The organism is Streptomyces sp. NPDC107559, assembly GCF_055657365.1.
On record NZ_JBVKBD010000002.1, the window covers coordinates 682411 to 740081 of the forward strand.

General features: G+C 72.0%; 50 protein-coding genes and 1 pseudogene (2 of these 51 only partly in view). 27 read left to right on the forward strand and 24 right to left on the reverse strand.

Annotated elements, in window-relative coordinates:
• Positions 1-102, reverse strand: the 5' end (the start) of a protein-coding gene (locus tag ACZ7OY_RS09515; RefSeq protein WP_471910855.1) for an FAD binding domain-containing protein. Its footprint begins 789 nt before the window's first position; 102 of the gene's 891 nt are visible here — the first part of the coding sequence; its start codon is at positions 100-102; the stop codon falls past the left edge of the window.
• A gap of 398 nt (positions 103-500) precedes the next feature.
• Here ACZ7OY_RS09515 and ACZ7OY_RS09520 point away from each other — a divergent pair, with 398 nt between their 5' ends.
• Positions 501-2171, forward strand: a complete 1671-nt coding sequence (locus ACZ7OY_RS09520) for a PucR family transcriptional regulator (RefSeq protein WP_471910856.1) — start codon at positions 501-503, stop codon at positions 2169-2171.
• A 151-nt stretch (positions 2172-2322) separates the two neighbouring features.
• Positions 2323-3102 (forward strand): hypothetical protein, encoded by a 780-nt coding sequence (locus ACZ7OY_RS09525; RefSeq protein WP_471910857.1) that lies wholly within the window; start codon positions 2323-2325, stop codon positions 3100-3102.
• A gap of 64 nt (positions 3103-3166) precedes the next feature.
• Here the strand turns inward: ACZ7OY_RS09525 and ACZ7OY_RS09530 are convergent, their stop codons facing one another.
• Positions 3167-4126, reverse strand: a complete 960-nt coding sequence (locus ACZ7OY_RS09530; protein WP_471910858.1) for a GntR family transcriptional regulator — start codon at positions 4124-4126, stop codon at positions 3167-3169.
• Positions 4127-4291: 165 nt separating this feature from the next.
• On the opposite strand from ACZ7OY_RS09530, the gene ACZ7OY_RS09535 reads away from it, so the two are divergent.
• Positions 4292-5125: a (2Fe-2S)-binding protein gene (locus ACZ7OY_RS09535; protein ID WP_471910859.1), complete on the forward strand. Its 834-nt coding sequence runs from the start codon at positions 4292-4294 to the stop codon at positions 5123-5125.
• Positions 5126-5471: 346 nt separating this feature from the next.
• Positions 5472-6515, forward strand: coding sequence for a DUF2637 domain-containing protein (locus ACZ7OY_RS09540; protein WP_471910860.1), 1044 nt, complete (start codon positions 5472-5474; stop codon positions 6513-6515).
• Between the two features lie 88 nt (positions 6516-6603).
• On the opposite strand, the gene ACZ7OY_RS09545 is transcribed toward ACZ7OY_RS09540, so the two are convergent.
• Entirely contained in the window at positions 6604-7056 is a 453-nt protein-coding gene (locus tag ACZ7OY_RS09545; RefSeq protein WP_471910861.1) for an ATP-binding protein, read from the reverse strand.
• 425 nt (positions 7057-7481) lie between these two features.
• On the opposite strand from ACZ7OY_RS09545, the gene ACZ7OY_RS09550 reads away from it, so the two are divergent.
• Positions 7482-9029 (forward strand): IS200/IS605 family accessory protein TnpB-related protein, encoded by a 1548-nt coding sequence (locus ACZ7OY_RS09550; RefSeq protein ID WP_471910862.1) that lies wholly within the window; start codon positions 7482-7484, stop codon positions 9027-9029.
• Between the two features lie 51 nt (positions 9030-9080).
• Positions 9081-12098, forward strand: coding sequence for an alpha-mannosidase (locus ACZ7OY_RS09555; protein ID WP_471910863.1), 3018 nt, complete (start codon positions 9081-9083; stop codon positions 12096-12098).
• Positions 12099-12172: 74 nt separating this feature from the next.
• On the opposite strand, the gene ACZ7OY_RS09560 is transcribed toward ACZ7OY_RS09555, so the two are convergent.
• Positions 12173-13915, reverse strand: coding sequence for a pyruvate dehydrogenase (locus ACZ7OY_RS09560; RefSeq protein ID WP_471910864.1), 1743 nt, complete (start codon positions 13913-13915; stop codon positions 12173-12175).
• A 66-nt stretch (positions 13916-13981) separates the two neighbouring features.
• Entirely contained in the window at positions 13982-15571 is a 1590-nt protein-coding gene (locus tag ACZ7OY_RS09565) for a protein phosphatase 2C domain-containing protein (protein ID WP_471910865.1), read from the reverse strand.
• 247 nt (positions 15572-15818) lie between these two features.
• Between ACZ7OY_RS09565 and ACZ7OY_RS09570 the strand changes: the two genes are divergently transcribed.
• Positions 15819-16301, forward strand: a complete 483-nt coding sequence (locus ACZ7OY_RS09570; protein WP_471910866.1) for a DUF456 domain-containing protein — start codon at positions 15819-15821, stop codon at positions 16299-16301.
• A gap of 40 nt (positions 16302-16341) precedes the next feature.
• On the opposite strand, the gene ACZ7OY_RS09575 is transcribed toward ACZ7OY_RS09570, so the two are convergent.
• The 10 genes and pseudogenes from ACZ7OY_RS09575 to argC form a co-directional block, all read right to left on the reverse strand.
• Positions 16342-16854, reverse strand: coding sequence for a methylated-DNA--[protein]-cysteine S-methyltransferase (locus ACZ7OY_RS09575; RefSeq protein ID WP_384723871.1), 513 nt, complete (start codon positions 16852-16854; stop codon positions 16342-16344).
• Positions 16851-18256: pseudogene (locus ACZ7OY_RS09580) on the reverse strand (bifunctional transcriptional activator/DNA repair enzyme AdaA). The gene ACZ7OY_RS09575 and the pseudogene ACZ7OY_RS09580 overlap by 4 nt, the downstream one beginning before the upstream one ends.
• Before the next feature lie 135 nt (positions 18257-18391).
• Positions 18392-19498 (reverse strand): ribosome small subunit-dependent GTPase A, encoded by a 1107-nt coding sequence (rsgA, locus tag ACZ7OY_RS09585; RefSeq protein WP_471910867.1) that lies wholly within the window; start codon positions 19496-19498, stop codon positions 18392-18394.
• Positions 19499-19706: 208 nt separating this feature from the next.
• Positions 19707-21116, reverse strand: a complete 1410-nt coding sequence (locus ACZ7OY_RS09590) for a SidA/IucD/PvdA family monooxygenase (protein ID WP_471910868.1) — start codon at positions 21114-21116, stop codon at positions 19707-19709.
• A 279-nt stretch (positions 21117-21395) separates the two neighbouring features.
• Entirely contained in the window at positions 21396-21983 is a 588-nt protein-coding gene (locus tag ACZ7OY_RS09595; protein WP_471910869.1) for a helix-turn-helix transcriptional regulator, read from the reverse strand.
• Between the two features lie 182 nt (positions 21984-22165).
• Positions 22166-23230: a ParB/RepB/Spo0J family partition protein gene (locus tag ACZ7OY_RS09600; RefSeq protein WP_471910870.1), complete on the reverse strand. Its 1065-nt coding sequence runs from the start codon at positions 23228-23230 to the stop codon at positions 22166-22168.
• Between the two features lie 334 nt (positions 23231-23564).
• Positions 23565-24899 (reverse strand): sulfate adenylyltransferase subunit 1, encoded by a 1335-nt coding sequence (locus ACZ7OY_RS09605; protein WP_471910871.1) that lies wholly within the window; start codon positions 24897-24899, stop codon positions 23565-23567.
• Positions 24900-24901: 2 nt separating this feature from the next.
• The gene (cysD, locus tag ACZ7OY_RS09610) at positions 24902-25789 is read right to left on the reverse strand and encodes a sulfate adenylyltransferase subunit CysD (protein ID WP_351614481.1); all 888 of its coding nucleotides are present in this window, start codon (positions 25787-25789) and stop codon (positions 24902-24904) included.
• Positions 25790-25860: 71 nt separating this feature from the next.
• Positions 25861-26424: an adenylyl-sulfate kinase gene (gene cysC, locus ACZ7OY_RS09615; protein WP_471910872.1), complete on the reverse strand. Its 564-nt coding sequence runs from the start codon at positions 26422-26424 to the stop codon at positions 25861-25863.
• Positions 26425-26455: 31 nt separating this feature from the next.
• Positions 26456-27487 (reverse strand): N-acetyl-gamma-glutamyl-phosphate reductase, encoded by a 1032-nt coding sequence (gene argC, locus ACZ7OY_RS09620; protein ID WP_471910873.1) that lies wholly within the window; start codon positions 27485-27487, stop codon positions 26456-26458.
• A 288-nt stretch (positions 27488-27775) separates the two neighbouring features.
• Between argC and ACZ7OY_RS09625 the strand changes: the two genes are divergently transcribed.
• From ACZ7OY_RS09625 to ACZ7OY_RS09655, 7 genes are all read left to right on the forward strand, one after another.
• Positions 27776-29113: an MFS transporter gene (locus ACZ7OY_RS09625; protein WP_471910874.1), complete on the forward strand. Its 1338-nt coding sequence runs from the start codon at positions 27776-27778 to the stop codon at positions 29111-29113.
• Positions 29114-29264: 151 nt separating this feature from the next.
• Positions 29265-30455, forward strand: a complete 1191-nt coding sequence (locus ACZ7OY_RS09630; protein WP_471910875.1) for an ATP-grasp domain-containing protein — start codon at positions 29265-29267, stop codon at positions 30453-30455.
• Positions 30456-30502: 47 nt separating this feature from the next.
• Positions 30503-31183, forward strand: a complete 681-nt coding sequence (locus ACZ7OY_RS09635; RefSeq protein ID WP_471910876.1) for a 2OG-Fe dioxygenase family protein — start codon at positions 30503-30505, stop codon at positions 31181-31183.
• Positions 31184-31728: 545 nt separating this feature from the next.
• Complete coding sequence (locus ACZ7OY_RS09640; RefSeq protein ID WP_234426526.1) at positions 31729-31902, forward strand: lysine biosynthesis protein LysW; 174 nt, start codon at positions 31729-31731, stop codon at positions 31900-31902.
• Positions 31903-32012: 110 nt separating this feature from the next.
• Positions 32013-32900, forward strand: a complete 888-nt coding sequence (locus ACZ7OY_RS09645; protein WP_471910877.1) for a [LysW]-aminoadipate kinase — start codon at positions 32013-32015, stop codon at positions 32898-32900.
• A gap of 6 nt (positions 32901-32906) precedes the next feature.
• A complete protein-coding gene (locus ACZ7OY_RS09650) occupies positions 32907-34178 on the forward strand; it encodes an ATP-grasp domain-containing protein (RefSeq protein ID WP_471910878.1) in 1272 nt (423 codons plus the stop codon).
• A complete protein-coding gene (locus tag ACZ7OY_RS09655) occupies positions 34175-35494 on the forward strand; it encodes an MFS transporter (RefSeq protein ID WP_471910879.1) in 1320 nt (439 codons plus the stop codon). The genes ACZ7OY_RS09650 and ACZ7OY_RS09655 overlap by 4 nt, the downstream gene beginning before the upstream one ends.
• A 246-nt stretch (positions 35495-35740) precedes the next feature.
• On the opposite strand, the gene ACZ7OY_RS09660 is transcribed toward ACZ7OY_RS09655, so the two are convergent.
• Together ACZ7OY_RS09660 and rocD are read right to left on the reverse strand one after the other, a co-directional pair.
• Positions 35741-36499 (reverse strand): SDR family NAD(P)-dependent oxidoreductase, encoded by a 759-nt coding sequence (locus ACZ7OY_RS09660; protein ID WP_471910880.1) that lies wholly within the window; start codon positions 36497-36499, stop codon positions 35741-35743.
• 53 nt (positions 36500-36552) lie between these two features.
• A complete protein-coding gene (rocD, locus tag ACZ7OY_RS09665) occupies positions 36553-37755 on the reverse strand; it encodes an ornithine--oxo-acid transaminase (RefSeq protein ID WP_471910881.1) in 1203 nt (400 codons plus the stop codon).
• 388 nt (positions 37756-38143) lie between these two features.
• Here rocD and ACZ7OY_RS09670 point away from each other — a divergent pair, with 388 nt between their 5' ends.
• From ACZ7OY_RS09670 to ACZ7OY_RS09685, 4 genes are all read left to right on the forward strand, one after another.
• Positions 38144-39010 (forward strand): diiron oxygenase, encoded by an 867-nt coding sequence (locus ACZ7OY_RS09670; RefSeq protein ID WP_471910882.1) that lies wholly within the window; start codon positions 38144-38146, stop codon positions 39008-39010.
• 11 nt (positions 39011-39021) lie between these two features.
• Positions 39022-39846, forward strand: a complete 825-nt coding sequence (locus ACZ7OY_RS09675) for an aminoacyl--tRNA ligase-related protein (protein ID WP_471910883.1) — start codon at positions 39022-39024, stop codon at positions 39844-39846.
• Positions 39847-39858: 12 nt separating this feature from the next.
• A complete protein-coding gene (locus ACZ7OY_RS09680; protein WP_351615591.1) occupies positions 39859-40089 on the forward strand; it encodes an acyl carrier protein in 231 nt (76 codons plus the stop codon).
• A gap of 77 nt (positions 40090-40166) precedes the next feature.
• A complete protein-coding gene (locus ACZ7OY_RS09685) occupies positions 40167-40877 on the forward strand; it encodes a 4'-phosphopantetheinyl transferase family protein (protein WP_471910884.1) in 711 nt (236 codons plus the stop codon).
• Positions 40878-41000: 123 nt separating this feature from the next.
• Here ACZ7OY_RS09685 and ACZ7OY_RS09690 read toward each other — a convergent pair whose 3' ends face one another.
• Positions 41001-41786, reverse strand: a complete 786-nt coding sequence (locus ACZ7OY_RS09690; protein WP_471910885.1) for an SAM-dependent methyltransferase — start codon at positions 41784-41786, stop codon at positions 41001-41003.
• 338 nt (positions 41787-42124) lie between these two features.
• Between ACZ7OY_RS09690 and ACZ7OY_RS09695 the strand changes: the two genes are divergently transcribed.
• The 9 genes from ACZ7OY_RS09695 (at position 42125) to ACZ7OY_RS09735 (ending at position 51222) form a co-directional block, all read left to right on the forward strand.
• The gene (locus ACZ7OY_RS09695) at positions 42125-43024 is read left to right on the forward strand and encodes an alpha/beta hydrolase (protein WP_471910886.1); all 900 of its coding nucleotides are present in this window, start codon (positions 42125-42127) and stop codon (positions 43022-43024) included.
• Complete coding sequence (locus tag ACZ7OY_RS09700; protein WP_471910887.1) at positions 43014-44042, forward strand: NAD(P)/FAD-dependent oxidoreductase; 1029 nt, start codon at positions 43014-43016, stop codon at positions 44040-44042. Before ACZ7OY_RS09695 ends, ACZ7OY_RS09700 begins: the two co-directional genes overlap by 11 nt.
• A 14-nt stretch (positions 44043-44056) precedes the next feature.
• Positions 44057-44356 (forward strand): 2Fe-2S iron-sulfur cluster-binding protein, encoded by a 300-nt coding sequence (locus ACZ7OY_RS09705; protein WP_471910888.1) that lies wholly within the window; start codon positions 44057-44059, stop codon positions 44354-44356.
• 94 nt (positions 44357-44450) lie between these two features.
• A complete protein-coding gene (locus ACZ7OY_RS09710) occupies positions 44451-45680 on the forward strand; it encodes a fatty acid desaturase (protein WP_471910889.1) in 1230 nt (409 codons plus the stop codon).
• A 38-nt stretch (positions 45681-45718) separates the two neighbouring features.
• Positions 45719-46192, forward strand: a complete 474-nt coding sequence (locus ACZ7OY_RS09715; RefSeq protein WP_471910890.1) for a cobalamin-dependent protein — start codon at positions 45719-45721, stop codon at positions 46190-46192.
• Positions 46189-47658, forward strand: a complete 1470-nt coding sequence (locus tag ACZ7OY_RS09720; RefSeq protein WP_471910891.1) for a methylaspartate mutase — start codon at positions 46189-46191, stop codon at positions 47656-47658. Before ACZ7OY_RS09715 ends, ACZ7OY_RS09720 begins: the two co-directional genes overlap by 4 nt.
• Complete coding sequence (locus tag ACZ7OY_RS09725) at positions 47658-48620, forward strand: quinone oxidoreductase family protein (protein ID WP_471910892.1); 963 nt, start codon at positions 47658-47660, stop codon at positions 48618-48620. The genes ACZ7OY_RS09720 and ACZ7OY_RS09725 overlap by 1 nt, the downstream gene beginning before the upstream one ends.
• Positions 48617-49717 (forward strand): EamA family transporter, encoded by a 1101-nt coding sequence (locus ACZ7OY_RS09730; RefSeq protein ID WP_471910893.1) that lies wholly within the window; start codon positions 48617-48619, stop codon positions 49715-49717. Before ACZ7OY_RS09725 ends, ACZ7OY_RS09730 begins: the two co-directional genes overlap by 4 nt.
• Positions 49714-51222 (forward strand): pyridoxal phosphate-dependent decarboxylase family protein, encoded by a 1509-nt coding sequence (locus ACZ7OY_RS09735; RefSeq protein WP_471910894.1) that lies wholly within the window; start codon positions 49714-49716, stop codon positions 51220-51222. Before ACZ7OY_RS09730 ends, ACZ7OY_RS09735 begins: the two co-directional genes overlap by 4 nt.
• A 101-nt stretch (positions 51223-51323) precedes the next feature.
• Here the strand turns inward: ACZ7OY_RS09735 and ACZ7OY_RS09740 are convergent, their stop codons facing one another.
• The 6 genes in view from ACZ7OY_RS09740 to ACZ7OY_RS09765 are tightly spaced (at most 43 nt apart) and all read right to left on the reverse strand, a layout consistent with a single transcriptional unit that may run on beyond the window.
• A complete protein-coding gene (locus ACZ7OY_RS09740; protein WP_471910895.1) occupies positions 51324-52649 on the reverse strand; it encodes an aminotransferase-like domain-containing protein in 1326 nt (441 codons plus the stop codon).
• A 26-nt stretch (positions 52650-52675) separates the two neighbouring features.
• Positions 52676-53962 (reverse strand): ATP-grasp domain-containing protein, encoded by a 1287-nt coding sequence (locus ACZ7OY_RS09745; protein ID WP_471910896.1) that lies wholly within the window; start codon positions 53960-53962, stop codon positions 52676-52678.
• A gap of 30 nt (positions 53963-53992) precedes the next feature.
• The gene (locus tag ACZ7OY_RS09750; RefSeq protein ID WP_471910897.1) at positions 53993-54949 is read right to left on the reverse strand and encodes a transketolase family protein; all 957 of its coding nucleotides are present in this window, start codon (positions 54947-54949) and stop codon (positions 53993-53995) included.
• A complete protein-coding gene (locus tag ACZ7OY_RS09755; protein ID WP_471910898.1) occupies positions 54946-55788 on the reverse strand; it encodes a transketolase in 843 nt (280 codons plus the stop codon). The genes ACZ7OY_RS09750 and ACZ7OY_RS09755 overlap by 4 nt, the downstream gene beginning before the upstream one ends.
• Positions 55785-57080 carry a DegT/DnrJ/EryC1/StrS family aminotransferase gene (locus tag ACZ7OY_RS09760; RefSeq protein WP_471910899.1) on the reverse strand — a complete coding sequence of 432 codons (1296 nt, stop codon included), beginning with the start codon at positions 57078-57080 and terminating at the stop codon, positions 55785-55787. The genes ACZ7OY_RS09755 and ACZ7OY_RS09760 overlap by 4 nt, the downstream gene beginning before the upstream one ends.
• Before the next feature lie 43 nt (positions 57081-57123).
• Positions 57124-57671, reverse strand: the 3' portion of a protein-coding gene (locus tag ACZ7OY_RS09765; protein ID WP_471910900.1) for a BtrH N-terminal domain-containing protein. 505 nt of this gene lie beyond the right edge of the window; the window shows 548 of its 1053 coding nt (coding positions 506-1053); its start codon lies beyond the right edge, outside the window; it ends in the stop codon at positions 57124-57126.

Sequence of the window (57671 nt, forward strand, 5' to 3'; positions counted from 1 at the left end):
CTCGACCATCACGTCGGTACCGCCCGCGATCGGCACGGCGCCGGGGTGCTCGGCCTTGGCGGCGAGCGCCTCCTCCCAGCTGGCGGGGCGAAGGAAGTCCATGACCGGCTCTCTTCTTCGTCTCGTGGGTATTCGTCTCGTGAGTCTTCGGCTCGCGAGTACTCGGCTCACGAGTCGTCCGGATCCGAGCCGGTCGGAGTGCGGCGGGCCAGGCTCGTTCCTGTGCTGTTTACGCGAAGTGGGCTCAGTACACCGCCCGGTACTCCAGTGGGGTCAGTCACGGAAACCATGAAGGAGTTGGCTGGCCAGCACGGGCATCTTGTAGATTCGTATGAACGGAGGTCATCGGTAACCTCCGGGTTTTCCTGTGGAAACGTGAGAGGTGCCCCGCCATCCCCGGGACGACCGGCTCCCACGCCGAGAACCCTCTCGCCGGGTTCTCACCACGAACGCCTTCAGATTCATCGTAGATTTCGAGACAAGGAACGGCGGCGACGAGAATGCGGCTGCGCGCACTGCTGGACACCGACGCGCTGGGGCTGCGGCTGCTCGGCGGCGAGGACGAGCTGGACCGCACCGTGCAGGGTGTGATGACCACCGACCTCAGGGACCCCAGCCGCTATCTGGCCGGCGGTGAGCTGGTGCTGACGGGACTGGCCTGGCGCCGGGACGCCGAGGACTCCGAGCCGTTCGTACGGACCCTGGCGGGGGCCGGGGTGGCGGGCGTCGCGGCCGGTACCGCGGAGTTCGGGTACGTGCCCGAGGACCTGGTCGTGGCCTGCGCCCGGCACCGGATGCCGCTGTTCGCGGTGCACGAGTCGGTGGCGTTCGCGACGATCACCGAGCACGTGGTGCGGCAGGTGTCCGGCGAGCGCGCCGGGGACCTGGCGGCCGTGGTCGACCGGCATCGCAGGCTGATGACCTCGGGCCCGACGGGCGGCGGCCCGGACGTGGTCCTGGACCTGCTCCGCTCGGACCTGGACCTGCGGGCCTGGGTCCTCTCCCCCGCCGGCCGGCTGATCGCGGGGCCGAAGGCGGCGGGCCCGGAGCTGTCGCCCGAGGTGTGCGCCCGGCTCGCGGCGGAACATCTGAGCGCCGCCCGCGTGGGCCGCCACACGCCGCACCGGGTGCTGATCGGCCCCGCCACCTACTCGCTGTTCCCGGTCCGCGGCGGCGGCCGCTCGGCGCAGGGCTCCCGGGACGTGCGCGAGAGCGTGCTGTCCGACTGGCTGCTGGCGGTGGAGGCGGACGCCGGGGACTGGCCCGAGGAGCGGCTGGATCTGCTCCAGGGTGTCACCCAGCTGATCGCGGTCGAGCGGGACCGGCGGGAAGCGGCGCGCACGGTCCGGCGGCGGCTGGCCCAGGAGATCCTCGAACTGGTGCAGACGGGCGCCGCGCCCGCCGAGATGGCGGCGCGGCTGCGGGTCGCCGCCCCGGTGCTGCTGCCGGGCCTGGGGGCGGCCCCGCACTGGCAGGTGGTCGTGGCCCGGGTCGAGTGGGAGGACGGCACCGTCGACGGCGGCCAGGCCGCCCGGTCGCTGCTGGAGGAGATCCTGGTCGACCCGCTCGCCGCCGGCGCCGAGCCCTCCGACCGCATCGCCGTCGCCCACACCGGCGACGAGGCGGTCGCGCTCGTACCGCTGCCGGCCGTGCCGGGCGGCGACGGCGCGGAGACGGGCATCGTCGCGGACACGCTCCTGGAGTCCGTACGGGATCCGCTGTCGGCCGGGCTGAACGACGACGGGCGGCTCACGCTCGGCGTCAGCGCGGCCGTGCACTCGGCGGAGGGGCTGCGCGGGGCGCTGGAGGAGGCACGGCACGCCCGGCGGGTCGCGGCGGCCCGGCCGGGCCGGGTGTGCGCCGCGGGCCACCAGGAACTCGCCTCGCACGTACTGCTGCTGCCGTTCGTGCCGGACGACGTCCGCCGGGCCTTCACCGCCCGTCTCCTGGACCCGCTGCGCGACTACGACCGGCGCCACCGCGCCGAGCTGATCCCCACCCTGGAGGCCTTCCTCGACTGCGACGGCTCCTGGACGCGGTGCGCGTCCCGGCTTCATCTGCACGTCAACACGCTGCGCTACCGGGTCGGGCGGATCGAGCAGTTGACGAGCCGTGACCTGTCGCGGCTGGAGGACAAGCTGGACTTCTTCCTGGCGCTGCGCATGAGCTGAGGTCACCCGGCCGAGGGACGGAAGGGGATCAAGTGTCCCCCAGCTCCCACGACTTTGTGAAAACCTTCACCAACCTCTTGGCCAGGTGCCGGGATTGGTGCTGGAATGCCGCCACCACTCACAGCTCGATGGCGTGCTCGGGGAGGGCAACGTGGCGCATACCGCCATGTCTGGTAACGGAACGACCGCCGGCGACGATCCTCTCCAGACCGCGGTATGGCGGTTGCGCTCACGCGCCTGCTGGACGGACGCCGCGGCCCTGCTCCCACCGGACAGCGCGGCCGCCGCGCTGCAACGGGCCGGGCTGCTGGTCGAACGGTGCCTGTACACCGAGCAGGGCTGGCAGGACGCCGAGGACGCGCTGCGCACGGCCGAGGCGCTCGCGGCCGGCGACGAGGAGCGCGGCGCGGCCGCCTGCGAACGCGGCCAGCTCGCCTACGCGGCCACCCTGCACGGGGTGCGCGACCGGGCGGACGAGGCGCGGGCGGCGCTGGGGCGGGCGGCGGCGCTGATCCCTCCGGGGTCGGCGGGGCGGGCCCTGCTGGACTTCCGGCGCGGGCTGCTCGCCGAGAACCTGTCCCGTTCCCCGCAGTCGGCACGCGCCGCCTACCGTCGGGCCCACGCGGGCGCCGTCGCCCACTCCGACGCGCTGCTGCTGTCCTTCACCTGGCGCCATCTGGCGGGCCTGTCCCTGCGGGACGGCGAGCTGGCGGAGGCCCGGCACGGCTTCGCCGAGTCCCTCCGGATCCGCGAGGAGCTGGGCTACCTGGTCGGCACGGCGCCCGCGCTGGCCTCCCTGGCCGACGCGGAGTCCGAGCCGGAGGCCTCACGGCTGCGCGAGGAGGCCCGCCGTCTGTACCGCCTGCTGGGCGGCGTACCCACCTGGCTGGCCCGCCACCTGGCCCCCCTCCCCCCGGCGGCGTCGGCGTAGGGCGCTTCGAAAGCTGCGTCGCCCGGTGGTCCCGCCCGACCGGCGGGGCTTCCGGGCGGTCGGGTCAGCAGGCGGCGCCGGCGAAGTGCTCCCGGACCAGGGAACGCACCACGTCCAGGTCCTGGTCGATCAGCGCCTCCAGCAGGCTCGTGTGTTCCGCCGCGTCGGCCACCAGCTCCGCGCGCCGCTGCCGGCCGACGCCCCCGACGAGCGGCCACTGCGCGCGCCGGTGCAGGTCCTCGGCGATCCGGACCAGCTGGGCGTTGCCCGCGAGGGACAGCACCGCACGGTGGAAGGCGCGGTCGGTCTCGGCGTACGTCGCCACGCAGCCGGTCGACGCGGCGCGCACCGTCGCCTCGGCGAGCGGACGCAGCTCCGCCCAGCGCTCGGGCGCCACCGCGCGGGCCAGTCGCAGCATCACGGGGACCTCGATGAGACCCCTGACCTCGGCGAGCTCGGCCAGTTCACGCGCGTCGCGCTCGATCACCCGGAACCCCCGGTTGGGGACGACCTCGACGGCCCCCTCCAGCGCGAGCTGCTGCATGGCCTCCCGTACGGGGGTCGCGGAGACCCCGAAGCGCTCGCCCAGCGCGGGTGCCGAGTACACCTCGCCCGGCGTCAGCTCGCCGGACACCAGCGCGGTGCGCAGCGCGTCGACGATCTGACCGCGCACCGAGGAACGCTGCACGGCGGGCCGCGCGACGGCCGGGTGCGGCACGGCCGGCCGCGGCGCAGCGGGGCGCGCGCCGACGGGACGTGCGACGGTGGCGTCCACATCGCCCAGATACGGCACCGCGGACCGCTGCACGGCGGGATGGGACGGCGTCGGACGGGGCACGGCGGCGCACGGCTGAGGGATCGGCGACTCGCTGTGCGTGTGCTCACCCCGGGCCGCGCCGTCCGGCGGCTCCTGACGGATCCGGTCCCGGTCCGCGGCCCGCGGCTGGGCCGGGACCCGTATCTCCCCGAACCGCGCCTGCGGGGCGGCCTGCGGCCCGGCGGAGCCCTGCGTGCTGTGCTCCACGGACTCTCCTCCGGGCTTGTCGGTACTTGGGGCCATTACGACGGGTTGTTACTCGTCCGTCAAGCACCTTAGGCGCAGAACCGCCTCGTTCAAATCCCGTCCACGCAGGGTAAGGTAAGCCTTACCTCTAATCGTCCGCAGTCGACCGTGAATCGGTGGTCCGGTATGCCCCTGCCCCCGTCGGCCGTCGCGGACGCGTACGCCCGTCTCGCCGAGGTCTACCCCGGGCTCACCGTGACCGAGCTGAGCGGTCCCGAAGCCGCCCCCGAGGGCGGCGCCTGGGTCGGCGCGGCCGCCCTCGCGGACGGCGGCACCGGACTGGAGGCCTTCCTGGCCTGGGACGACGCCCAGGTGCTCCGGGACTACGGACAGCGGGCCCGCCCGGACGTCGTCGCCAGCTTCGGGCTGCACCGGTACGCCTGGCCCGCCTGCCTGCTGATCACCGTGCCCTGGTTCCTGCACCGCAGGGTGCCCCGCCTCCCCGTGACGCATGTCTCGTACGACCGCACCGCCGGCCGGATGGCCGTGCGCACCGCCTCCTTCGCCTGCCTGCCCGGCGACCCCGCCGCGGCGCTGCCCGGCGCCCGGGTGGTCGCCGACGAGGAGGCGCTGCGCGCCGAGGTGCGCGCGGCGGTCGCCGAGCACATGGAACCCGTGCTCGGCGGGTTCGGCCCGCTGATGCGGCGGCGCGGGCGCGCCCTGTGGGGCATGGTGACCGACGAGATCGTCGAGGGGCTCTGGTACGTCGCCCACCTGATCGGCGAGGAGCGGCGCGCGATGCGCGAACTGGAGGCGCTGCTGCCTGGCGCGACCAGGCCGTACGTCGGCTCGGCCGCCTTCCGCGAGCTGACCGGGCCGGACGGCGAGCCGCTGCCCACCCGGGACCGGGCGAGCTGCTGCATGTTCTACACGGTGCGCCCGCAGGACACCTGCGCCACCTGCCCGCGCACCTGCGACGCGGACCGGGTCGCGAAGCTGACTGCCGTCGCCGCGAGTTGATCCGGCGTCACCTCGCCACGAGTTGACCCGGCGTCAGGCCGGCGACCGCACCGCAGCGCCGACCGCACCGCAGCGCCGTCCGAAACCGACCCGTGGCGACCCCGCTGCGGTCACCGGTGATTCACAACTTCCTCACTTGCCGCAGGAACTATCCGTGGAACCACCCTTACGGGTAGTGTTATTCGAACTCAACTCCTGCCCGCCATACGGCAGTTCGAGCAGAGTGTCGCCCTCGGCATCCCCTCGCACCTCCTTGGCGTCCTCTTGCCCAGAAACCCCCTGAGGGTCGGTGGAATTGGGCCACTATGGCGGGCGTTACGCCCTATCCCAATGCAAGGGACCCCAGATGAGACTGACCGACATATCGCTGAACTGGCTGCTTCCCGGCGCCGTACTGCTCCTGGGCATGCTGGCGGCGGTAGCGGTGCTGGCGCGTGGCAAGCGCTCCTCGGGGAAGGACACGAGCGCGGACGACTCGTGGGAGCGCAGCGAAGAGCGCCGCAGGCGCAAGGAGGCCATATACGGCACCGCCTCCTATGTACTTCTGTTCTGCTGTGCGGCCGTGGCCGCGGCACTCTCCTTCCACGGCCTGGTCGGCTTCGGCGAGCAGAACCTCGGCCTCTCCGGTGGTTGGGAGTACCTGGTGCCGTTCGGCCTGGACGGCGCGGCGATGTTCTGCTCCGTGCTCGCGGTGCGCGAGGCCAGCCACGGCGACGCCGCCCTCGGCTCCCGCATACTCGTGTGGACGTTCGCGGGTGCGGCCGCCTGGTTCAACTGGGTCCACGCGCCCCGTGGCATCGGCCACGACGGCGCACCCCAGTTCTTCTCCGGCATGTCCCTGTCCGCGGCGGTGCTGTTCGACCGTGCGCTGAAGCAGACCCGCCGGGCCGCGCTGCGCGAGCAGGGTCTCGTGCCGCGTCCGCTGCCGCAGATCCGTATCGTCCGCTGGCTGCGGGCGCCGCGCGAGACGTACGGCGCCTGGTCGCTGATGCTGCTGGAGGGCGTGCGCTCGCTGGACGAGGCGGTCGACGAGGTGCGCGAGGACAAGCGCCAGAAGGAGGCCGCCCGGCTGCTGCGGCGCGACAAGGAGCGGGTGGAGCGCGCACAGCTCAAGGCGATCAGCCGGGGCCACCGCGGGTTCGCCGGACGCGGCGGCCGCCAGCTGGAGGCCCAGGCCCTGGAGCGGGGCCCCGAGCGCGCCGCCGCGGAGCCTGCCATATCGACACCGGAGCTGGAGCTGCCCGCGCGCTCACGGCCGTCCCTCCAGCCCGTACGGACTGGTTCTGACCCGATCACCGTCGACCTGACCACCGAGGACGACACCATGGCGCTGCCGCGGCTCGATCACCTGGAGCGCAAGCTCAAGGACCTGGAGCAGCAGTTCGGCTGAGCCGGGGCCCGGTACCGGGCTACGAACGGGAGGGGGTGCGGCTCCGGCGAGCCGCACCCCCTCCCGTTCGTCCGCCCCCGCGCGGCCCTCAGGCCGCCTCCGCCTCCAGTTCGAACCACACCGACTTGCCCACCCCGTGCGGCCGCACGCCCCACGCGGACGCGAGGGACTGCACCAGGAGCAGACCCCGCCCGTGCGTACCGTCCTGCGTGGCCGGGACCCACGGCCGTGGCCGGCCGGCCACGAAGTCGCGTACCTCCACCCGCAGTCCGTCCGGCCCGACGGTGGCCGTCAGCAGGGCATCGCGGTCGGTGTGCACCAGTGCGTTGGTGACCAGCTCGCTGGTGAGCAGCTCCGCGATCTCCGACCGGCCCGGTTTCCCCCAGTGCCGCAGCAGCTCGCGCAGCGCCCTGCGGGCCTCGGGCACCGCCCGCAGGTCCGCCCGCCCCAGTCTGCGCCGCAGCTGCGAGGACCGCGCCCGCGGGCCCTCCGGCTCTTCCCCGACGGTTCCCGCGTCCACCGAGGTGGTCCCGATCGCCACGGAACCGCTCCCTCGTGCCTGCCTCGTCATGGCCCCCGCCCGCGCGCCGATGTCGGTTCCCCTCCAGCTCGAACACGTTCACGCAAAGACATGCCCCACCGGCCTCGCCGCACTCATGCCGGATCCTCGACGACCAGGTCTCGGCCATGCGACCGCGCCTGCGGCGGCGGCCGGGCGTTGCGGACGCGTGTCGGCGGCCGGGAGGTACGGACCGCTGTCGGCGCGGCCGTCCGAAGGGGTTGCCAGCTGTTGCCAGTTAACTGTGCGTAAGCGTGTCCTGGCGTGAGTGGGTGAGTGTCGGCGGCATCCGCTCGTACGAGGTTCGGGAGGGAACGGAAATTCTTGTCTCGAATGTGTGACCTTTACAGATGGAGGTCGTTGGATGTGGTGACGGGGGTGTTCGGGCCGGGCGGGGGGTGAGCGGATTGAGTGGACTGCGGGAGATGGGTGCGCCGTTCGCGGTGCCGGGCCCCTCGGGTGTGGCGGTCCGGGACCGGCTCAAGAATCTGACCGCCCAGGACGAGGCGGTGCTGCGGCTGGTAGGTGACCACCTCGGCGCGCTCGCCGCCCGGGATCTGAAGGTCCGGTGCGCGGCCGGGCTGGAGCACGACAACGAGCAGTGGGCGCACCGTAAGAGGGAGCTGACCGGCCGATCGTCTTCCCGTTGGGCGGGGTCGTTGACGAAGGCCACGCGTGATCAGTGGGCGTTGGCCCGGCGCGCCCAGCAGGCACATGTCCGGAAGCTCGAGGCCGGGGTGGACGCGATCCGGCACCGGCTGTCCCTGCCCCTGGGGGAGAGGGGCGGCAAGCGGGCCGCGGGTGGTTACCGCAGCCGTCGGGAGTGGCATGCCAAGACCCGCCGCCTGCGCGTGCTGGAGGACCGACTGGAGCGTGCGCGGACCGACTGGGCAGCGGGGCGGGTGCGGGTGGTGCGCGGCGGGAAGCGACTGCTGAACGCCCGTCACCATCTGGAACAGGCCCGGCTCACCGAGTCGCGGTGGCGGGCGCGGTGGGAGGCGGCGCGCCGCTTCCTGCAGGCGGACGGCGAGACCGGGAAGCGGTACGGCAACGAGACCATCCGGGTCGGCCCCGACGGCGAGGTGAGTATCAAACTCCCGGCCCCGTTCGCCCATCTCGCCAACGCCCCGCACGGCCGGTACGTGCTGGGGGCACGGGTGTCGTTCGCGCACCGAGGGGAAACCTGGCGTGACCGGGTCCAGGCGAACCGGGCTGTTGCCTACCGCATCCACGAGGACACCGACCGCACTCGCTGGTACCTCACCGCCTCCTGGACCATCCCACCCGTCCAGACGATGCCCCTGGCGGCAGTGCGTGCCCGCGGTGTGATCGGTGTGGACACCAACGCCGATCACCTCGCGGCTTGGCGGCTGGACACGCATGGCAACCCGATCGGCGCCCCGCGTCGCTTCGCCTACACCCTCACCGGCACCGCGCAGCATCGCGACGCCCAGGTACGCCACGCCCTGACCCGCCTGCTGCACTGGGCCCGACGCCACCACCTGGCGCTCGCTGTAGAGGACCTCGACTTCACCGCCGAGACCAGCCGGGAGAAACACGGCCGCCGCAAACACTTCCGCAAGCTGATCTCCGGCATGCCCGTCGCCCGACTGCGCTCCCGCCTGGTGTCCATGGCGGCCGAGCTCGGCATCCCGCTGGTCGCGGTCGACCCCGCCTACACCTCGAAGTGGGGCGCCCAACACTGGCATCCGATCCGGCGTCGGACGGCACCGCCCCGTACCCACCAGAGCGCTGGGTACGGGCATCGGACCGTCCAGGCCGGACCGGCAACCCCAGGGCGTGAGGGACCCCGCCCCCGCATCCCCGGACCACGGACACGATCCGTGCCGCCCGGATTCGGAGTGAACGCGGGTAACCAGAACGCCCAACACCGTTCGGGGCGTTCGGCCGAGCATGAGCCCTGGCAACAGGACTCACTACCGCTCAGTCTCTAGGGAAGGTACAGGACATCCGACAGCGCCGTCCGAGCCACCGAGGAGAGAGCCGTGCACGACGACCGAGCCCTGGTGGAGGCGCGCCTGGAACGCGCCCTGCGACAGTTCCTGCGGCCCGCGCAGTACGGCCCCGCGGTGCCGCTGGAACTGTCCGTGTGGCACGTACCGGGCGAACCGGTGCCGGTGGAGCAGGCCCTGCGGGCGGCCTACGAGCCCTTCGCGGCCGGCACCGAGTGGGGAAAGCCCTGGTCGACGAGCTGGTTCCGGCTGACCGGCCGGGTGCCCGAGGAGTGGGCGGGACGCCGGGTGGAGGCGGTGATCGACCCCGGGTTCACCGGCGACGGCCCCGGCTTCCAGGCGGAGGGACTGCTCTTCGACGCCTCCGGAGTACCGCTGAAGGGCATCCACCCCCGCAACCGGCACCTGACCGTCGGCCGGCCCGCGCGGGGCGGCGAGCCGGTCGCCCTGCTCCTGGAGGCCGCGGCCAACCCCGCCGTGCTGCACGGCGGCTTCGAACCGACCCGCCTGGGAGACGTGCTGACCGCGGGCGACCGGCCCTGCTACCGGTTCCGCGCCGCCGAGCTGGCCGTGCTGAACGAGGACGTGTGGCACCTGGTCATCGACGTCGAGGTGCTGTCGGAGCTGATGTACGAGCTGGACGCGGAGCGGTCGCGCCGGCACGAGATCCTGCGCGCCCTGGAGGACATGCTCGACACCCTGGATCTGCACGACGTGCCCGGCACCGCGGCGGCGGCCCGCGCGGCCCTCACGGACGTGCTGTCCCGCCCGGCCTCGGCGAGCGCCCACCGCGTCTCGGCGACCGGGCACGCCCACATCGACTCGGCGTGGCTGTGGCCGCTGCGCGAGACGGTCCGCAAGGCCTCCCGCACCTTCGCCAATGTCACCGCGCTCGCCGCCGACTACCCCGAACTGGTCTTCTCCTGCTCGCAGGCCCAGCAGTACGCGTGGGTGAAGGAGCACCAGCCGCACATCTGGGAGCGCATCGGGAAGGCCGTCCGGGACGGCAACTGGGCGCCGGTCGGCTCGATGTGGGTGGAGTCGGACGCCAACATGCCGGGCGGCGAGGCGCTGGCCCGCCAGCTCACCCACGGCAGGCGCTTCTTCGCCGAGGAACTGGGCGTGCGGACGCAGGAGATCTGGCTGCCCGACTCCTTCGGCTACACCGCCGCCTTCCCGCAGCTCGCGAAGTTGGCCGGAATCCGCTGGTTCCTCAGCCAGAAACTCAGCTGGAACCAGTCCAACCGGATGCCCCACCACTCCTTCTGGTGGGAGGGCATCGACGGCACCCGCGTCTTCACCCACTTCCCGCCCGTCGACACCTACAACTCCCAGCTGCACGGCCGTGAACTCGCCCACGCCGAACGCAACTTCGCCGACAAGGGGCGGGCGAGCCGCTCCCTGGTCCCGTTCGGCTGGGGCGACGGCGGCGGCGGTCCCACCCGGGAGATGCTGGAGAAGGCGCGGCGGCTGCGCTCCCTGGAGGGCTCGCCGCGGGTGGAGATCGAGCAGCCGTCCGCCTTCTTCGCGGCCGCCGAGCAGGAGTACGGGCCACAGGCGCCGGTGTGGTCGGGCGAGCTGTACCTGGAGCTGCACCGGGCCACCTACACCACCCAGGCGAAGACCAAGCAGGGCAACCGGCGCTGCGAACACGCGTTGCGCGAGGCCGAGTTGTGGTGCACGACGGCGGCGGTGCGCAATGCGTCGTACGCGTACCCGTACGACGACCTGGACCGGCTGTGGAAGACGGTGCTGCTGCACCAGTTCCACGACATCCTGCCCGGCTCGTCCATCGCATGGGTGCACCGGGAGGCCCGGGAGACGTACACCCGCGTGCTGGCGGAGCTGGCGGAGCTCACGGCCGGGGCGGTACGGGCGCTGGGCCCGGGCGGACCGTCGGTGTTCAACGCCTCGCCGTACGAGCGGACCGAGGTGGTCGGGGACGCGGTGGTGACCGTACCGGGGCTGGGGAGCGCCGCGGTGCCGACGGAGGCGCCTGCGCAGGGTGTACGCGCGTGGCGCGACGGCGACACGCTCGTGCTGGAGAACGCGTGGCTGCGGGTGTGCGTCGACGCCGACGGTCTGCTGACGTCCGTACGGGACCTGGTGGCCGGCCGGGAGGTCCTGTGCGGACCCGGCAACCTCCTCCAGCTGCACCCCGACCACCCCAACGCGTGGGACGCCTGGGACATCGACCGGCACTACCGGCGTCGGCACACGGACCTGACGGAGGCCGATTCGGTTGAGCTGGTGGCGGACGGTCCGCTGCGGGCGGCCGTACGGGTCACCCGCACGTTCGGCGCCTCGCGCCTGAGCCAGGAGATCCGGCTGACGGCCGCGAGCCGTCGGGTCGACATCGTCACGGACGTGGACTGGCAGGAGTCCGAGAAGGTCCTCAAGGCCGCCTTCCCGCTCGACGTGCACGCCGAACGCTCCGCCGCCGAGATCCAGTTCGGGCATGTGCACCGCCCCACCCACACCAACACGTCCTGGGACGCGGCCCGTTTCGAGATCTGCGCCCACCGCTGGCTGCGGGTGGCGGAGCAGGGCTACGGCGTGGCGGTCCTCAACGACTCGACGTACGGCCACGATGTGACCCGCACCCCGTACGAGGGCGGTCTCGGTACGACCGTACGGCTGACGCTGCTGCGTGCGCCGCACAGCCCGGACCCCGAGACCGACCTCGGCACCCACCGCTTCACGTACGCGCTGCTGCCGGGCGCGGAGGTCGGGGACGCGGTCGCCGAGGGGCTGGCGCTCAATCTGCCGCTGCGCCCGGCCGAGGCGCCGGAGCTCGCGCCGCTGGTGCGGGTGGCGGACCCGGCGGTGACGGTCGAGTCGGTCAAGCTCGCGGACGACCGCAGCGGGGACGTGGTGGTCCGGCTGTACGAGTCCCGGGGCGGGCGGGCCCGCTGCGAGCTGACGGCGGACTTCCCGGCCGCCCGTACGGAGGTGACGGACCTGCTCGAACAGCCGCTGCCGGACGCCCCGGACCCCGCCGCGGTCCTGCGGCCGTTCGAGATCCGCACCCTGCGGCTGCACCGGTCCTGACCACCGCCGCCCGCCGGGCACGGCCCGCACCCGGCCCTCGCCCCCGGCGGACGCCGTGCCGTCGGGGCGGGTCGTCAGGGGCGCGGCACGTTGCGCAGGTTGGAGCGGGCCAGCTGGAGCATCCGGCCGACGCCGCCGTCCAGCACCATCTTCGACGCCGACAGCGCGAAGCCGGTCACCATCTCCGCTCTGATCTTCGGCGGGATGGACAGGGCGTTGGGGTCGGTGACGACGTCGACGAGGGCCGGTCCCTTGTGCGCGAAGGCGTCCTTCAGGGCACCGGCGAGCTGTTTGGGCTTCTCCACCCGCGTCCCGTGGGCACCGCAGGCCCGGGCGACGGCGGCGAAGTCGGGGTTCTTGTTGGTGGTGCCGTACGCGGGCAGACCGGCCACCAGCATCTCCAGCTCCACCATGCTGAGGGACGAGTTGTTGAAGAGCACGACCTTCACCGGCAGGTCGTACTGGACCAGGGTCAGGAAGTCACCCATCAGCATCGCGAACCCGCCGTCGCCGGACATCGACACGACCTGCCGGCCGCGGTCGGTGAACTGCGCGCCGATCGCCATCGGCAGCGCGTTCGCCATCGATCCGTGCGAGAAGGAACCGATGACGCGGCGACGGCCGTTGGGCGAGATGTAGCGGGCGGCCCAGACGTTGCACATGCCGGTGTCGACGGTGAAGACCGCGTCGTCGTCCGCGAGTTCGTCCAGCACGGACGCCACGTACTCGGGGTGGATCGGCACGTGCTTCTCCACCTTGCGGGTGTACGCCTTCACCACCCCCTCCAGCGCGTCGGCGTGCTTGGTGAGCATCCGGTCGAGGAAGCGCCGGTCGTCCTTGGGCCGCACCTTCGGGGTGAGACAGCGCAGGGTCTCCCGCACGTCGCCCCACACCGCGAGGTCCAGCTTGGAACGCCGGCCCAGGTGTTCGGGCCGGACGTCGACCTGGGCGATCCGCACGTCGTCGGGGAGGAAGGCGTTGTACGGGAAGTCGGTGCCGAGCAGGAGCAGCAGATCGCACTCGTGGGTGGCCTCGTAGGCGGCGCCGTAGCCGAGCAGTCCGCTCATGCCGACGTCGTACGGGTTGTCGTACTGGATCCATTCCTTGCCGCGCAGGGCGTGGCCCACGGGGGACTTGACCTTGCCCGCGAACTCCATGACCTCGGCGTGCGCGCCCGCCGTGCCGCTGCCGCAGAACAGGGTGACCTTCTCGGCCCGGTCGATCATCTCGACCAGGCGGTCGATCTCGGTGTCGCCCGGCCGGACGGTGGGGCGGGCGGTGACGAGGGCGGTCTCGACGGTCTTCTCGGGTGCGGGCCGGTCGGCGATGTCGCCGGGGAGGGTGACGACGCTGACCCCGCCGAGGCCGATGGCGTGCTGGACGGCGGTCTGGAGCACCCGGGGCATCTGCTTGGGGTTGGAGATCAGTTCGCTGTAGTGGCTGCACTCGGCGAACAGCCGGTCGGGGTGGGTCTCCTGGAAGTAGCCGAGGCCGATCTCCCCGGAGGGGATGTGCGAGGCGAGGGCGAGGACCGGGGCCATGGAGCGGTGGGCGTCGTAGAGGCCGTTGATGAGGTGCAGGTTGCCGGGTCCGCAGGAGCCCGCGCAGGCCGCCAGCTTCCCGGTGATCTGGGCCTCGGCGCCGGCCGCGAAGGCCGCGGTCTCCTCGTGGCGTACGTGGATCCAGTCGATGGCGGAGCTGCGGCGGACCGCGTCGACCACCGGGTTGAGGCTGTCGCCGACCACGCCGTACAGGCGGGTGACGCCGGCCCGGATGAGGATGTCCACGAACTGTTCGGCGACGTTCTGCTTGGCCATGGCTGTGGGGTGTCCTCCCGCTCGGCGCGGATGCCTCCGGCTTCCATGGAGACACAGCCGCCGCCGTCACGCCTCCCAGACGGCCGCCGCCGTACGGTCGTCCGCGTAGCCCTTGACCCGGACGAGGGTGTCGGCGAGGAACGCGGCGAGGCCGGGCACCTCCCCCGCCGACCACCGCCCGCCCAGGTATTCGCACAGCTCGGGCTCGCCGCGCAGCGGGTCGGCGAGCCCGCCGGTGCACATCAGCAGGGTGTCACCCGGCCGGGCCACCGAGGCCCGGAAGCGGAAGGGTTCGCGGGGTGCCTGCGGAGCGGGTTCGTAGGGGCTCGGCGGGGTCGGGATGCCCAGGTCCATGGTGAGCCGGTCGCCCTCGGGGGTCTCGGCGGGCGGCGAGCCGAAGCCGACCACCGGTCCGCCCCTGGTCTCGGTGACCCGCGGCTCGATGTCCTGCCATTCGCCGCCCCGCAGCCGGAACAGCCCGCCCTCGCCGACCCCGAAGAAGACCCGGGTACGGCAGTCGGGGTCGGCCGGCAGCAGCAGACAGCGCAGGTCGGCCGTGTACTCGTCGGGGTCGATGCCCTGGAGCGTGGCGCTGGCGCGGAGTTTGCCGAGACTGCGGTCGGTGAGGCGGTGCAGGCCGGACTTGAGCTCGCCGCGCCGTCCGGTCCGGATGTCCTCCGCGAGCCGGACATGGCTGCGGCCCACGGCCCGGCCTATCCACTGGCAGGCCTCGGCCGCCGCCCGGTGGGCCCCGGTGGTGGCGCGGGCGCCGGTCGCCATGGCCACCAGCACCAGGGCCGCATCGCCCTGTCCGAAGCGTGCGGTGAGCAGCGCGTCGCGGCGCGGTTCGCCACGGAAGCGGGCCGAGTCGCCGCGGGCGGATACGGCGCGCAGGGTGCAGGCGCCGTAGTGGGCGCCGTCGAGCACGGTGTCGGCGACCAGGTCGTCGAGTGCGTCGGGGTCGGCGGCCGGGAGCGCGGTGGGTTCGGCGTCGTAGGTGGGCGGTCCGGAGCCCACGTGGTCGCGGCGGCCGGCCCGGTCGGCGGCGGGAAGGCCGAGCCGGGAGGCGGTGGGCGGCTGCGGTCCGGCGGGGCCCGCGCCGGTCACGGCGGGGCCGGTGGCCGAGTTCGTGGGCTCCTGGGGGGCGCGCTGCCGGAACCCCGGCGGCATGGGTCCGGGCGGGAGGGCCGCGGGGCTGTCGTCGGGGGCCCGGCCGGACGGCGGGGGTTCGGGAGGGCCGGGGAGGGCGGCGCGGGGCGCGGCGGACGGCAGGGCGGGAAGGGGCGCCGGGTCCGGGCGGGACGCCGGGTCGGGACGGGCGTCCTCCGGGCCGGGAAGGGCGTCCGGGCCCGGGAAGAACGGCGGGTCGGGCAGGAGCGGCGGGTCCGCGGCGGACGGGAGGTCCACGGTGCCGAACGACCGCTCGAGTTCGGTGGACAGCGGTTCCCAGGGGGCGCGCTGCCGGGGCGGTGCCCCGCGCGCCGCGCCGCTCTCCGGTAACGCCGTCCCGTCGCCCAGCGTGCCCGCGGCCGAGGCGAACCGGTCGTCCAGCGAGTCGGCCGCGGCCACCGGGCCGGTGTCCTCGGTGGAGTCGTCGTACAGCTGCCTCCACCAGTCGTCCTCGTGACCGGTGGGCCTTCCCCCCTGCTGGCTCATGCCCCTAATTGTCCACCGCGAGCGCCGGATGAAAACGGGGCATCCGGAAAATCCTGTGCGATCCCTCCCCGTCGAACGGCATATCGGATGACATCGGGAACACCAGTACGTATCTGTGGCCGGTGATGCGCAAGAGCCGGGCCGGGCGAGGCGCGCGTCCGGGCGGGGCGGGGAGCGCGCATCCGGGCGGGACCGGGTGGCGCGGGACTGACCTGCCGTTCCCGCCGGGCTCGGGCACCCTGGGCAGATGGGAGTGTGGGAACTCCTGCTGGTCGGCCTGGTGGTCCTGCTCGGCCTGTGCGGAGTGCTGGTACCCGGGGTGCCGGGGCCCTGGCTGGTGTGGTCCGGGGTCCTGTGGTGGTCGCTGAACGATCCGCAGCAGGTCGCCTGGGGTGTCCTCGTCGGTGCCACCTGCACCCTGCTCCTCGCCCAGGCGGTGCGCTGGACGCTGCCGCCCCGGCGGCTGCGGCAGAGCGGGGCCGGCCCCCGGACGGCGGTGTACGCCGGGGCCGGAGCGCTGGCCGGCTTCCTCCTGCTGCCCGTGCTCGGCGCGATCCCCGGTTTCGTGGGCGGCGTCTACCTGTGCGAGCGGCTCCGCCTGGGCGGGCCGGCCGAGGCGCGGGCATCCGTGCACACGATGATGCGGGCGGGCGGCTGGAGCGTCCTGACCGAGCTGTTCGCCTGTCTGCTGGTCACCGGGACGTGGCTGGGCGCGGTGGTGTGGGGGTGACATGGCGGCGCCCCGGGGGGCGACCGGTCCCCGGCGCCGGTCAGAGCCCGCGGTCCGTCGGCAGCGCTCCTTCCAGCGTCAGCAGCCGTACCTTGCGTTCCAGGCCCGCCGCGTAGCCCGTCAGCGAGCCGTCGGCGCCGATCACCCGGTGGCAGGGGCGGACGACGAGCAGCGGGTTGGCGCCGATCGCGCCGCCGACCGCCCGCACGGCGGCCCGGGAGGCTCCGATCCGCGCGGCGACCTCGCCGTACGTGGTGGTCGCCCCGTAGGGAACGGTGTCGAGGGCGTCCCACACCCGGGTGCGGAACTCCGTGCCCTCGGCACGCAGCGGCAGCCGGAACTCCTTGAGCTCCCCGGCGAAGTAGGCGGCGAGCTGCCGCGCGGCCTCGCGGAACGGCGCGGGGTCCGCGCGCAGGCCGTCCAGGTCCGCGTGGGTGCGTCCGCCCTTCTGGCCGGGCAGGGACAGCGAGGTCAGCGCGCCGTCGGCGGCGGCGGTCAGCAGCAGCGGCCCGAGCGGGCTGTCGAGACTGGTCCAGTACGACGGGCTGGTCATCGGTTCTCCTCCTCGTCCCGCTCGCCGGCGGCGCGCAGGTGGTGCAGTGCGTAGGAGCGCCAGGGGCGCCAGGTGTCGGGGACGTCCGTGCCGGGTGGCGCGACGTCCGGATCGCCGAGGGCGCGGGTCCGGATCACCGCCACCGTCCGGGCGTCCATGCCGGGCAGGGCGAGCAGGCCCTGCTCGGCGTCGTCCCGGTCGGCACCCACGTCCAGGCGTACGGTTCCGTCGGCGAGGGCGGTGGCGAGCGCGCCCAGCGGGCCGTCGCCTCCTGCCTCGGCGAGGGCGGCGGGTTCCGGGAAGAGGTGGGTGAGCGAGCCGCAGGGCGCGTCCAGCGCCTTGCCGCGGCTGCGCACGAGTTCCCCGGCGGCGGCCCGGCCCACCAGGGCCCGCACCGCCAGTTCCTCCGGATCCGCGGCGCCCGGTGAGCGCAGCCCCGGCCGGGCGGCGACCAGCGGGGCGAGCCGGGGGTCGGCGCCGAGCCGCTCGTCGACGGCGTACGGGTCGGCGTCGAGGTCGAACAGCCGCCGCAGCCGTTGTACGGCGGTGGTGAGGTCCCTCGGGTCGGTCAGCCGCAGCCGGGCGTCGAGCCAGCCGCCGGCGTGGGCGGCGGTCCCCCGCTGGGTGACCGGCCGTTCGTGGACCGCGGCGATCCCGGTGCCGTGGGGCAGGCGCAGGGTGCGCCGGTAGGTGCGGTCGCCGGGGGTGCCGCTGACCTCCTCGACGCCGGGCAGCGCCTCGCGGGCGAGCAGGTCCAGGACGGGACCTGCCTGGTAGGGGCCGCGGTGGGCGAGCCGCAGCGGGATCCCGGCGCTGGGTGCGACGGCGGCGGCCGGTCCGCCGCGGGGTGCGGCGGCGCGCAGTTCGCTGGGGGGGCGGCGTAGACGGCCCGGATGGTGTCGTTGAACTGGCGGACGCTGGCGAAGCCGGACGCGAAGGCGATCTCCGTGACCGGCAGTCCGGTCGTCTGGAGCAGCACGCGCGCGGTGTGCGCCCGCTGGGCGCGGGCGAGGGCGACCGGTCCCGCGCCGAGCTCCGAGGTGAGCTGGCGCTGTACCTGCCGGGCGCTGTAGCCCAGGCGGACGGCGAGGCCCGCGACGCCCTCGCGGTCGACCACGCCGTCGCCGATCAGCCGCATGGCCCGGCCCACGACGTCGGCCCGTACGTTCCAGGCGGCCGACCCCGGTACGGCGTCCGGACGGCACCGCCGGCAGGCCCGGAATCCCGAGCCCTGCGCGGCGGCGGCCGTCGCGAAGAACCGCACGTTGCGCCGCCGGGGGGTGACGGCCGGGCAGCTGGGCCGGCAGTAGATGCCGGTCGTCTCGACGGCGAAGAAGAACTCGCCGTCGAACCGGGCGTCCCGGCTGCGTACGGCCTCGTACCTGCTGTCCTCGTCCCTCACGAGGTCCAGTGTGGGCGATCGCCGGGCGGCCGGGCTGGCGGGTATCGGACATCACGCTCACCCGCAGGCCCGCCGCCCGCCGGTCCCCGCCCGGTGCCGGCGCCGGGGCGCGTCACCCGGCGGGGACCACGGGGATCACCGTCCCCGACCCCGCTTCGCCTCCATGGCGGCCCGGCCTTCGGCGCCCTTGCGCTTCCAGTCCTTGCGGATCTCCGCCCGCAGCCGGGCGTCGGTCTTGGCGACGATCCACTGGTTCTCCCGGACGAGCTTGCGGTAGCTGTCCAGCCGTCGCACGGACAGCTCCCCCGTCTCCAGGGCGGCCAGCACCGCGCAGCCCGGTTCGGCCTCGTGCGCGCAGTCGTGGAAGCGGCACCGCTCCGCCAGTTCCTCGATCTCGGCGAAGACCTGTCCGACGCCGCTCCCGGCGTCCCACAGACCGACCCCGCGCAGTCCCGGGGTGTCGATCAGCACTCCGCCGCCGGGCAGGACGAGGAGGTTGCGCGTGGTGGTGGTGTGGCGGCCCTTTCCGTCGACGTCGCGGGTGGCCTGTACGTCCATCACGTCGGCGCCGAGCAGGACGTTCGCCAGGCTCGACTTGCCCGCGCCGGACTGGCCGAGCAGCACGGACGTACCGCCGCCGACGAGAGCGACGAGGACGTCCAGACCGCTTCCGTCGTGGGCGCTGACGGTCAGCACCGGCACGCCGGGCGCCGTCGTCTCCACGTCCTCGACGAGGTACGACAGGCCGACCGGGTCCGGCACGAGGTCGGCCTTGGTGAGCACCACCACGGGCTGTGCACCGGACTCCCAGGCCAGGGCGAGGAACCGTTCGACGCGGCCGAGGTCGAGTTCGCCGCCCAGGGAGACGGCGACGACGGCGTGGTCGACGTTGGCGGCGAGGATCTGGCCCTCGGACCGCTTGGAGGAGGTGGAGCGTACGAAGGCTGTACGGCGGGACAGCAGGGTCCGCACATAGCGCGGATCACCGCCCTGCGGGTCGACGGCGACCCAGTCGCCCGTGCACACGACCTTCATGGGATCGCGGGGAACGACGAACTCGGTGTCGGCCCGCACGGTGCCGTCAGGGGTGACGACGTCGCACTGGCCGCGGTCGACCCGTACGACCCGGCCGGGCAGGAGACCCTGCCCGGCGTAGGGGGCGAACTCGGCCTCCCGGTCCGCGTCCCAGCCGTACGGGGTGAGCGGGTGCGTGGAAGGAAGCCGGATGGAGGAGGAAGACAAGGGGTGACCCTTCACAAGGGTGGCCCCGGAGCCGGAACGCGCACACGGGCGCGGAAATCCGGAGGTGTCAGCCGAGGGCCACGGAGGTGGATTCGATGAACTCGTGGATGCGGGCAGCGCCCATCGCAACGACAGCCATCAGTCACACCTCCCGGATCACGCTCGGCCGGCCACGGCGGCCGGCGGCCGCCTCGGAACGAGGGAAACCCTAGCCGTGTGTCCCACCGGAGGGCCACCTCTTTTCTTCGTGGCGGAATCCCGCCTCGGGTGAAGGGCACGGCCGCCGGGTCCGCGCGGGCGGCGGGGGCTGCTTGCAGATGTCGGTGAAGATCTGCCGGGAACGGAACGGCAGCAGCGACAGAAGGGTGTCGCCGAGGCCGAACAGGTGCTCGCCGTAACCCTGGACGTAGAGTCCGGCCGCCAGCTCGGCGGTGGTGCTCACCCGGTGGTCCGACAGCACGAGCTCGTCGCCCTCGGTCTTCAGGAACGGCACCAGTTGACCGAAGATCGACTCGTCCAGGGCCCTGATGTACCCGGTGGCCAGCACCACCCCGTCGCACAGGACGTCCCCCTCGGCCCCGCTGCGCCGGTCGACGATCTCGACCTGCGGACCGGTCTCGCCCTCCCGCACGGCGGTGACCTTGGTCGCCGGATGAGTGATCAGCCGGCGGGTGCCGCGGACCTCGTCGTCGTACACCAGCCGGTAGAGATCGTCGAGGAAACCGGCCTCGACCACGCCGTAGTTCGAGTTGCGCAGTTCCGCCCGTAACGCGGCCCGCTCCGAACTCGGCCTGGTGTAGAACGAGTTCGCGTACCCCTCGAAGAACTGCTCGTTGACGAAGGGGCTGTTGTCGGTCGCCCGCAGTGTCTCGCCGGACAGGAACAGGTGCACCCGGCTGTTCGGATACCCGCGCATCAGGTACGCCGCGATCTCACCGGCGCTCTGTCCGTCACCCGCGACCCCGAACTCGTACGAACGCGACCGGTCGGCGAAGTGGTCGGGGAAACGCGGCAGGAAGTCGCTGGAATGAATCACGGCCGGACCGGCGCAGACGCCTCCGATCGGCAGCCGGGGCCGGCCGCCGGCGGCGTGCACGACGTTGGCCGCGTAGCAGACGGTCGTACGTCCGGACCTGACGTCGCGCGCCTCCACGCGGAGCAGCCGGTGCGCGTCCTCGCCCGGCCGCCGGACCGGCGACACCCTGATGACCTCGGCGTGGTAGCGGACCTGGTCGGCGAAGAACCCCGCGACCCATTGCAGATAGTCCTGGTACTCCAGCCTGGTCGGCCGCAACTCGCCCAGGTTGACGAACTGTTCGAGACGGCCCTTGGCCTTGGTGTACTGGAGGAAGGTGTACGGGCTGGCGGGGTTGCGCAGCGAGACCAGATCCTTCAGGAACGAGATCTGCATCCGGGAGCCCTCGATCAGCATCCCGGGGTGCCAGCGCAGTTGCGGGCTGCGTTCGAAGAACAGACAGGTCCGTTCGCTGTCCAGCTCCTCGGCCGCGATGGCGAGTGCGAGGTTCGACGGCCCGAAGCCCACGCCGACCAGATCGTACGGATTGTCCTCGGTACCCAGCTCCGTGGTCCGCGCGTCGGACGTCGAAGCATTCGTCACAGCAGCACCTCACAGCATCGAAGTTCACTCCTCGGGACAGCGCACCCACGACCGGCCCGGACCTCGGTCGTTCGCGTTCAACTGTCCGGGTCCGTCAGTCGAACGGCGCTCCCGGGACGTGTGCCCCTGCCGGTCACGGACAACGGCGACCCTAACGGCGGTCCCGAAAGGCGTGCTGTCACGGGAAGAAGGGACAGGGCGGCTGTACGGCGCCTGGGTACGGTCGGCGGCATGGACCTGTTCGTGGACACCCGCGCACCTGCTCGGCGACGCCGGTCTTCAGCGGGTGATCGACGTGATGTCCGGCGGCCTCGGCTGACGGGTCTCGGGGCCCAGGGCGACTCGTGTCAGTTCGGCCTTGTTGCCCGCCCCGAGCTTCGCGCGGATGCGCTTCACATAGGTCTCCACCGTGTGCGGGCTGATCCCCAGGCGTTTCGCGATCTGGCCATGGGTCAGCCCGCTGGAGATCTCGAACAGCACCTGCCGCTCCCGCTCCGAGAGGTCGCGGCAGTCGGCCGCGTCCGGTCCGGGCGCCACCGCCCGGACCAGGGCGACGAGGCGGTCCATGGGCTCCCGCTTGCCGATCACGCGGTTGGCGCCGGATTCGAGGTACGCCGCGCAGTCGGCCGCCGTCGCCGTGCCGTTCAGCAGCAGGACCACGGTGAGCTGGGCCATTTCCGCGATGCGTAACAGGTCGCGGTCCGGGCACAGCAGGTCGGTGTCGATCAGGACCGCGTCGGCGGACCACAGGATGTCCCGGTCGGACAGGGTGGCCGCCGGCGTCGCCGTGAGACCGGCGGCCTCCAGAGCCTGGACGAGGTCCGCGAGATGCTCCGGTGAGCTGACGAGAACTTTGACGCGCGTCACGGTAGCCCCTTCGATCGAACCGATTCTTCGGAAACCCGGGGTCGGAAACCCGAGGCCGGGATCCCTGCGCCGGAATCACGAGGTCGGAAACCCGAGGTCGGAAACCCAAGGTCGGAATCACGAGGTCGGAAAACCAAGGTCGGAATCACGAGGTCGGAATCACGAGGTCGGAAAACCAGCGGTCAGGATCCCGACTTCAGGATCCTGTCCTCGAGGTGCCGCTGGACCTCCTGCCAGGTGGCGCTGTTGTGCTGCGCCAGCCGCGCCATGATCCGCAGCGAGTGCGGGGGCAGGCTGGCCATGTGCTCCCGCCACTCGTCCAGCGCGGCCGTGTGGCCGTGCAGCCAGCGCAGCAGCGCACGCCCGCCGTCGGTGAACCGGATCGAGGGATCGCTCTTCATCTCGAAGAGCGCCTTCCGCCAGTCCCGGCCCGACGTGTCGTGGTCCTGCCCGTCCTGCCCGTCCTGCCGGTCCTGTCCGTCCTGCCCGTCCCGCCGTTGCTGCTGCTCCTGCCGTTCCTCCCGGTCCCGCCCGCCTCCCCGCCCGGGCGTACCGGCCCGCTCCGGACGGGCCGGGCCGGGGCGCTCCGGGACCAGGTGTTCGCCGTTGCGCAGCCGCCGGCGGACGTCCAGCGCCGTGGCCGGGGAGACCCCCGCGGCCACGGCGATCTCGCGGATGGGGGCATCGGGCCGCTGTGCCAGCAGATCGCCCGCCCGCAGCCGGCCCGCGCTGGCGTCCAGCGGTCGGACCCTGCCGTCCCGTCCCACCCGAGCCGTCGCGTCCGCCCGTCCGGATCCCTCGGCCGAGCGCCGGCGGATGGCCCCGACCGTGGTGGCCGACAGACCCGTCACCGAGGCGACCTTCCGGTCCGACCACTGGGGACGCGCGTGCACGATCCGGGCCGCCGCCGCGGTCCGGTCGGCCTGCGACAAGGGCAGCCCGTGCGCGATGTTCGTCTCCACCGCGACGATGAACGCGTCCTCGTCGTCACCGTCGTGGAACCGGACCAGGATGTCGCGCTGGCCGCGGAGTCTGGCCGCGCGCAGCCGGTGCATTCCGTCTATCACGCGCCGGGTCGGCACGTGCACGACGATCGGCGGCAGCACCGTCTCGGACAGCGCCAGGACCTGGATGTGTTCCGCGCTCTCCCCGGCCAGTCTCGGCGAGTCCGCCGGAAGCAGGGACGCGATCGGCACCCACTCCTCGCCGTCGTGGCGTCCGTCGTCGGCTTCCTCTTCGTTCGACACCCCCGTGTCCTTTCCTCGGCACGTCGCTGCGCAAGGACTCCGCTACTCAGGTGGTGCGGCCTTCGGGATCCGCGGCCCGGCGACCGGCCGGGGACACGACGGGCGGCGACCCGTGCGGTGGTGGGCCGTGGAGGACGGCACCGGGCAGGGGTCGCCGGGCGATCTGGAACGCGTCACCGGTGAACGTCGAGGCCGCCCTCGCGGGCATCAGGAACAGTCGACTCGAACATGCCGTGTGTCTCCCCCGATTCGGCAGCACCAGGCCGGTATCGAGCAGAATACTGATCTTCCTCCAGATATGGCAGGCTCACCTCAAGTATGGCTTGAATCCGCGTCAATATCCGGCCGGGCCCTGTCCTGTCCCGGTTCCCGCGTCGATCATCCCGGCGGCGAGCGTCGTCCCGTCCTGCGGGTCGACGAGCAGGAACGAACCCGTGCGCCTGTTCTCCCGGTAGTCGTCGACGGCGAGCGGCTCGGCGGTGCGAATCCGTACACCGCCGATCTCGTTGACGGACAGACCGTCCTCGCAGGGCAGCCGACGGGCGTCGGTGACGTCCGTCCGGTAGTCGATCCGCTCCACCATCGCCCGGACCGTGCGGGTGGTGTGCTTGAGCAGCACCCGCTGTCGCGGCCGCAGCGGGCGATCGTGCAGATGGCACACGCTGGCGGTGATGTGCCGCAGCAGCTGTGGAGCGGGGCCCGCGCTCAGCAGGTCGCCCCGGGAGATGTCGATCTCGTCGGCGAGCCGGACGGCCACCGACTGCGGTGCCCGGGCCCTGTCGGTCTCCCTGCCGAGCACGCTGAGGCCGACGACCGTACTGGTCTGCCCGGACGGTTGTACGACGACGCGGTCGCCGACCTCGATGACGCCGGAGACGAGTTGCCCGGCCGGCCAGCGCTCCACCACCTGCCGGTGCTGCGAGGGGTGGCGGATCACGTACTGCACCGGCAGGCGCAGCGGCCTGCCGACCGGGTCCGCTCCGACCGGCACGTTCTCCAGATGGGACAGCAGTGTGTCGCCTTCGTACCAGTCCATCCTGGTCGAGGGTTCGACCACGTTGTCGCCGGTCAGCGCGGACATCGGGATGGCGGTGACGTCCGCGATCCCCAACTCCCGCGCCCGCCGGGCGAACTCGTCCGCGATCGCGGTGAAGGCGGACTCCCGGTAGTCGACGGTGTCCATCTTGTTGACGGCCAGCACGACGTGCGGCACCCGCAGCAGTGCCGCGATCGCGCCGTGCCGCATCGTCTGCGCGACCACGCCGTTGCGCGCGTCGACCAGGATCACCGCCAGGTCGGCGGTGGAGGCGCCGGTGACCATGTTGCGCGTGTACTGCACATGGCCGGGGGTGTCGGCGAGGATGAACCGGCGTGCGGGCGTCGCGAAGTAGCGGTAGGCCACGTCTATCGTGATGCCCTGTTCCCGTTCGGCCCGCAGGCCGTCGGTGAGCAGAGCCAGGTCGGGGCCGTCCTGACCCCGCCTGCGGGACACCTCCTCGATGGCCGTCGCCTGGTCGGCGAGCACTGACTTGGTGTCGTAGAGGAGCCGTCCGACCAGGGTGGACTTGCCGTCGTCGACCGACCCGCAGGTGGCCAGCCGCAACAGGCTCCCCTGGGGCCGGCCGGTGGAGCACGTCTGAACTGCCGCTTCCGCGACGCCTGCTGACATGTCTAGAAGTACCCTTCTCGCTTGCGGTCCTCCATGGCTGCCTCGGACAGCCGGTCGTCGGCCCTGCTCGCGCCGCGCTCGGTCACCCGGCTCGCGGCGATCTCCGCGATCACCTCGCCCACCGTCGAGGCGGACGAGTCGATCGCGCCGGTGCAGGACATGTCGCCGACCGTGCGGTACCGGACCCGGCGCTCGCACAGGGACTCGTCGTCCCGGGGGCCGCCCCAGTCGCCGGGCGCCAGCCACATGCCGTCGCGCCGGAACACCTTGCGCCAGTGCGCGAAGTAGATCTGCGGCAGTTCGATGCCTTCCTGCTCGATGTACTGCCAGACGTCGAGCTCGGTCCAGTTCGACAGCGGGAAGACCCGGAAGTGCTCGCCGGGCCGGTGATGGCCGTTGTAGAGCTGCCACAGCTCGGGCCGCTGCCTGCGCGGCTCCCAGGCGCCGAACTCGTCCCGCAGGCTGAACACCCGTTCCTTGGCGCGCGCCTTCTCCTCGTCGCGCCGCCCGCCGCCGAACACGGCGCCGAAGCGGCCGTCGCCGATGGCGTCCAGCAGGGGAACGGTCTGGAGCGGATTGCGGGTGCCGTCCGGCCGCTCCTGGAGCGTTCCGTCGTCGATGTACGACTGCACGGACGCCACGTGGAGCCGGAGGGCGTGCCGCTCGACGACGCGGTCGCGGTAGGCGATCACCTCGGGGAAGTTGTGGCCGGTGTCCACGTGCAGCAGGGAGAACGGCAGTGGCGCCGGGGCGAACGCCTTGAGCGCCACGTGCAGCATGACGATCGAGTCCTTGCCACCGGAGAACAGCAGCGTCGACCGGTCGAACTCCCCCGCCACCTCGCGGAAGATGTGGGCCGCCTCGGCCTCCAGGGTCTCCAGGTGCGTCAGCGGGGGCGCCGTCCGCGGCCGCGGGCCGAGGCGTCCGGGAAGGCCGGCGGGCGCGACCTGCGCCGGGGCGGTCACGCCAGCCCCCGGGCCGTGAGCAGCGCGCGCACCTGACGGACCGACTCGTCGACCGTCTGGTGCTGGGTGTGGACCCTCAGATCGGGGTCGACCGGAATCTCGTAGGGGTCGTCCGCGCCGGTGAGACCGCTGAGTTCGCCTGCCGCCTGCCTGGCGTAGAGGCTCTTGACGTCCCGGTCGGCGCAGATCTCCACCGGGGTCGCCACATGCACCTCGACATAGGGGACCCGGCGGTCCGCGTGCAGGTCGCGCACCGCGGCGCGGGACAGCGCGTAGGGGGCGATGACCGGCACCAGCACGGTGACGCCGTGCCCGGCGAGCAGCCCGGCCACGTAGCCGATCCGCCGTACGTTGGTGTCCCTGTCCTCCTTCGAGAATCCCAGTTCCGCGGAGAGCGCGGCACGGACCTCGTCACCGTCGAGCACCTGGACCCGGTGTCCACCGGAGCGCAGGTGCTCGGCGAGACCCACCGCGATGGTGGTCTTGCCCGCGCTCGGCAGGCCGGTCAGCCAGACCGTGCCGCCCTCCCACTCGGCTGGTGTGTCATTCGGTGCGCTCATGTGCGGATCTCCCATTCGTTTCGGCCGGGGTTCACAGCGGGTGCAGTCCGGGGAAGCCCAGGCCGAGGTTCTCGGGCCGGCCCATGCGGATGTTGAGGCACTGGAGGGCGTTGCCCGCGCCGCCCTTGACCAGGTTGTCCAGGGCGGCGATCGTGGTCAGCCGGCCGCTGTCCTCGTCGACCGCGTAGCCGACGTCGCAGTAGTTGGAGCCCAGGAGGATCTTCGGGTCGGGGTAGCGGAAGGTGCCGCGCTGGTGCGCGACGACCCGGACAAAGGACTCATCGGCGTACTGCTCGCGAAAGGCGCGGCGCACGGTCTGCTTGTCCACACCGGGGCGCAGCGTGGCGTGGCAGATGGTCTGGACCCCGCGGACCGCCTCGACACCGGTGGCGGTCATCGCGGCGGACAGGCCCAGATGCCGTGAGATCTCGGCCTCGTGGCGGTGCCCGGTGGGTGCGAACACCCGCATGGAACCGCTGCGTTCGGCGTGCAGGTTGGCCGGACCGGCCATGGCCCCCGAGCCGCTGGAGCCGGTACGGGCGTCGAACTGGGCCCCTTGCTCCAGGTCGATCAGATCCCGGGCCACCAGGGGGTACAGGGCGAGTACGCCGGCCGTGGCCATGCACCCGGGAACACTGACCAGGTCCGCGGTGCGCAGCCGGTCGCGGTGGAGTTCGGGAAGGCCGGGCACGAACTCGCCCAGCAGATGCGGGGCGAGATGCTCCTCGCCGTAGTAGCGCCTGAAGACCTCGGTGTCGTCGAGACGGAAGTCCCCGGTCAGGTCGAACACGAACTTGGACCGCTGCGTCCAGTGGTCGATCTGGGTCATCGCCACCCGGTGCGGCAGCGTCAGGAACACCGCGTCGCACTCTTCGACCTCGTCCGCCGAACAGAACGTCAGATCGGTGGCGGACCGCAGATTCGGATGCACCCCGTCGACCCGCTTCCCCGGGAAACGGGACGAGACCGCGCCCACCACCTCGACCTCGGGATGGCCCAGCAGCAGCCGCAGCAACTCCCCGCCGATATATCCGGCCGCACCGGCCACCGCCACCCGTATCACGACCGTATCCCCCTCGCTGCAATGCGCCGACGCGTCATCACGACTCCTTTCCGGTCGAACCGACGACCCATGCGGAGAAAACTACAAACCCAGATGTCCCACCCGCGTCCGCGACGAACACAGCTTCCAGGAGTCGTCCGAATTAGATTCCCGTCCCACGACTAAGCATCTCGATTACCCGACGTGAGCGCCGTGCGTGCCAGTCTTGCAATCGGCCCCTATGCGTCGAGGAGTTCAGTGCGGCGTTCCCGGCGCCGCCATCACCTCACCGAGAGAGAGACGGATCAGATGAGGGTCACCCAGAACCCTGACTTCCGGCGGCTGCGGGCCGCGCAGGGCGTCAGTCAGATAGGCAGCCAGATCGGTTTCCTGGCGCTGCCCCTCGCCGCCCTCCAGGTGCTGCACGCCAGTGTGTTCGAAGTCAGCGTGCTCACCGCCGCGCAGATCGTGCCCTTCCTGCTGATCGGTCTGCCCGCCGGGGTGTGGGTGGACCGGATGCGCCGACGGCCCGTCCTGATCAGCACCGACCTCTTCCGTGGGGTGCTGCTGCTCACCGTCCCGCTGGCCTACGCGCTGGACGTGCTCTCCCTGGGCCAGCTCTACGTGGTCGCGTTCGGGCAGGGTGTCGCCACCGTGTTCTTCGACGTCGCCTACCAGTCGTATCTGCCGGACGTCGTCGAGGACGATCAACTGACCGAGGGCAACGCGCAGTTGGAGCTGGCCCGGTCGGCGTCGCAGCTGATCGGACCCAGCGCGGGCGGCTGGCTGATCTCGGCATTGAGGGCCCCGGTCGCGCTGGGCGCCGACGCCCTGTCCTTCCTGTTCTCCGCGTTCATGGTGTCGCGCATCCCTGCCGAGCGGGAGAAGCCGGTGGTGAAGGACGGCAACCGGCCGACCTGGTCGGTGCTGTGGAAGGAGGTCGGCGAGGGACTGACCTTTGTACGCCACCACCGCCTGCTGGCGCCGCTGGCCGGGGTCGGGGGGCTGCTGAACTTCTCCTACGGCATGGTCGCGGCCATCTTCACCACCTACGCGGTGCGTGAACTGGGCTTCTCCGCCGGCAAACTGGGCACCCTGATGGCGATCGGTTCGCTGGGCGTCGTCGTGGGGGCCGTCGTGGTCCGCAGGCTGTCACAGCGCCTGGGCACCGGACCGAGCATCGTGCTGGGTGCGCTCCTCAACGGCGTCGGCCCCCTGTTCACCCCCGCCGCGCCCGCCTCGTCCCCCGAAGTGGTCATCGCCTGCGGCCTGTTCCTCCAGTCGTTCGGCGTGGTGCTCTTCAACGTGAACCAGGTCAGCCTGCGCCAGAGCATCACCCCGCGAGCGCTCATGGGCCGTATGACCGCCACGATCCGGTTCGTCATGTGGGGCACGCTGCCTGTCGGATCGCTGTGCGCCGGTGCGCTCGCCTCGAACATCGGTCTGCACCGGGCCCTGTGGGTGTCGGCGTCGGTCGGCGCCCTGGCCTTCCTCGGGGCGCTGTTCTCCGGCGTCCGCACCGTGGGCACGAGGGAGGTTCCGCTGCCGGCCCCGGCGGCGGACACCGAGACCGCCGGCCCCGCGACTGCCGGCACCGAGACCGCCGACGAAGCCGCGGAACAGTACGACCGCGCCGCCGCCAGGTGAGTTCGCGGCCGGCGCATTCACGAGCGTATTGACCCGGCTCTCCCGCCGTGGGGTACCTCGATCACCACAAAGCTTCCCTGGTTCCACCATTTCTGCTGACTGGCGCCCTTTCTCGACGCCAGACCTGGATGTGCGATCTGGAGGCCCATACGTGAAATCCGTACTCATCCTCTCCAAGTGGAATGCCGGCGCGGTGGTCCCTGCCGCCGACCAGTTACGGTCCCGCGGAATCCGGTCGGTACTGATATCCGAGATTCCGGACACCCGTCACCGCGACTCCTGCGACGACCACGTCGTGGTGGACTGGGACAGCGAGGACCTGCCCGCGCTCATCGCCCGGCTCGACGAGCGCGGCATCGTCCCTCTCGCGGTCGTCAACCTGATCGAACCGCTGCTCCCCTGGCAGGGCGGCCTGGCCGCGCACTACGGCCTTCCGGGCGCCGGCGTCGGCCTCGATGTGCTGGCCAGCAAGGTGCTGGTCCGGGAGCGCATGCGAGACCTGGGGCTGTCCACCATCGGCTTCTGCGAGAAGCCGGCGGAGGTGGATTTCTTCCCCGCCATCGTCAAGCCCTCGCGTGAGTCGACGGCCTCGCGGCTGGTTCGCCGGGTGGACGGCCCGGCCGAGCTCCTCGCCTACGAGCGCCACCTGGCGGAGCGCGGCTTCGGCGACACGGAAATGATCATCGAGGAGTATCTGCCCGGAGTCGAGTTCTCCGTGGACGGACCCGTCGTGGACGGCCGCTTCCATCCGGTCCTGGCGGTCGAGAAACCCGATCACGACGAGGTCAGGCACCACGACGCGGGGCTTCGGGTCCATCCTCCGCAGCAGGATCACGTACGGGCCGGCGTGCCCGTCCTGACCACGATGCTCGACGCGTTCTGCGCCGATCTCCGCCTCGACCAGCTCTGGCTGCACGTCGAGGGCCGGGCCGACGAGAACGGCCGGACGGAGCTGGTGGAGATCAATCCCCGGTTCGGCGGCGGCATGTATCCGACGGCGATACAGGAGATCAGCGGGATCGACCCGGTGGAGGCGATCGTCTCCATGGCACTGGGCGAGTTCACGCTGCAACGCCCGGGTCCGCCACGCGACCGGACGGTCATCGGGTGGGTCGACGTGGAGGCCGACGCGCTGGGCCGGGTGGAGATCGGCGCCACGGAGGAGGACCTGTGCGCGCTCCCGGGCGTCATCAAGGCGGTGGTCGTCGACGGCTACCGGGTGACCGACCTGGAGCAGGAGAACTACTTTCTCCGTTTCGCGCTCACCGCAGACTCGGTGAGTGAATTGCGCGCTCGCGCGTCGGACGTCCTGAGTGCCGTGGGCGAATGGCGCGTCGTATGAGACTCGGCGGCTCGCGTTTCTGTCCCCGACCGGAGGAGAACAAGGGAATGGATCGGCTGAAGTTCACACTCGGCAATGCGCGCGACGACCTGCTGCGGGACGGCGACGACTGGGACAAGTTCAGCCGGTTCTGGGAGGACCTGCCGCTGGACCCGTACATGGGAGACGGTGGCACCTATCGCCGCCGTAAGCACTCCCTCGTCTCGTACACCGTCGCCGACGGCACCGTCGCCTCGATCGGCCAGGACGGTTTCCTCCAGAGCAAGGAGATAAACCGTCTGAACGGCGGCATCGTGCGGCGCTTCGAACCGGCCGACCAGGCGCTGCTGGACACCTCCGTGTTCCGCCGGCTGCTGGCCCATTTCGTCGCCCGCATCGAACGGAGCACGCCCGAAGGTGTACCGGTGCCCGCGGTGCGCCGGATCAACGTCCATCAGCACCGCATCGTCGCCACCGAGCGGGAAGCCGGGAATCCGACCCCGGAGGGGATCCACCGGGACGGTGTCGAGCACATCGTCATGATGCTGATCGCGCGCAGGGACGTCACCGGCGGAGTCAGCACGCTCTACGACAACACCAGGTCACCGGTACTGACCCACACCCTGAAGGACCCCGGGGACTACATATTCCTGGACGACCGCACGGCGATGCACTCCGTGTCCCCGGTGCGGGTGGCCCCGGCGGCCGCGGAGGGGTACCGCGACATGTTCTTCCTGGAGTTCTGCTGACGGGCGGGAGCCTCCGAGGCGGCCTCACCCGGCCGGACTCCGCTCGCATAGCGGGACAGCACGGCCTGGGCGTCCTCGCCCCGGAGCGCCGACAGCAGCTCGGACACCTGCTCCCGGCCGCGCACGACGTTGACCGTGCGGCACTGCCGGGTGATCAGGACGGCTCCCTCGTGGAGCTGCTGGTAGCCGAAGAGGCGTGCGGTACGCATGGTTCTCCGATCGATGAGGGCCGGGGGTCATCGGCTCGAAAGGCCGACAACGGCCGTCCTGCCACGTGGAACACGCTACGCGCCGACCGGCACCGCGGGCGTCCTCAGCAAATTCAATGACGGAGCCGCACCGCGTTGATGCGGGGCTTTTTCGGCTACGCATTCCGATTGCCGGGGTAAGCGGGGCGCTTATCCGCAAGAGGAGAGGGTCGACGTGACGCGTACCCGCGAATGCGTTCACCGGGGACGCACCTGACGTCGACCCGACCGTACCGTCTTTCCCGACGTGACAGACCGGCGGTCCGCCCCGGAAAACCGATGGAAAGGAAACACCGCATGCCCACCATGCAGGCCTGTCCCGAATGCGAGGACGAGGTGCAGATCAGCCAATCGGCGCGGCTCAACGAGATCATCGACTGCGCGGGCTGCCGCAGCGAACTGGAGATCGTGGCGCTGAGCCCGATGGTGCTCGCCCGCGCGCCCGAGGTCGAGGAGGACTGGGGAGAGTAGCGGCCGCGAGCGGCCACGCGCGATTCACCGGGGCCCGACCGCGGCCCGCGTAGCGACGGTCGGCCCGCCCCGCCCCGTATCCATCCGATTCCCGGCGAACTGGAGACACTGTGACCACCAGACCGCTCATGGTCATCAAGTGCGGCGGCAATCCGTCCGTCGACGCCGCGGGCATCTGCGCCGACGTCGCCAGGCTCGCCGGCGAAGGAAACTCGATCGTCCTCGTGCACGGCGGTTCCGGGGAGATCGCACGACTGGCCGGGCGACTGGGTGTCCCGCAACGCACCCTCGTCGCCCCGGACCAGGTGTCCACCCGGTACACCGACCCGGCCACCCTGGAGGTGGTCGTCCTCGCGCTGGCCGGCGGGGTCAAGCCGAGGATCGTCGCGGAGCTGTCCCGGCTCGGGGTGCCCGCGGTCGGTCTCACCGGCCTGGACGGCGGCATGCTGCGCGCCCGCCGCAAGTCCGTCGTGCGCTCCGTCGTGGACGGCCGCACGACCCTGGTCCGGGACAATCTCAGCGGCCGGCTCGGCGAGGTGCGTACCGAACTCGCCGAATCCCTGCTGCGCTCAGGCTTCGTGCCGGTGGTCTCGCCGCCCGCGCTCGACGAGCACGGTCAGGCGGTGAACGTCGACGCCGACCGGGTCGCCGCCGCGCTCGCGGCGGCACTCGGCGCGGAGCGGCTGGTGCTGCTGACCGGCGCACCGGGAGTGCTCGCCGACCCTTCCGACGAGACGAGCGTGCTGAACACCTACGAGGTACCCGCGTCCGGCGCGCCCGGCGGGGGCATCGGCGGTGGCATGGCGCTCAAGCTTGTCGCGGCACGCGAGGCGCTGTCCGGCGGAGTGCCGTCGGTCCGCATCGCCGACGGCCGGGTGGCGGATCCGGTCAGCCGGGCCCTGGCCGGATCCGGCACCGCCGTGACGATCGGTCCGCCGTCCGGTCACCGGCTCGCCCCAACCCTTCCGCCCGTGGTGTCCACCTCCCAGGGAAAGTAGTTGACCATGCCAAGCAGTTCCCCGGCGCCCGTCAAGCGCGTCGCGTTCGTCGACGCGTACGCGATGGGACGCCTCCTTCTGCCCGTCATGAACCGGCTCGGCATAGAGAGCGTGCACGTCGAGTCGCCGCATCCCGATGTCCACCTGGTCCGACTGCCGTTCCCCGAAGGCTTCGTGGCCAGGGTGCGCCACGACGGTGATGTCGCGGCCACCGCCGCCGCGCTGCGCGAGCTCGGGGTCGACCGGGTGATCTCCTCCGGGGAGTCGGGCGTCGAGCTGACCGACCGGCTCGCCGCCGAACTCGGCACGCCCGGCAACGGGATGAGCCGGCCGGCGTCCCGCCGCAACAAGTACGACATGGTCCTGGCCCTGCGCGACGCGGGGGTCGAGTCCGCGGCCACGATCGTCTCGGCCGACGCCGAAGAGATCGTCAAGTGGGCCGAGGAGAGCGTGGGTTACCCGGTCGTCCTGAAGCCGGTCGCCAGCTGCGGCACCGACAACGTCGTGGCGTGTGCGTCCGCGGACCAGATCCGCGCCGTCCACGAAAAGATCATGACCAGTCCGGACCGGACCGGCCTGCCCAACACGACCGTCCTGGCACAGGAGTTCCTGGACGGGGACGAGTACTTCGTCAACGCGGTCAGCCGGGACGGCAGGCACCACACCGCCGAGATCTGGCGCTACCACAAGACACGGCTGCCCGGCGGCAACATCATCTACGACTACAACGAGCCGCTGGCGCCGGACGATCCGCAGGCCAAGCAGGTCGAGGCCTATGCCCACCAGGTGCTCGACGCCCTGGAGGTCCGCAACTGGGCCAGCCACACCGAGGTCATGCTGACCGCCGAAGGACCGGTGCTCGTCGAGTGCGCCGCACGCTTCGGCGGAGGGCAGGTTCCGGAGATCGCCAGCCGCTGCCTGGGCACCAACCAGATCGAGCTCGTGGGCCTGTCCGTCGTGGACCCCGACGCGTTCGACCTGCTGCCCACCACCGCGTACCGGTTGCTGGAACGTCTGCGGTACGTGCATCTCGTCAACCCGAACGATCACGGCGTGGCCCCGTCCGACGAGGCGATGGCCGCCGTCCGCGCGCTCCCGTCCTACGTCCACGCCGTCACGACGCGCCCGGCCGGGGAACCGCTGCCCCGCACGGTCGACGTCGCGACCCAGCCGGGGTACGTGATCCTCATCTCCGAGGACCCGGAACAGCTCGACGCGGACTACCGCCGGCTCCGGGAGATCGAACGCGACCACCTCTACGCCGACCCGGCGTCGTGAGCACGGAGACGGCGGACCGGGCACGCGGCAACGAGCCGCGGTTCCGTGACACCCTGCGCGGTCTGCCCCGCCGGGTCTGGATCATCAGTCTCGGCAACCTGATCCTCCAGGCCGGCAGCTTCCTGCCGGTGTTCATCGTGCTCTACGTGACCCAGCACGGTCATTCCGCCGGGGCCGCGGGGCTCGTGCTGGGCGCGTCCGGACTGGGCCGGGTCCTCGGCAACGTCATCGGCGGCCATCTCACCGACACCATCGGCCGGCGCTGGGCCATCCTGCTGTCCGTCGTGGCCACCTCGGGGCTGACGGCCTCCGTGCCGTTCCTCGGACCGCTCCCGACGATCATCGCCGTGGTCGGTCTCATCGGGCTGGTGTCGCAGATCTACCGGCCGGCCATGGCGGCGGTGCTGATCGACTCCGTGTCGTCCGCCCAGCAGCGGCTCGCCGCCTTCGGGGTGCTCCGGTTCGCCCAGAACATCGGCTCCACCCTGGGCGGTGTGCTCGGCGGCGTGCTGGCGAGCATCTCCTATGCGGGACTCTTCCTGGTGGAGGGCGGGGCGCTGCTGCTGTTCGGCGTGATCGTGGCCGTGCTGCTGCGCGACGCGCCGCAGCCGCGGTCCGGCTCCGACGCCGCACGGACAGGGGCGGAGCCGGCGGTCGGCTACCGGCAGGTGCTCGCCGACCGGGTCCTGGTGCGGTTCCTGCTGATGACCGTGTTCTCCATGTTCGCCTACATCCAGACCGCCGTCGGCCTGCCCCTGCACATCGACGACGTGGGGCTGAGCGCGCGTGACTTCGGTCTTCTCATGGGGCTCAACGGTCTGCTGGTGGTACTGCTGGAGCTGCCCATCACCAGTGTGATCTCCCGGTACCGGCCGGAGCACGTCCTGGCCTTCGCCAACCTGCTCACGTGCGGCGGTCTGGCGCTGTCCGGGTTCACCGCCGGGATGGCCCTGCTGGCGGCGACGGTGGTGGTCTGGACGTTCGGCGAGATGGCGTACTCCTCCGTCGTCCAGGCCCATCTGGCGAGTCTGACCCCGCCGGGGATGGTCGGTCGCTACCAGGGGCTGTACGGCGCCGCCTACGCGCTCGGCACGGGCGCCGGACCGGTCATCGGCGCCGCCGTGTACGCGATCGGCCCGTGGGTGCTGTGGACCGTGGTCGGTGTGCTGGGCGTGGTGTGCGCCCAGCTCAGTCTGGGGCTGCGCGGCCCCGACGCGGTGACCGGGGAAACGGTCTCCGAGCCCGGCGAACCGGTACCCGAGCCGGGCGAACCGGTCACCGAGCCGGGCGGCGCACCACCCGGTGCCACGGCCTGACGAAGGATCTGCGCCGAAGCCGGGGACACCGTCTGACGGAGGGCCCGCGCCCTCGGCCGGGGTCGGCCTGCCGACCCCGGCTTCGGCCTGCCCGGAACACCGGGGCGCGGGCACAGGCGCCGCACGCCATCCGGTCGTTGCCGTGGTTCCGTGGGCCCACGAAAGAAGCCGCCGCGGGCCGCAGGGAAGCTCCCCTGCGGCCCGCGGCGGCGTGTTCCGGCCCGGCCCGCCGGCCTGTGCCTGCGCCTACGCCTGGGCCCGGGGCCGCAGCCGCAGGCCGTGCATGCCGTTGTCCACGGCGAGCACCGTACCCACCGAGGCACTCGACAACGGGCTCGCCAGGTAGGCGATCGCGCCCGCCACCTCGTCGGCCGACACCAGACGTCCCGTGGGCTGGAACGCGTCGAGCGCGGCCCGGGCGGCCGCCGGGTCCGCCGTCCGCTCCAGCGACCTGCCGATCCAGGGGGTGTCCGCGGAGCCGGGGGCGACGCAGTTGACCCGGATGCCCTCGCGGACGTGGTCGGCCGCCATGGCCAGGGTCAGCGCGTACACCGCCCCCTTGCTGGTCGAGTACAGCGCCCGCTGCTCCACCCCGGCCCAGGCCACGATCGAGCAGGTGTTGACGATCGACGCGGCGGGCGAGCGACGCAGGTGCGGTATCGCGTGCCGGGCGACCCTGACCATCCCGACCACGTTGACGTCCAGGACGCGCAGCCACTCGTCGTCGCCGTTCGCGGTGACGTCGCCCACCGCGCCGATCCCGGCGTTGTTCACCACGACGTCCAGCCTGCCGAACCGCTCGACGACGGCGTCGACGGCGGCCTTGACCTGGACGTCGTCGGTGACGTCGACCTGGACGCCCATGATGTCGTCCGGAAGCCCCTCGGGCTTCAGGTCGAGCGCGGCGACCCTGGCTCCCCTGCTGCTGAGCAGATTCGCCGTGGCCAGACCGATCCCCGACGCACCGCCGGTGACGATCGCGACCAGTCCTGCGAAGTCACTCATGAATTCCCTCCAGTCCACTCGAAGGTCACGCCGGCCCGCTGCGGCGGTCCGGTTCAGGCCAGCACGTCGGCGATCATGTCGACGCCGAGGTCGATCTCCTCGTGGGTGACGACCAGCGGGGGCGCCACCCGGAGGTGTCCCTTGGCCTCCTTGCACAGCAGGCCGCGCTCGGCCAGCGCCTCGGTCACCCGGCGCCCGGCCACCCGCTCCTCGCTGAGCTGCACCCCGGCCCACAGGCCACGCCCACGGACCTCGGTCACGCCGTCCAGTTCGCGCAGGCGGGAGTGCAGGTGCGCGCCGAGTTCGCGGGAGCGCTCCTGGAACTCCCCGGTGGCCAGCAGTCGCACGGTGGCGCGGCCGACCGCGCACGCCAGCGGGTTGCCGCCGAAGGTCGAGCCGTGGTCGCCGGGCGTGATCACGCCGAGGACGTCGGCGCGGCCGATCACCGCGGACAGCGGCAGGAGTCCGCCGCTCAGGCTCTTGCCCAGGGTGGTCATGTCCGCACGGACACCCTCGTGGTCCAGCGCCAGGGTCGTGCCGGCCCGGGCCAGTCCGCACTGGACCTCGTCGGCGACGAACAGCGTGTCGGTCTCGTCGCAGAGTTCACGGACCTCGGCGAGATATCCCTTCGGCGGGACGACCACGCCGGCCTCGCCCTGGATCGGCTCCAGCAGGACCGCCGCCGTGTTCTCGTTGACCGCCGAACGCAGCGCCTCGATGTCGCCGAACGGCACCACCTTGAAGCCGGGCGTGAACGGGCCGAATCCGGCCTGGTGGTTGGGGTGCGTGGAGAACGAGACGATGGTCGTGGTGCGGCCGTGGAAGTTCGCGCCCGCGACGATGATCTCGGCGGCTCCGTCCGGCACGCCCTTGACCTGGTAGGCCCACTTCCTGGCGATCTTCACCGCCGTGTCGACAGCCTCGCCGCCGGAGTTGGAGGGCAGGACCATCTCGGCGCCCGTCAGCTCGGCCAGTTCACGGCAGAACGGCCCGTAGTGATCGTGGTGGAACGCACGGGTGCTCAGCGTCAGCCGGTCGAGCTGTGCCTTCGCCGCGGCAATGAGGTCGGGGTGCTGGTGGCCGAAGTTGAGCGCGGAGTAGCCCCCGTGGAAATCGAGGTAGCGCCGGCCTTCCAGATCGTTCACCCAGGCGCCTTCCCCATGGGTGAGCACCACGGGGAACGGCACGTAGTCATGGGCTCCCCAGCGCGCGGCGAGGTCCATGTGGTCCTGAGCGGAGAGAGCGTCCACAGTCATGGCGATACTCCTTTCACCGGCTCCCTGGCGGGGCGGCTTTCGTCGAAAATCTGTGCCATCCAGGGAAACTACGAACCCTCCCCCGCCGCACGCGTCCGCGACAAACGCACCGCGACTACGCGCTCTGCTTACCCGCGTCGAATCCATGGTGTCCGGCAGGGTGCCCGGCCGCGCCGGAGCGGGCCGCTTCCCGTCGCGGTAATCAAGGCGTTGAGCCGCGGATGAGCAAAGTCAGCGCGATGTGTCCCCGCGAATGAAATTGTCGCGGACGCCCACGCCGCCGACGCGGCCGTACGGTCCTTCTCGGCGCGGCAGACCGGTCGTGTCGGCCCATCAATCAATGGTCCTGTTCAATCAATGGTCCTGTTACGGAGGGCACGTGTCAGCGGTGTCGACGATCGAATGGACGGAAGAATTCGCCCGGGCTGTACGCAGACTCATCGACGTCTCCGTCGACGACTACTACAACCCGTACCGGACCTTCGAGTGGCCCGAATCCATCACGCCGGAAGGCCTGTGGATGAGCCGGGAGCTGCTGTCCGTCCACGGCACCGCCGCGGAGCAGGAGCTCAGTCACGAACAGCTCGTGGAGCTCTCGCGCTGGGAGAGCGTCAACCTCTACAGCCTGATCGCCCACGGGATCAGGGAGCTGCTCATCGAGGTGATGCGCCGCATCCACACGCCCGGTTACGAGATCCCCACGCCGTACTTCCACCACTTCATCGGCGAAGAGAACGAGCACATGTGGTTCTTCGCCGAATTCTGCCTGCGCTATGCCGGCCGCATCTATCCGGACCGACGGATGGTGTTCCCGACGGATGAGCGCGCGCCGGAGATGAACAACTTCATCGTCTTCAGCCAGATCCTCATCTTCGAGCAGATCGGCGACTACTTCAACGCCCACATGGCGGCCGACGAGAAGCTCCCGGAGACCGTGCGAGCGGTCAACCGGATCCACCACCGCGACGAGTCCCGGCACATCGCCTTCGGCGGCAAGCTCGTGAAGGCGCTCTTCGAAGAGGTCCGCCGGACGCACTCCGCCGAGGAGGTCGAAGAGGTCGGAAACTATCTGCGCGGCTACATCGACCTGATCATCCAGATGCTGTACAGCCGCGACGCCTACCAGGACGCCGGTATCGCGAATCCCACGCGATTCCGCGCCTCCGTCATGGCCGATCCGGCGAGGGCGGCGATCAACGCCCGCATCATCGAACGCACCAACAACTTCTACCGACGCATCGGCCTGTTCCACTGACGGGAGATCTCATGCCGACGTTTGTCGCACCTGGAATCGCGGTCCTCGAATCCGAGGAGGCCGCCCTGTTCGACGCTCTCGAGGCCCGCTTCCAGGACATCGCTCGCGCGCTGGGGGCCCGGCCGGTGGCCGGCCCGGCCCTGCTCCCCGAGGAGGACCTGGCACGCCTCGACTTCTTCCGCAACTTCCCCCACCTCGCCCTGCCCGTGACCACGCTCACGGAGCAGGCCCGTGAGGAACTGGCGCGTGGCGAGGCCACGACCCCGTCCTCCGGGCACCCCCCGGTCCCGACCGGCTGCTGCCTGCCCACGGCGACCTGTTACGGCCTGCTGGTGTCGCGGCAGCGGCGGGAGATCGAGACCCCCGAGGTCATCACGGCGATCGGGCGCTGCTTCAGGAACGAGGACCACTACGACGGCCTGCGGCGGCTGCGTGCCTTCCATATGCGCGAAGCGCTCTACATCGGCAGCCAGGAAGGTGTGGTGGACCATCTGAGCCGGTCCACCGAGCTCGTCCTGGGCCTGGCCGACCGGCTCGGGGTCAAGATGCGCAAGGAGCCCGCGACCGATCCGTTCTACCTCGGTGACGGCGCGCGGTCGATCCTCAACCAGCTGGACCCGGTGAAGTTCGAGTTCGTGTCGGACGACGGCACCGCCATCGCGTCCGTCAACCGCCACCGCAACTTCTTCGGCGAGCGCCTGGACATCTCCTTCGGGGGCGAGCCCGCGTACAGCGGGTGTCTGGCGTTCGGTGTGGAGCGCTGGGTCCATGCGCTCCTCCAGATGCACGGCGACGCCCGGCGGGCGCTCGTCGCAGTCAACGAATCGGCAGTCTAGGAAGGTGTGAACATGGAGGAAATCGTCAGCTGGATCCGGTCCAAGAACCCGGATCTGGACGCGGAGATCACCGGCGACACCGATCTCATCGAGTCCCGGCTCATCGCGTCGGTCTCGTTCCTGGAGTTCATCGGTCTTCTGGAGGAACTCACCGGCAGGCAGATCGACGTCACCTCGCTGAGCGTGGCCGACTTCCGCACCATCGACCGGATCAACGAGAACTTCTTCGCGCCGGTGGCCTGAACCACCGGCCCGGACGAGAGAAACGGAGGAGCGCCGTGAACGGTGTGCCGGAAAGGCCGGCCGGTGCGCTCCTCGGCGTGACCGACGTCTGGTACATCGACGTCGACCAGGTGCCCCGGTCGCTCGCCGTACTCCTGGACGGGCGCGACCGGGCCCGCCGTCGGCGGATCCTGCGCGAGGCGGACCGCGATCGCGCGCTCGCCGCCTGGGTGCTGGCGCGGCTCGTGCTCGGCGAGCGGCTGGGCCGGGATCCGGCGCTGCTGCGCTTCGACCGGACCTGCGCCCACTGCGGTGACCCGGGACACGGGAAACCGGTCGTCGAGTCCGCCGGGCCGGGTCTGGACTTCTCGCTCTCGCACGCCGGAGGGCTCGCCGTGGTCGCCGTCTCGGACCGGACCGTCGGCGTCGACATCGAGGACACCACGGCCGGGGTGCGGCCCCTGGACGCGGCGCTGACGGAGCGGGAACGCGCGGCCTGCCCCGACTACGCCGGCTTCGTACGGCTGTGGACGCGCAAGGAGGCCGTGCTCAAGGCCTCCGGCAAGGGCCTCGACATCCATCCGGGACGCATCGAGGTCCTCGGCGGCACGCTGCGTGCGCTGCCCGCGGAACTCGGCCGCCCGGAGGACTACACGCTCCGGGACGTCCCGCTGCCCGCCCCCTACGTGGGGGCGCTCGCGCTGCTCGGTCCCGATTCCGCTCCCCGCGTCCGCAACGGCGCGGAACTCGTCGGGAATGCGGCGCGGTTGTTCTCGTCGTCGCTCCCGGACAGCCGGATCCGCGCATAGTCCACGGACAGCGGTCCGCCGGCGAATTCTTCGCGTGGTTCCACGAAAACACCGCGGGCCGCAGGGAAAATCCCATTCCCTGCGGCCCGCGGTGGTGTCCGCCTGTTTCAGGTCCCCCGGGACTCAATTCCTGCGGGCGACTCCGCCGTAGATGGCGGACACGGGGCCGGACCCGTCGGCCTCCTCGGTGGGGTGCCATTGCGAGGCCAGCACCACACCGGGCTCGGCCAGTTCGAAATCACCGAAGAATCGGGCGACCTGTTCCCGGGTCCGGGGATGCATGTCCTCGAAGGCGCGCCTCAGTGTCTCCTCGCTGTTGCGGTCCCCCCAGGGAATGTCGCCCGCGATGTGGGAGACGACGAGATAGCTTCCCCGGGGCAGGGCTTCGCGCAGAACCGCGGTGATCCGTTCCGGATCCGCGCTCTCCGGCACGAAGTGCAGGACCGCGCCCAGCACACAGGCCACCGGGCGGCCGGACCGGATCAGGGCCTGGACGGCCGGCCGGGCCAGCAGCTCCTCGGGTTCCAGGATGTCGCCCGGTACGAAGTCCGCGCCCTTGCGGCCGGCGATGAGCTCGCGCGTGCGCCGCCCGACCTCGGCATCGACGTCGCAGTAGACGACGGAGCCCGAAGGGGACTCGCCCAGGGCGATCTCGTGCGTGTTCGGCGACACGGGGAAGCCGGAACCGATGTCGATGAACTGGTCGACGCCCTGCCGGACCAGCCAGCGCACCGCCCGGGACAGGAAGGCGCGGTTCGCCTGCATCGTCGTCAGCAGGTCGGGGGCCTGCATACCGATCCAGGCACCGGCCGCCCGGTCGGCCGCAAGACCGTTCTCGCCGCCTATGAAGTAGTCGTAGACCCGTGCGGGGTGCGCGTCCGGGCTTTTCTCAAGGTTTTCGATCGTCATGAGCGGCGTACTTCCCCTCGATTCCGTATGACACTTCGGATCAATGCCGAGGAAAAGGGTGGCACGGCCGGGGCCATGCCGAAGTAAGCAGGACGCTTAGCCGCGGGAATGAAAGATCAACGCAATGCGCCCGGTGAATGAACTTGTCGCGGACGCGCCCGACGCCGACGCGATCATAGCGTTCTTCCCGGTGCGAACTCCCGCGCCTTGTCGTGCACCTTCGACATCAACGAAATGGGCGACACCAATGAAATGGGGGCGTTCCAATGCCGCTTAATCCCATCGTTGAGGGTATCAGGAACTATCGCCTGGCAACCGGTTTCACCCCGCTCTACACCATGTCGGTGGAAGAGGCCCGAAAAGCGGACGCCGCCACGGAGGCCTCGGTCTGGGACTGGATCGAGCCGCCCAAAGAGATATTCGACATGGATATCTCCGGTCCGGCCGGCCCGATGACGCTCAGGGTCTACCGCCCGCAGACCGAGAGCGACGAGCCGCTGCCCGTACTGGTCTATTTCTTCGGCGGCGGTTTCGTCGTCGGCTCCCTGGACACCTCCGAGGCGTTCTGCCGGGCACTGTGCAGCATGGTCTCCTGCGTCGTCGTCTCCGTGAGCTACCGGCTGGCGCCCGAGCACCCGTTCCCGGCGGCCATCGACGACTGCTACGCCGCCGTGCAATGGGTGGCGGAGAACGGGGACCGGATCGGCGTCGACGGCTCCCGCATCGCCGTCGCCGGGGACAGCAACGGCGGCACCCTGGCCGCGGCGGCCTCCCTGATGGCCAGGGACCAGGACGGACCGCGGATCAGCGCCCAGGTGCTCGTCTACCCGGCGCTGCAGCACGGCTCCGCGACGGACTCCATGCGCGAGAACGTGGATCCGATGTTCTTCAACGGCATCTCGGTGCCCTGGTTCTGGGGCCTCTACCTCGCCGACCCCGCCGACGGCGACTCGCCCTACGCCTCACCGCTCAACGCGAGCGACCACAGCGGGCTGCCCCCCGCGCTCATGATCACGGCCGAGTTCTGTCCGCTGCGCGACGAGGGCAAGGCCTACGCGGATGCCCTCGCGCTCGCCCAAGTGCCGGTGGAGCACCGCGCGTACGCGGATCTGCCGCACGGGTTCCTGTCCATGGCGGCAGTGCTCGACACCGCCAGGGAGGCACTGGACGGGATCGTCGACTTCCTGCGCCGGCGGTTGGGGCTCGACGAAGAGGGAGGTGAGAGCAGTGGCACCTGAGGCACCGGTGACGTCCGCACCCGAGGACGGCCCCACCGACGTCGACCTCGCCATCGTCGGCGCCGGTCCCACCGGCCTGTACGGCGCGTACTACGCGGGCTTCCGCGGCCTGAGCACCGCGGTCGTCGACGCGCTGCCCGAACCGGGCGGCCAGGTGGCCTCGATGTATCCCGAGAAGCTGCTCTACGACATCGCCGCGCACCCCGCCCTCACCGGCCGCGAGCTCGTCGACAACCTGGTGCGCCAGGCGGCGCCCTTCGAGCCCCGCTATCTGCTCGGCGAGACGGCCACCACCCTGGTGGCGGACGGCCCCCGCTGGATCCTCGGCACCGACCGCGGTGCCCGGATCCGCGCCGGAGCCGTCCTCGTCGCCGCCGGGCTGGGCAAGGTCACCCCGCGCAGGCTGCCGTGCGCGGCGGCGTACGAAGGGCGGGGCGTCGTCTACCACGTACCGCGCCTGGAGGAGCACCGGGACCGCGACGTGGTGATCGCCGGCGGCGGGGACAGCGCGGTGGACTGGGCGCTGGCACTGGCCCCGATCGCCCGCTCGGTCACCCTCGTGCACCGCCGGGCGTCCTTCCGCGCCCATGAGCACAGTGTGCGGCAGCTGTACGGGGCCCCCGTCCGCGTCCTCACCGACGCCCAGCCGGTCGCCTGTCACGGAACCGGCCGCCTCGAATCCGTGGACATCGGCACCCGGCACGGCGACACGCTGAACCTGCCCGCGCACACGCTGATCACCGCGCTGGGCTTCGTCACCAACCTCGGTCCCCTGGCCGGCTGGGGGATGGAGCTGGAGTACCGGCAGATCCGGGTGGACGCCGCCATGCGCACCAGCCTTCCCGGGGTGTACGCCGTCGGCGACGGCTGCACCTACCCGGGCCGCGTCCCCCTCATCTCGGTCGGCTTCGGCGAGGCCGCCACCGCCGTCAACCACGCCGCCGTGGCCCTGCGCCCCGGCGCCCGCCTCGCCCCCGGCCACTCCTCTGACGCCCATCCCGAACTGGTCCCTGCGTAGGAGCTGAGACAGCGTTGGTTCTGAACAAACTCACCCTGATGCCGCACGGCCTGGAGGTCCTCCTCCCGGCCGGCGCACCGCTCACCGACCTGGAGAACGAGACCGCCCACCGGGTCATCCCCTTCGGCTGCCAGTCGGGCGCCTGTGGCGCCTGCGTCATCGAGGTACTGGAGGGGCCCGACTCGCTCGGGGAGATGGCCCCCGACGAGAGCGACTTCCTGGAGGACCTGGGACGGACCGGCGGCAACTTCCGTCTCGCGTGCCAGTGCCGCCTGATGGCCGCCGCGACGGTCCAGGTCGCGGAGGAGCAATGAGGAGACCGCGGGGTGCGGGCGGGCGCCAGTGCCCGCCCGCACCCGCACCGCCCCGCCTTCACGCCTTCCGTCCCGTGCACGCAGAGGAGACTCCGTGACCCTGCTCAACTCGCCGGCCCCGGTGATGCGTCCCGCCGTACCGCCGGCGCCCGCGCAGACCGCTTCCGCCGACCCCCGGGAGACCATGCGGCGCCTGCCCCGGCCGTTGCAGTTCCCGGCCACGCTGTTCACCGGCAAGGCCCTGCCGGGGCAGCCGTCCCCGGGCTGGACACCCGGCTTCCACCTGGCCACCGCCACGCTCTCGGTCGTGCTGGGCACGCTGACCGGCGTGTTCGCCTGCACCCTCGGCCATCTCCTGCTGCTGCCGGTCGGCTGGGCGGTGACCCTGCACGGCCTGCGCAATCTGCGCATGATGGTCTACCACCAGTGCTCGCACCGGAACATGTACCGCAAGCGCCGCGTGGACCGGGCCGTCGGCCACGCCATATCCAGCCTGCTCGTCATCCAGAACTTCCAGCGCTACAGCCGCGAGCACGTCCGCGACCACCACGCGGCGCAGCACATGACGCTCAAGGACCCCACCGTCCAGGCGTTCCTGGTCAGTCTCCGGCTGCATCCGGGCATGACGCGCCGTCAGATGTGGCGCAGGCTGCTGCTGAAGCTCGTCTCGCCGCGGTTCCACTTCGGTTTCACGGTGTCCCGCGTCCGCTCCTTCTGGAGCGAGTCGGCCCGCAGCGAGCGGGTGTCTGCGCTCCTGCTGTACGGCACGGCCGTCACCGCCACGGTGCTCACCGGCACCTGGCAGACCCTGCTCGTCGTCTGGTTCGTGCCGCTGTTCCCGCTGTTCCAGATCAGCAACACCCTGCGGCTGTGCGTCAAGCACACCTTTCCCGTCCCGGGCGTCGTGACCCGGCACGGCCGCGCGTACTTCTCCAGCCTGACCAACGCCATCTTCATCGGCGACGCGCTGCCCTCCGCGGAGCTGCCCCTCGGCCGCCGCGCCGTCGCCTGGGCCCGCTGGACGCTTCGCCTCGTCCTGCTGCACGCCCCGTCGCGCTATCTGGTCCTGACCGGCGACACGGTCGTGCACGACTTCCACCACCGCTACCCCGCAGCCCCCCAGTGGGCGGACTACCTCTTCGCCCGCCAGCACGACATCGACTCCGGACACCAGGGCTGGCCGCCCTACCACGAGGTCTGGGGGCTGATCCCGGCGATCTCCCACGTCTTCGACTCGCTGTCGGCCGCCGATGCCGAGGAGTTCGACGTGAACCGCCTGAGGGCGGTCAGCAAGCGCGAACTGTTCGCGGCCTTCGACGACTGACGACTGACGTATGCGACCCGAACGATGAGGAACCCCTGATGCCATCGGTACCGAACCAGCTCAGCCAATCGCCGGCCACCCGCAAGGTCATCCTCGGCGTGGCGGCCAGCGACAGCCACGCCGTGGCCAACCACCTGATCGCGTTCTTCCTGCGCGGCCTCGGCTTCGACGTCGTCAACCTCGGCACCTGCACCCCCGTCGAGGAGTTCGCCGAGGCGTGCGGCCGCCACCCCGAGGCCGAGGCCGTCATCATCGGCAGCCTCAACGGCCACGTCCACGAGGACCTGCGCGGACTCGACCGGGCCAAGCAGTCCGGCCTGATCACCTGTCCCGTGATCGTCGGCGGCAACCTGTCGGTCGGCAGTCACAAGGACGGCTCCGCGCACGACCGCCTCTATGCCGCCGGCGTCGACCACATCCTCGGCGACCCGTCCGAACTGCCCGCCCTGCTCGATGCGTTGCAGGTCGAGCGCGAGCGCGCGGCGGTGACCCTGGGCCTGGCGGCGTCATGAGTCTGACCTCGCTCCCGGGGCGCGGCACGGCACCGCGCCCCGGCACGGCGGCGGGTCCGCTGCCGACGCCGGCCGAGTCCGCCGCGTACATCGCCGCGCTCGGCAAGCCCACCGCCGCCGAGGTCCTCGGCCGGTGCCGCGCGCAGGGCAGGGTGGCGATCCAGCCGCGCTGCGGCGTCGGCGGACACGAGGAGATGAAGGCCCTCCTGGCCACCCTGGAGGCCGAGGTCGCGCCGGACATCCTGACCCTCACCATCGACTCGCACACCCGGCTGCTGCGGTTCGAGGAGGCGCTGCGCACCCTCAACCTCCGTCCCGCCGACCTCAACGGCTACCCGATGGTGGCCCACGGCTGGCGGCGCGGCCGCGAGCTCAACGAACTGCTCGCGGCGCCGCTGGAGATCCGGCACGGCTCCCCGGACGCCCGGGTCCTGTTCGACGTGTCCGTGGCCTCCGGCATCACCTCCTTCGAGGGCGGCGGGATCTCGTACAACCTGCCCTACTCGAAGGCCGTGCCGCTCGCCGGGTCCCTCGGCGCCTGGCAGGACGTGGACCGGCGGTGCGGGGAGCTCGCCGAGCACGGTGTGGTCATCGACCGTGAGCTGTTCGGCACGCTCACCGCCGTGCTGGTGCCGCCCTCCATCAGCCTCGCCATCAGCGTCCTGGAGGCGGTGCTCGCCGCCCGCGCCGGGGTCCGCTGCATCTCCGTCGCGTACCCGCAGAGCGGCCATCTCGCGCAGGACGTCGCGGCCCTGCGGAGCATCCGCGTGCTGGCCGAGCGCTACCTCCCCGCCGGGATCACCGTCCACGCGGTGCTGCACGAGTTCATGGGCGTCTTCCCCCGGGAGCGCGGCAACGCGGAGGACCTGATCCTCTACGGTGCGCTGGTCGCCCGGCTCGGCGGCGCCTCCAAGCTCATCACGAAGACCTACCAGGAGGCGTACGGGATCCCCGACACGGCCGCGAACGTGGCGGGCCTGCGGCTCGCCGACCGCGCCAACTCGCCGCTCCTCGACTTCATCACCGTCGACGAGGACCAGGTGGGCCGGGAGACGGAGTGGATCCTCGCCGAGGTCGCCGACCTCGTCGAGCCGCTCCTGGGGCAGACCGATCTGATCGGGGCGATCGTGGAGGCGTTCGCGGAGGGCCGCCTCGACATCCCCTTCAGCGCCAGCCGGTACGCCCGCTCCGACCTCATCCCGCGGCGCGACCGCTCCGGCGCCATCCGCTACCTGTCGACGGGCGCGCTGCCGTTCTCGCCGGCCCATGTGCGCCGCAACACCGAGCTCCTGCACGCGGTCGACGGCCCGGATCCCGGTCTGGACGCGCTGACGCGGGGCCTCACCGCCGACATCAACCACTTCCGGCACGTGTTCCGGGAACAGGAGCCGTCCGCCGCCGCGCCCCGCTCCGCCCCCACGCCCGTCGCCGCCTCCCGCACCCCACGAACCGAGGAACCGAACTGATGCGAGCCGTCCACGTCACCGCGGCGGGCGCCCCCGCCGCCCTCACTCCCACGGAGCTCCCGGAGCCGGCCGCCCTCCCCGGGCAGGCCGTCGTCCGCAACGCCGCCGTCGGCCTCAACTTCATCGACGTCTACTACCGCAACGGCACCTACCCGGCCCCGTACCCGCTCGTCCCGGGCCAGGAGGCCGCCGGCGTCGTCACCGCCGTCGGCGAGGGCGTCGAGGGGGTCGCCCCGGGCGACCGCGTCGCCTACGCCACCCAGCTCGGCGCCTACGCCGAGTACACCGCCGTCCCCGCGGCCAAGCTGGTCCCCGTCCCGGAGACGGTGACCCTGGAGGACGCGGCCACCGTCCTGCTCCAGGGCCTGGCCGCGCACTACCTCAGCCACACCACCCACCCGGTGGCGCCCGGCGAGACCGTCGTCGTGCTGGCCGCCGCCGGGGGCCTGGGCCGGCTCCTCGTGCAGCTGGCCGCGCACCGCGGCGCGACCGTCGTCGCCGTCGCGTCCAGCAAGGAGAAGCGGGAGACCGCCCTGGCGGCCGGCGCCCACCACGCCGTGCCCTACGAGGGGTTCGACGAAGCCGTACGCGAACTCACCGGCGGCGAGGGCGCGCACGTGGTCTACGACTCGGTCGGCGCGGCCACCTTCGAGACCAGCGTCAGGGCGCTGCGCCGGCGCGGCACCCTCGTCGTCTGCGGCCTGTCCAGCGGCCCCGTGCCGCCCGTCGACGTGGAGCTGCTGCGCACCTCAGGCTCGCTCCACCTGACCCGGCCCACGCTCGCCGACCACGTGCCGGACGCGGCGTCCCTGCGGGCCGCGGCCGCCGAGCTGTTCGGCCACGTCGCCGCGGGCGTCGTACGCCCGGACGTGCGGGCGCGGCTGCCGCTGGCCGACGCGGCCCGGGCGCACGCGCTGCTCGAAGGCCGCGGCACCACCGGCAAGGTGCTGCTCACGCCATGAGCATCGACATCGCAACGAACGCGAGCGCGAGCGCGCTGCGGAGCCCGGATGCGGGCGTGGGCACGGGCACGGGAACGGGCTCGGGAACGGGCGCGGGGACGGGCACGGGGACGGGTGCGGGGACGGGCACGGGGACGGGTGCCGCCGTCGGACGCCGGGGCATCGGTGTGGTCCCGGCACCGGCGCTGATGCTCGTCGGCATGGTCAGCACCCAGGTGGGCGCGGCCTTCGCCAAGCAGCTGTTCGGCACGGTCGGCCCGGCGACGGTGACCCTGATGCGGCTCGGTTTCTCGGCCCTCGTGCTCCTGCTGTGGTGGCGGCCCTCGGTGCGCCTGGACCGGCGTACGGCGGGCGCCGTGGCCGCCCTCGGCGTGGCCATCGCGGGCATGAACATCTGCTTCTACCTGGCCATGGCCCGGATGCCGGTGGGGGTGGCGCTCACCGTCGGCATGGCGGGGCCGCTCACGGTCGCCGGCCTGTCCTCGCGCCGGGCCGGGGACCGGCTGTGGATCGTGCTCGCGGCCTCGGGCATCGCGCTGCTCGGCTGGCAGGGCGGCGCGGCGGGCCTCGGCGGCCTGCTGATCGCCCTCGTCTGCGCCGTCTTCTGGGGCTCGTACGTGCCGCTGTCGGCCCGGGTCGGGGCGGTGCTGCCCGGCGGCGGGCTCGCGCTCGCCATGGCCTTCGGCACACTGTGCTCCCTGCCGGCCGGGCTCGCGGAGGGCGCGGGCACGCTGGCCCGTCCCGAGGTGCTGGCCTTCGGCTTCGGTGTCGCGATGCTGTCCTCGCTCGTCCCGTACACCTGCGAGATGGAGACCCTGCGCCGGGTGTCGAAGCTGGTCTTCGGCGTGCTGCTCAGCCTGGAGCCGGCGATCGGCGCCCTGACCGCCCTGGTCGTCCTGCGCGAGACCCTCTCCCCGGCCCAGGTGGCGGGCCTGGTCGCGGTCGTGGCCGCGTCGATCGGCGTCATCCGCGGCTCGCGCAGGGCCCCCGCCCCCGACCCGGCCCCCGAACCCGCCCCCGACCCGGACTCCGCCCGCTCCCCCGCCCTCACCACCACCCTCACCGCCACCCTCACCGAAGGACACCGGAAGTCATGATCTCCACTGGCAGGAACGCGGCCCTCGCAGGGCGTCCGGAAGGGCTGGAGCAGCTCAGGAGCCTCCTGGACACAGCGCTGCGCGCCCTCGGTGACGCCGCCCTCAAGCGGGGCGGCCCGGTGGCGCCCGGCGGGCCCGAGGCGGCCGTCGCCGCGGTGCACGAGGTGCTGGGCGGCGGCCGGCTGCTCGCCGACGAGCCCGGCGCGCAACGGGTGACCGAGCTCTTCGAGGCGTACGCGAGGTGGGCCGTCGACCTCACCCATCCCTCGGCCGTGGCCCGCATGCAGTGCGCGCCCACCGCCGCCTCCGCCGCCGCCGAACTGCTCGCCGCGGCCCTCAACCAGTCCCTGCACGCCTGGGAGAGCGGCCCGTTCGCGCTCGAACTGGAGCGGCGGCTCATCCAGGAGATGGCCTCCTGGGTCGGTTTCGGCGCGGAGGCCGGCGGGACCCTGACGCCCGGTGGCTCCGTCTCGAACCTGATGGGCCTGCTGTTCAGCCGGGAGCGTGCGCTGAAGGACACCGGCGCGGTGTCGGCGACGGGGCTCGCGGGCCGCCCGGTCCGCCCCCGGATCCTGTGCTCCGCGGCCGCCCACTTCTCGGTCGCGCGGGCCGCCGGCTTCCTGGGGCTCGGCCGCTCCGCCGTGGTGAAGGTGCCGGTGGACGACCGGGGCCGGATGCTCGCCGACGAGGCCCGCCGGATCGTGGAGGGCTTCGACGCCGACGAGGTCCCCGTCGCCCTCGTGGCCACGGCCGGCACCACCGACCACGGCTCCTTCGACCCGCTGCCCGAACTGGCGGACCTGGCCGCCGAGTACGGGATCTGGCTGCACGTCGACGCCGCGTACGGCATCGGCGCGCTGTTCTCGCCGAGGCTCGCCCCGCTCCTGGACGGCCTCGGCCGGGCCGACTCGGTCGCCTTCGACCTGCACAAGTTCGGCTGGACCCCGGCCTCTTCGAGCGTGCTCGTGGTCCGTGACCGCAGGCACATGGAGTGCCTCGACGAGCAGGCCGTCTACCTCAACCCGTCCGACGACGAGGCCCTCGGCTTCACCTCCCTGCTGGGCACCTCGCTCCAGACCACCCGCCGCTCCGACGCCCTCAAGATGGCCGCCACGCTCCTCACGGTCGGCCGGCAGGGCATGGGCGACTGGGTGGACGCCTGCCACGGGCAGGCGCGCTACGCCGCGAGCCGGATCGCGGCCGCCGACGGCCTGGAGCTGGTGGCGGATCCGCTGCTCACCACGGTCGTCTTCGGCTGCGCCGTCGAGGACGGGACCCCTGCGGCGGACGAGAGCGCCTTGAACGCGGCGGTGCGCCGCGGGCTGATGGCGGACGGCCGCGCCCTGCTCGCCCGGACGAACGTCGCGGGACCTGACGGCACACCGCGGGTCCGTCTGAAGCTGGTCTTCCTCAATCCGACGACGACCGAGGACGACATCGACGCCCTGCTCGGGGACGTCTCGGCCATGGCCCGCGAGCTCGCGGGCCGGCCGGCGCAGCGCTAGGGCCGGAACTCCCTTTCGCGGCACGCACGCAGAAGCCCCGCAGGTCGTCGACCTGCGGGGCTTCTGCTCGGGGTGGGGTGCCGGGACCCGCCGCCGCACGGTCAGGCCGTACGGTCGCGGACGAGGGCGGCGAGGCGCGCGAGACCCTCCTCGATCCGTTCGGGGGTGAGCACGCTGAAGGAGAGGCGGATCTGGTGCGTGCCTCCCCCGTCGGGATAGAAGTAGCGCATCGGGGTCCACAGCACCCCGAACCGGCTTGCCGAGTACTCCAGCATCTCGGCGTCGGCCTCGAAGGGCAGGGTGACCACCGCGAACATGCCGCCGCCCGGGATGTTCCAGGTCGTCCGGGGAGCCGAGCCGTCCGCCGGGGCGGGGAAGTGCCTGTCCAGGCCGTCCAGGACCGCGGCGAGGTTGCGGCGGTAGATCTCCGTCTCGCGCTGGGTGGCGCGGGTCATGCTGCAGTCGTTCGCCAGCAGCTTCCCGCCGATCACGGCCTGGGAGATGGTGGACGTGTTCAGCGTCAGCATGCTCTTGAGCTTGGCGAGCTGGTCGGCCAGCAGCGGGCCCTCGCCGGGGCCGGCGCCCTCGACCACCTGGTCGGCGACCACGTAGCCCACCCGGGCACCCGGGAAGGCCGTCTTGGCGAAGGAGCCCACGTACACGACGCGTTGTGCGGTGTCCAGGGACTTGAGCGAGGGCAGGCGCCGGCCGTCGGCGTTGAACAGGGAGTACGGGTTGTCCTCGATGACGAGGATGTCCTCCCGTTCGGCCACCTCCAGGAGCCGCCGGCGATCGGCGAGGCTCATGCTGAGCCCGCTGGGGTTGGCGAAGTCCGGCACCACGTAGCAGGCGCGCGGCCGCAGTCCCCGCTGCCGGGCCCTGCCTATCCGGACCACCAGGTCCTCCACGTCGATGCCGCCGGCGCCCTCCGCGACGGGCAGCACCGGCATGTCCATCAGACGGGCCGCCCCGAGGAAGCCCACGTAGGTCGGTGCCGGAGCCAGGATCACGTCCTCGCCGCCCGTGCGCAGGGCGCGCAGCAGCAGGATCATCGCCTCCTGGCAGCCGGTGGTCACCACGACGGACTCGGGGACCGCGCTCACCCCCTCGTCGACGGCGAGGTGGCGCACCAGGAGGTCCGTGAGCAGCCCCTTGGTGTGCCCGTACTGGAAGAGCACCGTCCGTACCTGGTCGGGGTCGAGGCCGCGCTCCACTTCGAGGTACTTGCGGAACCGTTCCAGGTAGTCGTGGATCTGCAACGGGTCGTAGAACTCCTCGTAGGGCCGTCCGGCCGAGAAGGACACGGCCTGCGGGAACCGCCCGGCGGTTTCGTTGAGGAGCGTCATGGAACTCATCACCGGGTCGGACAGGGAGCCGTGCAGATCCTCCAGTTGCAGCGTTGCGCCACCGGCGCTGCCTGTGATCATGGATACACCTTTCCGTGTGGTGCGGATCAGATGTGCGAGGTCCGCCGGGGGACGGTCTCCAGGGCGTACGAGGCGGCGAGGCGCCGTATGTCCCGCTCGACCTCCGCCGTGCTCGCGCCGGAGAACGCGAACTTGCCTGCGGTGGGGAAGACGGAGATGTCGCCGTTGAGCGGCTGGCCGATGCCGGGGATGTCGGAGAGCACCACCGAGTCGGGGCAGGTGTCGAGGCCCCGGATCCGCCTGACCACGCAGGGCTCGCTCTCCGGCAGTGCGGAGTAGAGCCAGCCGGACGCGCCGACGCCCTCGTGGTCGAGGATGCTGCCGACGGCCTCGACCTCGGAGGGCAGGCCCATGCAGGCGAGGACGGACTCGCGGACCAGGTCCACGCCGTAGACCGCGCGGATGGAGTCGCTGATGTAGGCGCCGCCGAAGCGGTTGCCGACCTCGAGGAAGACCAGTTCGTCGTCGGTGGTGAGGAACAGCTCCAGATGGAAGGTGCTGGTGTGCAGCCTCAGCGACTTCAGCACGAGTGCGGTGAAGTCGGTGATCCGTGCCAGCGTGGAGGCGTCGTCGAAGGTGACGCCCGACAGATGCTGCCCGTCGGTCTGGAAGTTGAGGCAGTCGCCGATGTACCGGGAGGCACTGATGAAACGGATCTCGCCGTCGCGTACCACGCCGTCGACATGGCACACCTCGCCCTCGACGAACTCCTCGACCTCGTGGTCGTCGGGGATGCCGTGGGCCCGGGCGTGGGCGAGGAACTCCGCTCCGTCGCGGAACACCGAGATGCCGAAACTGCCGGCCTGGCGCTGCGGCTTGAGGACGAGCCGGCCCGGCACCGCGTCCGCGATCTTCTCCAGGTCGGCGTACGGCGTGCTCGCGTCCACCGCCCAGAACGCGGGCACGCGTATGCCGCCGCCGCGCATGGCCTCCTTCATGCGGACCTTGTCACGGCAGAGCAGCGCCGTCTCGGTGTCGACTCCGGGCACCCCGAAGTGGTCGCGCAGTCGCGCCGCGGGCAGCGTGACGTGTTCGTACATGGCGACGACGGCGGTCGGCGGGCCCAGTTCCGCGGCGAACTCGTCGACCAGGCGGATCATCTGGTCGAGGACCTGGTCGTAGGTGTCGAACTCCAGGGTGTGGGGCACGTCGAGGACGCCGATGCGGGCGAACCGCTGCCGCGCGGCGTGCGACATGCGCTCGGCGACATGCCGGTGCACCAGCAGGGACACCTGATGTCCGCCGAACTCGATCGAGTCGATGTGCTGTTCGGCGAAGCCGACATGGACTACGTGGCTGCGCGTGGTGTCCACGGCGCTTGCCTCCTTAGCGGGGTCCGGGTGTCACGAATGGGAGCTGATCAGGTCGGTGCGGCCGCGGTCGAGGGCGGTACGGACCGTCCGCACCACCCGCTCCGCGGTGAGGCCGTAGTGCTCGACGAGGTGTTCCTGGTTGCCGACCGTGTCGACGAACCGGTCCGGCATGCCGAGTCGCAGCACCGTCCTGGGCACCGACTCCGCCAGTGCCTCGGCCACCGCGCCGCCGAGACCGCCGCCGCGCCAGTGCTCCTCCAGCGTCACCACGAGCGAGGCCGGCCGGGCGGCGGCCACCAGCGTCCGGGTGTCGAGCGGCCGCAGGGTGTGCATGTTCAGCACGGTCGCCTCGACGCCCTGTCCGGCCAGCACGTCCGCGGCGGCGAGGCAGGCGAGCACGGGGTAGGGACCGCAGCTCGCGAGCACCACGTCGCCGCCCTGCCGCAGCGTCTGCGCCGTCCCGATGACCGGTGGCGGGGCCGGGGGCAGCTCCGGCGTCGGCTTGCGGCCGAGCCGGACGTAGAGCGGTCCTGGCAGGTCCAGGCTCTGCTCGACGAACGCCTCCGTGGCGGCGGCGTCGGCGGGCACCACCACGGTCATCCCCGGCAGGACCCGCATCACGGCGAGGTCCTCCAGGGCCTGGTGCGTCGGGCCGAGGTGGCCCGCGGCGAGACCGCCGTGGGTGGCCATGATGCGGACCGGCAGCCGGTTGTAGGCGATATCGATCTTGATCGCTTCCAGGGCCCGGGACGTGGCGAAGGCGGCCATCGTGTTGACGAACGGGATCCGCCCGCACGCCGCCATCCCGGCGGCGATGCCCATCAGGTTGTGCTCGGCGATACCGAGGTTGAGGTACTGCTCGCCGGCCGCCTCGGCGTACTCGGCGCCGAACAGGCCGGTGTCGGAGTCCAGGCACATCAGCTCGGGGTGCCGTCGCAGCAGCGGCAGCAGACGGTCCCGGTACGCCTCCCGGGTCGCGCGGCTCATCCGGTCACCTCGGCGTCCCGCAGGGCGCGCACCGCCCGCGCGTGGTTGCGCGGTGACAGGGTCACGTAGTGGCTGGCGCTGCGGCCAGCCAGGAACGGCAGGCCGTGGCCCTTGACCGTGCGGGCGATCAGCACGCTCGGCCTGCCCGGTTCCCACGGCGCGGCGCCCAGCTCCTGCGCCAGCCGGTCCGGGTCGTGGCCGTCCACCTCACGGACCGCCCAGCCGAAACTGCGCCAGCGGTCGGCCAGCGGCTCCATCGGCGCGATGCCGTCGGTGGGGCCGGTCAGCTGGAGTCCGTTGCGGTCCACCACCGCGACCAGCCGGTCGAGGCGCTGCGACGCGGCCGCGATGGCCGCCTCCCACACCGAGCCCTCCTGGAGTTCGCCGTCGCCGAGCAGCACGAAGGTGCGCGCGTTGCGCCCGGCGTACCGGGCGGCCAGCGCGAACCCGCAGCCCAGCGCGAGTCCGTGGCCGAGCGATCCGGTCGGCAGCTCCACACCGGGCACCGCACGCACCGGATGGCCCATCAGCCTGCTGCCGGGGCGGCCGTATCCGGCGAGTTCCCCGACCGGGAAGAAGCCCCGTTCGGCCAGCGTCGCGTAGAGACCCACGGCGGCGTGGCCCTTGCTGAGCAGGAAGCGGTCGCGATCCGGGTCGTCCGGCCGCAGCGGGTCCACGTTCAGCACCGAGAAGTACAGCGCGGCGAGCACGTCGGCGCAGGAGAAGGCACCGCCGAGGTGGCCGCCCTCGGGCCCCGCGCACATGTCGACGACATGGGCGCGGATCCGGGCGGCGACCGTGTCCAGGGCGTCCCGTTCCAGGACGGGGGTGACGGTCATGAGGCCGCCTTCGCGAGGGTGGCCACCATGTCCGTGTCCGCCCACACCTTCTCGAAGGCGTCCGCGTACATGCCGAGCAGTTCGCCCGCCCCCGGGTGGAGGTGACGCTTCTGGATGGTCAGGGAGTCCGCGATGACCGCGCGGGTCACCGGGTAGCCGGCGCCCGCGACCGTGCCGCGGGCGCCGGTCACGGACCACGGGTAGCCCGAACCGAAGCCGACGCGGTCCACGAACACCTTCTGGTCGGGCAGCGGCATGAGCTGGTACTGCGACATCGGCACGCCCTCGGCGCGCAGCAGCCGCCGCAGGGCCCCGCGCAGCGCCTCCGGCCGCACCCCGTCCAGGCCGAACGCGGCCGGGTCGAACCGGAACCGCAGGATGTGCCAGGCGTGGGTGGTGTCCGGCAGCGCGGTAGGCACCTGGAGGCCGGGCAGCTGCGCGAGCCGTGCGAGGAACTCGGTGACGTTGTGCTGCCGGGCGCGCTCGTAGCCGTCGTACCGGGCGAGCTGCGTGTTGGTGAACGCGGCTTGGAGGGCGTTCATCTTGTAGTTCCAGCCCAGGCCGTAGGACACGTAGTCGCGCTCGCGGCCGGCCTCGATCACCTCGCCGAACTGCCTGCCGCAGCGCATCGCCTCGGCCAGTTCGGCGTCGCGGGTCACCAGCAGGCCGCCCTCGCCGCAGGTCGGTATGTTCTTGCTGACCTGGAGGCTGAAGGCGCCGGCGTCGCCGATCCCGCCGACCGGGCGTCCACGGTGGGTGGCCCCGGGGGCCTGGGCGGCGTCCTCGATCACCGCGAGGCCGTACTTGCGGGCGATCGCGGTGATCCGGTCCATGTCGGCGGGCGCGCCGTGCAGGTGCACGGGGATGATCGCCTTGGTCCGGGGGGTGATCCGGCGCTCCACGTCGTCCGGGTCGATGTTGAAGGTGATCGGGTCGATGTCGGCGAAGACCGGGACGGCCATCTGGTGCACCGGTGCGAGGCCGGTCGCGATGAAGCTGAGGGCGGGCACGATCACCTCGTCCCCCGGTCCGACGTCGAGCGCGGCCAGGGCCAGGGCAAGGGCCGCGGTGCCGTTGGACACCGCGACGCAGTGCTCGAAACCGAACCGGCGGGCCCAGTTCTGTTCCAGGTCGGACACCGGATTGACGCCGTCGGTGTCGGACACCAGCCGTGCGCCGTCGAGCGCGTCGAGGACGGCCTTGCGGTCCTCCTCCTCGACCAACGGCCACTGCACTCGGCGCCGGTCCCTCGGCACGGCCGCCGTGCCGCCGAACGCTGCCAGCTTGCTCATCACTCTCCACTCCACAGGGCCACAGTGGTCGGTATGTGCGGGGTCACAGCCGTGCCGCCGCCGCGCCGACGGCGGCGACCGCGCGCACGTACGCGCCGCGCAGGGTCGTCGCGTGGTGCGCGATGTCGGACGCGGCCGCGCCCGGGTCCTCCAGTCCGTGCGCACCGGTGAACCGCAGTCCGGTCCACGCGTGTGCGACGGCCTCGACCGCGCGTCCGGCTCCGGCGAGCGCCGGGTCGTCCCATTCGCGGCCGCAGCGGCGCAGCAGCTCACCGTGGAGCGAGGCCTGCGCCTGCATGGCCCAGCCGAACGGGTACAGCTCGCGCAGCGCGTCGGCGTCCCCGGCCCGGCACCGCTCCAGCAGTTCCGCCGCGAACGCGTCGTATCCGGCGAGCCCGGTACGGGCGGGGCCGGCCGTGGTGAAGCCGTCGACGTCGATGCGCAGCCAGCCGCCGAGAAGTTCGGGCGTCAGGGGCGCCGCCGGGGCGTCGAGGCGGACGTCGAGGCAGCGCCGGCCGATCCGCGAGTCGCTGAAGAACGCGTCCTGGACGTCGGTCGGGTTGGCCGAACCCCAGCTCAGCAGGAACTTCT

Excerpts from the sequence above, each read along its gene's own strand:
- ACZ7OY_RS09755 (WP_471910898.1), bottom strand. The coding sequence starts at position 55,788 with ATGACCGTCACCCCCGTCCTGGAACGGGACGCCCTGGACACGGTCGCC.
- rocD (WP_471910881.1), bottom strand. The coding sequence starts at position 37,755 with ATGACTGTGGACGCTCTCTCCGCTCAGGACCACATGGACCTCGCCGCG.
- ACZ7OY_RS09540 (WP_471910860.1), top strand. The coding sequence starts at position 5,472 with ATGAGACTGACCGACATATCGCTGAACTGGCTGCTTCCCGGCGCCGTA.
- ACZ7OY_RS09695 (WP_471910886.1), top strand. The coding sequence starts at position 42,125 with ATGTCGGTGGAAGAGGCCCGAAAAGCGGACGCCGCCACGGAGGCCTCG.
- ACZ7OY_RS09760 (WP_471910899.1), bottom strand. The coding sequence starts at position 57,080 with ATGAGCAAGCTGGCAGCGTTCGGCGGCACGGCGGCCGTGCCGAGGGAC.
- ACZ7OY_RS09675 (WP_471910883.1), top strand. The coding sequence starts at position 39,022 with ATGCCGACGTTTGTCGCACCTGGAATCGCGGTCCTCGAATCCGAGGAG.
- ACZ7OY_RS09735 (WP_471910894.1), top strand. The coding sequence starts at position 49,714 with ATGATCTCCACTGGCAGGAACGCGGCCCTCGCAGGGCGTCCGGAAGGG.
- ACZ7OY_RS09680 (WP_351615591.1), top strand. The coding sequence starts at position 39,859 with ATGGAGGAAATCGTCAGCTGGATCCGGTCCAAGAACCCGGATCTGGAC.
- ACZ7OY_RS09720 (WP_471910891.1), top strand. The coding sequence starts at position 46,189 with ATGAGTCTGACCTCGCTCCCGGGGCGCGGCACGGCACCGCGCCCCGGC.
- ACZ7OY_RS09740 (WP_471910895.1), bottom strand. The coding sequence starts at position 52,649 with ATGATCACAGGCAGCGCCGGTGGCGCAACGCTGCAACTGGAGGATCTG.
- ACZ7OY_RS09650 (WP_471910878.1), top strand. The coding sequence starts at position 32,907 with ATGCCAAGCAGTTCCCCGGCGCCCGTCAAGCGCGTCGCGTTCGTCGAC.
- ACZ7OY_RS09750 (WP_471910897.1), bottom strand. The coding sequence starts at position 54,949 with ATGAGCCGCGCGACCCGGGAGGCGTACCGGGACCGTCTGCTGCCGCTG.
- ACZ7OY_RS09640 (WP_234426526.1), top strand. The coding sequence starts at position 31,729 with ATGCCCACCATGCAGGCCTGTCCCGAATGCGAGGACGAGGTGCAGATC.
- ACZ7OY_RS09635 (WP_471910876.1), top strand. The coding sequence starts at position 30,503 with ATGGATCGGCTGAAGTTCACACTCGGCAATGCGCGCGACGACCTGCTG.
- ACZ7OY_RS09605 (WP_471910871.1), bottom strand. The coding sequence starts at position 24,899 with ATGTCAGCAGGCGTCGCGGAAGCGGCAGTTCAGACGTGCTCCACCGGC.
- ACZ7OY_RS09565 (WP_471910865.1), bottom strand. The coding sequence starts at position 15,571 with ATGAGCCAGCAGGGGGGAAGGCCCACCGGTCACGAGGACGACTGGTGG.
- ACZ7OY_RS09625 (WP_471910874.1), top strand. The coding sequence starts at position 27,776 with ATGAGGGTCACCCAGAACCCTGACTTCCGGCGGCTGCGGGCCGCGCAG.
- ACZ7OY_RS09690 (WP_471910885.1), bottom strand. The coding sequence starts at position 41,786 with ATGACGATCGAAAACCTTGAGAAAAGCCCGGACGCGCACCCCGCACGG.
- ACZ7OY_RS09535 (WP_471910859.1), top strand. The coding sequence starts at position 4,292 with ATGCCCCTGCCCCCGTCGGCCGTCGCGGACGCGTACGCCCGTCTCGCC.
- ACZ7OY_RS09560 (WP_471910864.1), bottom strand. The coding sequence starts at position 13,915 with ATGGCCAAGCAGAACGTCGCCGAACAGTTCGTGGACATCCTCATCCGG.
- ACZ7OY_RS09725 (WP_471910892.1), top strand. The coding sequence starts at position 47,658 with ATGCGAGCCGTCCACGTCACCGCGGCGGGCGCCCCCGCCGCCCTCACT.
- ACZ7OY_RS09715 (WP_471910890.1), top strand. The coding sequence starts at position 45,719 with ATGCCATCGGTACCGAACCAGCTCAGCCAATCGCCGGCCACCCGCAAG.
- ACZ7OY_RS09520 (WP_471910856.1), top strand. The coding sequence starts at position 501 with ATGCGGCTGCGCGCACTGCTGGACACCGACGCGCTGGGGCTGCGGCTG.
- ACZ7OY_RS09575 (WP_384723871.1), bottom strand. The coding sequence starts at position 16,854 with ATGACCAGCCCGTCGTACTGGACCAGTCTCGACAGCCCGCTCGGGCCG.
- ACZ7OY_RS09570 (WP_471910866.1), top strand. The coding sequence starts at position 15,819 with ATGGGAGTGTGGGAACTCCTGCTGGTCGGCCTGGTGGTCCTGCTCGGC.
- ACZ7OY_RS09660 (WP_471910880.1), bottom strand. The coding sequence starts at position 36,499 with ATGAGTGACTTCGCAGGACTGGTCGCGATCGTCACCGGCGGTGCGTCG.
- cysC (WP_471910872.1), bottom strand. The coding sequence starts at position 26,424 with ATGAGCGCACCGAATGACACACCAGCCGAGTGGGAGGGCGGCACGGTC.
- ACZ7OY_RS09730 (WP_471910893.1), top strand. The coding sequence starts at position 48,617 with ATGAGCATCGACATCGCAACGAACGCGAGCGCGAGCGCGCTGCGGAGC.